The following is a 57,671-nucleotide window of genomic DNA, read 5'->3' as shown; positions in this document are numbered from 1 at the left end:
CTGTTGGCAGCAGAAACAAAAATGAAACTGGCTTCCAGTCAGCCTCAGTCAGACCAGAGTTCACAGAGGCAGCACATAGAGTCGCTGACCGCTCAGGTCACTGAACTGAAGCTTCACAAAAAGAAAGCTGAAGATGCGCTGCAGTCATCCGAAGCAAGATTCAGGAAGGACTATAGCCAGTCTGAGGATAGAGTGAGTGAACTGACACAGCAGCTTATTGCCGTGAAAGCAAAACTGAGCAACGTGTCCGAAGCGGAACAGAGAGCGATCAGTGAAGCGGCTCAAGCCAAGTCAGGCTATAAAAAGTTTGAGAGTGAGTCTGTTCGTCTGGGACAACAGGTAGACACGCTCTCTGAAGAGGTCCGCCAACTTACGGATGAGAAGAAAAAGGCCAAAATGCAAATTGAGAAAGAACGGCTTGAGCTGAGAAGTGAGGTAGCCATGCTGAGGGAGAAAGCCTCAAAAGCCGATACCATTGAGCAGGAGCTGAAGCTTAAGCACAAGGAGATCTCTGATCAAAAGGCTCAGCTTTCCCGGGGGGAGAGAGAACGCAGAACTCAGCTTGAACAGCTCAGGCAGGATTTGGACGAGTCCCGGCAAAAGTTTCATGAAGAAGAGGCGGCTAAATTAGTGTTTCAATTAGACTACAATGCTGCCAAAAGCCAACTGGAGCTGTTGCAGCAACAACACGCTGAGGCCATGGCTGAAATTGACAGGTTGAAAGCTTTGTCCGAAAACAGCGGGCAGGCTCCAAGGCTTGGCCCTGGTTTTGATTTCCGGGAGTCAGGCGTTGAGTTTGACGATGAAGGAGCCTATGTCAGTCTCAGTACCGCCACACATCAACCCAATTCTTTAACTCAGCTTGTTTCTACGATCGATGAAACAAGTTTGACCGATCTTCAGGCTCATGGTCCTCGAGGTGTCTCTCGCTTTGAATATCAGGATCTTATGAGGAAAAAGAATGAGTTGGAACAGCAAATCTCAGAGCTCAGGGAAGCACTCAGAATGGCTCAAGATCATGAGAAAGAGCATAAAATGCGAGCCCGTCAGGCCGCCTTGGAAGTGGGAGAAATCAGGAAGCAACTGACAGAGCTTAAGGCCGAAAATGAGCAATTTGCACATATGGCAAGTGACCGGGAAGAAGAGGAGAAAAAGTGGCGTGAAGAGGTCAGGAAACTGACCAAAGCAAAGGCACAGATTGAGCTTGATACACAGGCTGAGCTGGACGAAGCCCGTGAATTTGCTGAAAAAGCCGGGCGTCGAAATGCTGAGCTTGGAACAGAAGCGAGGCACTTGAGGAGCAAGTTGGAGGATCTGGAGTTTCGCCTGGAAAGAGACATGCCAGCTGTCATGCAGGAGAATCAGGACCTGAGCCAGCAGAATGAAGTACTCAGGACGGCATTTCTTGATTTGGTAGGTGTATTCAGAGAGAAACTGTCTGAAGCGGATCCGGATCAGCAAGCGCTTGAAGACAGGCTTTTGAAGATGCAGGCGATTTTATTGCCGCCGCAGCAGTAAAGCGTTGCCTTGTTGGGTCAAAAAGCCATCGAAAATTAAAGCCGCCCAAACAGGGTTGTATGGGCGGCTTTTTTTGAAGTGGTTGACGGGTAAATGTCGTCTAACCTTTAAACCAGTAACCCGCAAGCAAAGGACTGGTCGATGTCACCTTAAGTGTGTCACCAGTCGCCTCAAGAGTTTCTGGCTCGATCATCGCTATTTCGTCTTGATTAAAGCAGAAGCCAGCGTCGAATTTGATTTCATTGGGTCCCATTTTTTGTCCATACTGCATGCAGTCTGGCAGCTCAAAATAGACCTGCTCTCCAGATTGAACAATGGTCAAGGTGGCACCAGCAGAATTACTGTATGTGCCGCTCACATTTTCAATTGCGATCCAGTCATCCGGGCTGTGCATTCTGAGTTCAAACGAGTCTCCATCAAACTCGCAACGGTATACATCACCGAGCTGACACTGAATATTACCTTGATTGAAGCTCAGGCTACTCGTTTGTTCGTTATAGTCACCTGTGTAAACGGTAGACGACTCATCAGCTTCAGTTACAGTGAGATAGAATGCACCTTCGTTTACAGTGAGCCCGAGATGTACCGGCTCCTGGTCGACCAGCTGGCTGCCCACATATTGACCTTGATATTCGGACACAAAGTCGCTCTGACTCATAGTCGAGTTGTCGTCCGTGCCATCGTTACAGCCTGCCAGAACGGTGGCGGCAGCACTTAGCAGTAAAAGCTTTTTCATGCTGCCTCCTTAAAACAATTCGTTGAGCATGTAGCGAACCCACTCAGACTTGGCAACAGAACCTTGGACATTGGCTTGAATAGCGCTGATGGTGACATAACCCTGGCCGACAGCAATGCCCTCACTGTTTTCAGACTGATCAGCGTACTCAGCGTCAGAATCCATGCTGATACCTGCTTTGTCCTTATACATTTCTTTGGCGATGGACATGGCTTCATCCATGGTGAGGCTTGGATCATTTTCTATCAATTCGATTGCCACATAACCCATGAGCATGTCACTTGATGACAAGTCGTCAGTGAACTTGACGATCATGTTGTCGTGGCCCGCATTCCAGCCTACTTGGGTGTGTTTGAAACCGCGGTGATTGGCAGGATCTTCAGGAATGTTGACATTGAGGCCCGTGAATTTTGGCAGTATTGGTGCCCCATCTTTTGTCTGGGGAACCAGCTTATCAAGCAGTTCTATGACAATGTTAGCAACATGAGGCGCTTTGTCTGCCTCACCGTCATAAGCGCTGACGGCGATGGCAGGAATACCACGTGCGATAGCTGCGTTTGTTGCCCCCAGGGTGCCGGACATGTTGGTTGAAAAGCCAACATTGTTGCCTTCATTGGGGCCGGAAATAACGAGGTCAGGCTGTTTACCCCAGCGTTCGTTAGCATACACATCAATACCGTAAAGCGCAGCCATGGCCGGCGTACCTTCGACATAGTCTTCAAATGCAACGCTAGTGTCTGTGTCACCGACACAGACCTGGTCTTTATCGATTTGCGTGCGATCAACCGAGACCGACTTCATAAAGTGGACAGCACCACCTTTACCACTTTGCCCCGTGCATGGTGCCGACATGATGACGTCATGACCTGCCGCCTTGAGAGCAGCATGTAGCGTCTGAATATTGGTTGTCGACCAGCTGTCATCGTTGGTCAAAAGAATATTCATTGCGTTTGCTTGGGCACTAACCCCTAAACCGATGGCCAATGCCAACGCAGCAAATCTGGTGTTCATAGTTTATCCCTTTGTGTGCTTGAAAGTTGATAACCAAGCTAGAAGGGATTGATGACGGTTATGTTAAAACAAGCTTTCTAAGCTTTTAGAGATATCTTTAAATTTAACTGATTGTTTTTATTAAAAAATTATCATCCATGAGTGCGTGTTGATAGCGCCCGGTTTTTTGGTCTCTGCTTTTTACGAACAAGTACGCTTGGGCCAAGTCGCCAAAGTGCGCCCTCATTTCTTCTTTAATTTTGTTCCGGTTTTGATCAAGCGTTCTGGCTTTCAGACCGTGTTGCTCTAGTTCATTGATTGCTCGCGCATGCCCCCTGTAAGAACGCATGATCTGTGCTAACTCGTGTCCTTTATCTGTATCGGGTCTGGTACTGCAAGGATTGATATAAGCAGGCAGGCCATCCAGGCTACGCTTGGCGTACCAGTAGTAATAGAAAAATGGGGTCTTAGACATTTCGAGAGTATTGTCACCAATACTGACAGTGTGTTTGGAAAGGTTGAGCGCGGCTTTAGTCACAGAAGAAACATGAGGTGATGCCGGCTCAGTGTTTTTCGTAAGCACGCCACTCACCTCACTACTATCTGCTGTTATTTCGTGCTCTGAGCTAATAGGTTTATTCTCTGGTACTGCATTGGTTGCCGATTTTATCTGGGCCGGTCTGCCTGTTCGGTGCAATTGGAGATAGAAAACGAGCCCTGCAAGAGCACTAAGCGTTGCCATCAGCAACAGGGCTATCTCAGAATGAACGACAGAAATCTGCCAATCCAGACTAAAGGCCTGCTTATTTAAATAGAATGATAAATCTGAGTCTTGTGGTGAGGATTTTGGAGTTAGAGATATCTCTAAAACCTCAATATCACTGAACATCGAGATATTGGCCAGCGATATTATATTTGCGCTCTCTATCCATGCTTTCAATGTCATTGCACTGCGTTTTAAAAGTTCCTCCTTATCGTAACTATTTACCAGGGCGGCGTTGAGTGCGTCGGGTAAATACTCTTCAAGAGCAGACTGTATGACATAATTAAGTGCTAGCTCGTTAGCATGGCATAGCAATGTGAATATCAGGCAGGTGATGACCAGTGACAGTGCACATGAGCGGTATTGATTTGGCGTGGCGTGATAGGTGTTCATAGTCGTAAATAGTGTGCTGCTATGAGCAGGCATCCGTTGCCATAGTAGTTTTGATTAGCAGATTACCCATGACAGGAGACTGTTGGTGCCTCTCGAGTAAAGATTGACTGGCTTCACATCTAAGTGCTTGACTCAATGCTCTGGACAGGTACCAGCTTCCCGCAGAAGGAATGGTTTTCAGTTCAAAACGCTGCTCAGGTGGCCAGTCGGTCAGTTCAGGCTCAATACCGATAGCGGGAATAAAATCGACTTGGTTTTTGACAAATGCTTCAACCAGATCGGCTCGATGATTGAACCACTTTGTTTCACTATCATTAAGGACAACGCCGCGTTTTTTGAGCTCGATTTCAGGTACGAGAAAACCTGACTGGCTTCGCTTATCGTCCAGTAATCCAATATTGCGTTTATATAGTGTTGCTGAAGATAGTTGATAAATGGGTATGTGGCCGTACAGATAGATGGTGTAGGCTGGCAGCACTAAGGTCTCTTGATAGAGAGACTGCGTGTCCGGAGCCAGACCATTGAGTACTCGAGGTCGGCTGAATAGGAGATCAAAATGTTGGGATAAGAGATCATCAGGCGTAAGATGCTCCCTGGGCTTCCAAGATAATTCAACCCGAGCGTAGTCGCTTCCCGTTAACACCGATTCACAGAATAAAGCCGCCATAGCTTCTGCTTGCCAATCTGAAGGGGTATAAATGCGAAATGTCTTGTCACCTTTAGATACATCAACCTGACAGCTCAGCTGGTTGAGATTGATTCGGTCTGTCTGCAAAACAGAAAAGGGTAGCAGAAGTAATGTGCCTGATAACAATGAGGCAACGAAGAAGCTCCATTGAGTCGCACGAAAAAGGGTATTCCTGTGCATAGTTCTCCCTTGAGTGTCAGGAAAGACTACACGACAAATGTTACGTTTGAATGACTGGGAATCAGGCGCCAGGCCCGAGCCCCCCCATGCACGATCTCTATTGAGCTGTCTGCTTATCCTTTCAAAGGCTGGTGTGGACTGCGAGCGACTCAGACCATGGAGGGGCTGTTGGAGCGAAATTTGCCGTCTTGTTGTCATGAGGTGGCCGGTAAAAATGCTTTATCTCAGATGACCGGATTTTGCGAGGTTTTGCGACACCCTCTTTAGCGCGGGGGGATGTCAACAGGTTCAGTGGTTGCGGCCATGGTTTTCAATATGCCTAGTGTCATACGGCAGTCTGCCAGGGTCCTATGAGCCTGCCCCTCAACTTTCACTCCCATATAGTCTGCTGCTGCAGTTAGTTTCTGATACTGCCAATCTTCCTGGTAGTGATTCCATTGGCCGTAGTAGGCAGCGAAAAGTTTCATAACGCACCCTATCCTTGAGCACTGAGAGTCGAAACGATCAAGGCCAGAGCTTTGCAGGATAACTCTCTTGTCGTAGTCAGCGTTATACATTAACAGTGTTCTGTCTTTTATAACTTTAAGGAAGTCGTCATGGATTTCGGCCCATGCAGGGGCATTCTCTACCATTTCATTAGTGATGCCATGAATATCAATGGCTTCCCGGGGGATTGGTTTTGCAGGTTTTACCAGGGTGTCCAGTAGTATCTTTCCGGAACTGTCAATTATGCTGATCTCTACAACTTCGGCGTTCTTATTCAGGCCAGTGGTTTCAGTGTCGAGGTAGATGGGGTCATAACTCAGCCACTGCCTTGCAAGCCGTGCATATTTATGGCGATTATGAGCGAGTTCTTTAGAGATAATCGTGTCAGCACTTTTAATCACCTTGCAACGTTGAGATTCTATGTCTGAGTCATCAGTTAGTGGCCTTTTCTGTACTTTGGAACTATTCTCACAACCCCTGTGATTAGCGTCATCTGTCTCAGAAGACGTATTAACAATGCGATCTGCGATGAAAGTAGCAGATGCCTGGTTATATTGTTGTGCTGTCAATTTTGGCTGAGGATAAACGGCCTCAACACCGGAGCCCGAAGAATCCCCATCACTATTATCTTGTGTAAGGGTGTAAGTCGTTCCAACGTGACCAATGCCAGTCTTTGGTATATCCATACATAAAGAACTCCTTAATTCGTTTTAATTGAAATCCGTTCTCGAATTTCATTTTTTTCCTCAACTGGATACCCTGTACATCCAGTGCGGGGAGGAGTGTTGACTTGCTCGCCAGAGCAAGCTCCTGCCGGATGGCAAGACATTCAATGGCCTTCTGTTTTTGTCTTTAAGGTTCACCTTGAAACTCAAAAAAGCTGCCATCCTTTATCATCATCTCAAGCAAGCGATTACCTTGTCTGTCCACAATAGCAATGTAGCCAGGGCAGTCAAAGTGAAAGTAACACCCTTTGGACATGCCCCTTAGCCTTCTTGTTGCGGCAGTGGCAACTGTACCATGAGCGCCTTCTTCATCAACAGATAAAGAGACCTTCTGAAGTATTTCCAGCTGCTGACCTCCCGGTTTGCCTAATCTTGATAAATCTTCAGCCTTTATTATGTCGGTTCCAAATGTCTGAGAAATTTTGTCGAGTAAGTGGGTATCACAACTATCCGTCATTTTTATTTTGGGCAGCTTTAGATCCAGCTTCACTTCACGATAGTTTAATCTTTCAATCAGATGGTCAATTGTTTCATAATCAAGTTTGTCGATCGCCGTCGGATTTTCTGAATCAGCTGGTGTTATTGCGACTAATTTAAGATCTTCACCATTCGCAGACCGGAATTTTTTGCCAATGGCACCAAAATCTTTGTTATGAACAAATTGAAGTATTTCAGTTGAACACATCATAATGACGTTTTTAATAATGCTTCCATTTGCGCAAAGAAATCTGCCGGGGACCGTTCTGTGTTTAGGCATTTCGTGCTCCCAGATACCCCGGAACTCCATCACATTCGCTATAACCGCTGTAATTCTGTCTCGTTCTCCTTGAGAAAGACCACCAAACAACGATTTAATTTTTCCCCGGGTTTTCTCATTGACGTAAGCATCTGTGACATCGGCCAGCCAATGGCCTTGACAATCCAGCTTTTCGGTTTGATAACATTCAGACAGTATTTCATTAAGCTGCTCATTATTGAGGGTATTGGCAAAAGCTAATAAGTTAGCGCAAGAGATTGCCTGTTCTTCATCCGGATGCTCACCATAAGCGTGTTTTACGCTGAATTCACCGAGTTTTTTATGGATTTCAATCTCCAGCTCATCCGTCAAGGAATCTGCAGGGATTCCCAGAACCAATGCTTTCCTCTCTTTATCATCCATACACGCCAGAAGCATACCCAGAACCGGAGCCAGGCTGGTAGCAGACACTACCTTGCTTTTGTCGTCCTTTACGCCCTGAGTGCCAAGGATTCCGAATGATACTTTATCCATCAGTTTTTTAACAATATCAGAAGCCTGTGAAGTAACCCCATAGGATGTACCCGACAGATTTAATGGCTGCGATGTAAAATTCATCGAGTTGATTGAATGTCTAACAGGTTCCATAGTATTTTCTCCATTAGTTTGAAATTGATTGATTAGATTAGAATCAACTCACCGCTTCCATGCTTTGCAAATAGTTGTAATTTTGGTTTTTTCTTAAGTTAAGTATTTGTCGTTAAAATGTCACTAACCGATTAGTTAGTTACGATAACTCTTTGTTCCCGGTAATAGAGTCTGGTTCCTGTTATCGAATAAGCGTAAAACCCCGTACTTTGAGAGGGTGTCGCAAAACTCCAACAATTCGTTCCCACGCTTCTGAGGTCGTCATTCCCGCGAAGGCGGGAATGACGGGAGAGTAACCAACCTTTTGCGACAGCCTCTTAAGGACAGGGAGGATATCAATCAGTGTTAATCAGGCATTAAAACGCTTAAAACGATTAACCAGTCCATTGGTGGAGCTGTCCTGATCGGAAGTCATACCGCTCTCTTTCAGGCGGTCATAAACCCGGTTGCCCAGAATCTTACCCAGTTCTACGCCCCATTGATCAAAAGAGTTGATCTGCCAGAGGGTTCCCTGAACAAAGACTTTCTGTTCATAGAGTGCCACCAGGGCACCCACGACTTCCGGAGTGATTTTCTCAGGCACAATCATATTGTTGGGACGGTTGCCGGGAATCACCTTGTGAGGTGCCAGAACATCAACATCGGCACTGCTCATGCCCGCCTTTGTTAACTCGTCACGGACTTCATCCAGATGCTTACCCTGCATCATGGCCTGACTTTGGGCCAGAGCGTTGGCGAATAGCCAAGGATGCTGTTCTCCCAGTGGATTATGGCTGTTAGCCGGGGCAATGAAGTCGACAGGAATCAGTCGTGTACCCTGATGAAGCAGCTGGTGATAGGCGTGCTGGTCGTTGGTGCCTGTGCCACCCCAGATAACGGCACCTGTCTGGTAATCGACCTTGCTGCCGTCCTTTCGGGTCTGCTTGCCGTTACTTTCCATATCCATTTGCTGCAAATGGCCCGGGAGGTCACGCAGGAAGAAATCATAGGAAATGACGGCCTGGGACTCTGAGCCAAAGTAGTTCTGATACCAGACACCCAGCATACCCAGGATAACCGGCATGTTTTTTTCCAGAGGCGCTTGGGCAAAGTGCTTATCCATCTCCCAGGCGCCTTTCAGCAGTTTCCGGAAGTTCTCAAAGCCCACTACCAGACTGATCATGAGTCCAATGGTGGACCACAGAGAGTAACGGCCACCGACCCAGTCCCACAGTGGCAAGGTGTTTTCCTGGGCGATACCAAACTCGTCAATGGCTTTGAGGTTGGTAGAAATAGCCACAAAGTGTTTGCGAATGTCGGACTCAGCACAACCTTTTGCCAACATCCAGGCACGGGCAGCCTGAGCATTCTGCAAAGTTTCCAGTGTGCCAAAGGATTTTGAAGCCACGATAAACAGGGTCGTTTCCGGATCAATTTTGCAGAAAACCTCGGAAATTTCGTTCGGATCAATATTAGCTACATAGTGATGTTCGAGCCCATCAACGTGGAAGGGCGTCAGGGCATTGATGGCTGTCTTCAAACCCAGATAGGAGCCGCCAATACCAATGTTAACAATGTGTTTGATGGATTTGCCGGTAAAACCTTGCCACTCGCCGGAATGGACTGAGTCAGTAATGCCTTTCATGCGCTCGTGGCTATCACGAATTTTGGGCATTACATCTTCGCCGTCTACCAGAACCGGGTTTGTGCCAAAGCTACGCAGGGCTGTGTGCAGAACGGCACGCTTCTCGGTGTTATTGATTTTCTCACCCCGAAACATGGCCTGAATCGCTTCTGGCAGTCTGGCCTCTTCAGCCATCTTCATCAGGGAAGACATTACGTCATCGTCAATCAGGTTCTTGGAGTAATCCAGAAACAGGCCAGCTGCTTCCAGGCTGTAGCGTTCAAATCGATCCTTGTCAGCCGAAAACAGTTCTCGCAGGTGAGTCCCTGCCATTTTTTGTTTCAGGGTTTCCAGTGATGAAGATGAGGAAAGATGTTTAAGAGGGGTCATGATGCAATTCAACCTCTGGAGGGTGAGTAAATACTGCCGGGGTTGTGCACAACAGTCGGCAGTATTCGGGTCATTACAAATTGATAGTAATGTTATCAATCAGTCGGGCTTTGCCCAGGTAACCGGCTGCAAGAATGACTAGCTGCTGATCTTCAGGGCCCGCTGGCAGAAGAGTGGCAGTACTGCTGATGTTGAAAAAGTCCGGCTTGAATCCAGCCTGGGCCATTGTTGCAAAAGCGTCACGGCGCAGCAGATCATAATCACGCTCACCTGCCTGAATAGCCTCACGGGCAGATTGCAGGCAGCGATAAAGTGTAGGAGCTATCTCTTCACGTTCTTTCTGCGTCAGATAACCGTTACGGGAACTCATAGCCAGTCCGGTATCTTCGCGGGCAATAGGTGCACCAACAATCTCAACAGGTATGCACAAGTCTTTGACCATTTTGCGAATAATTGCCAGCTGCTGAAAGTCTTTTTCCCCGAATACAGCCACATCGGGGCGAACAATATTAAACAGTTTGCTGACCACAGTCGCTATGCCAGTGAAAAAGCCCGGACGGCTCTTACCACAGTGCATGCCATCAAGCTCTTCGACAGTGACGTGGGTGTGGTGTTCGCTGCCTTCAGGATAAATTTCTGTCGTCTGGGCGGTGTAGAGCAGGTCTACTCCCTGCTCGATCAGCAGCTGCTGATCCTGCTCCATAGTACGAGGATAAGAGTCATAGTCTTCATTTGGGCCAAACTGCAGTGGGTTAACATAAATGCTGACAACGACCACATCGCAGAGTTCCTGGGCTTTTTCGACCAAAGTCAGATGACCGCCATGCAGATTACCCATGGTTGGCACGAAACCGACGGTTTTCGCTTCAGCTCTGCAGGCTGCTATCTCAGTCTGGATTTCAGCGATGGTATGAAGTGTTTTCATTGTGAGTAACCAGACGGTCAGTGACTTAAAAAAACCAGTATTTTTGGCTTTTGGCGGTTTCAGGATAGTGTTGATCATACCACTCAGCCAGATCATTCAGGAACCTGACTGAATAGAGAAACTCAGTTGAAACTGTGTTCCGACCCCGGGAAAGTACCGTCTTTCACCTCCGCAACATACCGGGCCACAGCTTCCTGTGGAGAGGTGCTGTCCCGCATGTAGTTTTTGACAAACTTGGGCTTGCGACCCGGAGTGAGGTGGAGCATGTCATGTATAACCAGAATCTGGCCATCGGTTCCGTCTCCGGCACCAATGCCAATGACCGGGATTTCCACAGCGTTAGTGATTTCCCGTGCCAGATCATTGGGCACACACTCCAGTAGTAACATGGCAGCACCGGCAGCCTGAAGCTCGATGGCTGCCTGAATCATGCTGTTGGCTCTTTCCTGTTCCCGACCCTGTACTTTGTAGCCGCCAAAGACATTAACAAATTGTGGGGTCAGCCCCATATGAACGCAGACAGGTATACCTTGTTGCCGGAGACGGGTCACGATGGGAGGCAACCAGCCTTCACCTTCCAGTTTCACCACTTCGGCACCGGCCTGCATGATTTTGGCAGCACTGATCACTGCCTGCTCTTCGGTAGCGTAGGAAGCAAAAGGAAGGTCTGCCATGATCATGGAATCGTGGGCTGCCCGAACTACACAGCGGGTGTGATAGCACATGTCGTCGACGGTAACGGGAACCGTACTGCTATTACCCTGTATGACGTTTCCAAGGGAGTCTCCTACCAGAATGACTTCAACCCCTTGAGTGCTGACCAGATGGGCGAATGTCGCGTCATAGGCAGTCAGGCTGGTAAATTTCTCGCCGGATTGTTTCATTTCGGCCAGGGTTTTCAGGGTTACTTTAGCCATCTATCAGGACCTTAAGCCTTTTGTGTTAACCAGAGAGTGCTTTCTGCTATTAAAAATAAGCTATGTGCACAGGGTAAGGCCATGGAGCAAAAAATGTTGCCCTAAACAGTCATTATGGCGCTGTCATTGTTGAGGCGCGGTGATTGACCAGAATGCCTGCCCCGAACTATGAAATCCCAGCCAGAGGCTGAATTTTCATGATCAGTAAGCTTTGTGGCGGATTATACGCAATGCAGCCGGGTGTGTCAGTGCCTGCGGGGGAGTGTACCCCGGAAGTTTATCGAATAAGGTCTATCCAGCTATTAGTGAGAGGATACACTGCGGTCGGGCACAGCCGCCGGATTGTATGGATTCCCGTCGCTTTTCACATCCTTTGTTATAAGGTGGCCTATCCTTCCTCTCTGTATACCAGAATGCAAGGATAGAATTATTAAACTCTCACTCTTTGCGGCACCGCGGTTGCTCATATTGTTGTCTGTTGTTTGCCAGGCTGAACCCTTTACAGCACGTTTTCTTGTCGAGCTTGAACAGAGTTCAGTTTTTCCAGGCCAGAGCTTTTCTGTATGGCTTGACCGACAAACATTACCAGACAAATCTTCACACATTCCCAACACAAACGGCTATTCAGAACCTGACTTGCCAATTGACAGCAAATCACCCGAACCTGACAGTGACGTGATGAAAACGATCATCATCGAGTCGATTTCATGGCAATGGCTTTACGCCACGAATCTGCTGATTGCTTATGAACTGGTTCTTAACACCAAAGACACTCCACTATACTACAACCCTTATTCAGGGATATCTGTAAAAGTGGTTGCCGCTTTCGGTTCGCTTTTAAAAAGCTATTGGGACATCGATTCACCGTCGTTTAACTCTATGGAACTCCGGGAGGCGAGTCAGGATCACCCGTTTGTGATAACCGCTATGATGCCCGGCTCTGGACACAACCAACAACCCAACCCGCCATCAGAATCATCCGGGCAGGAAGCCCCGAAAGCCCTCCCTCAACCCATAGGCTATTTCACCAGCCTTCTATATTCTGATTCTGGCGGGGATGGTGGAGTCCCAAAACAACAACCACATACATTAGGTTTAAATTGTTTCGTTCATCCCTGTCATGGGGCTTGTCAATTCCGGCAGTCTTCCGATTTATCCGATAGCAGAGCGCTGGATTGTGAAGAAAGTGTCACAAGCCACACAATAGCAAAGGCCGAACAAAGCTCATGCCCTCATTTGGCCAATAGACACTGCTCTATTTGCAACCCTGTTAACGGGGTTACCTCAGACGGGGTCGGCATAAACTCAATGGTTGCAGGGACAATTGATAAAGACATCCCTGCCGGGAAAGCTATTTGCACCTTGATAATATCCGGGGAGGGTGACCAGTCCCTGCAATGCGGGAAGGTCTTCAAGAATGCAAAAACACTGTCGCATCACAAAAGCTATTACCACTCCGGGCAAAAAACCTGTCACCTGACTGTGTTCGGCGAGGATGGTCAGCCGCAGACATGCGGAAACATCTGCAAGAATGCTCAAGCCCTGTGGAATCACAAAAAAAGAAAACACACTGATAACAGCCAACAAACCTGTTACATAAACGTGATCGGTGAGGATGGCCAGCCGCGACCATGCAGAAAGATCTTCAAGAATGCCGACAGCCTTTCGGCTCACAGAAGAGGATACCATAGCGGGCAACGAACCTGTGACTTGACCGTGGTCGGTGAAGATGGCCAGCCGAAGCCATGCGGAAAGGTCTTGAAGAATACTCAAGCCTTTAAAGATCACAAAAGAAGAGGCCACTCCAAACAAACAATCTGTGACGTGACTGTGATTCGGAAGGATGGCCAGCCGCAATCATGCGGAAAGGTCTGCAAAAATGGTGAAGCCCTGTCATATCACAAAAGAATGCATCGAAAACGGAAGTCTCCTGTTGTCACTCAGAACGATGACCCCAGTCCTTGATCTGACAACCGCCCTTTCATGAGGTTTTCTTGGTCTATCCTTGCTCTGTAAAAGCCAGAATACAGGGATAGAATTATTAAATACTCACTCTTTTCGGCACTACGGTTGCTGTTACTGACGTTGTCTGTCGTTTGTCAGGCCGAACCGTTGACAGAACGTTTTATTGTCGACACCAAAGACGCTTCACTATGCTTCAACCCTTATTCAGGGATATCTGTAAAAGTGGTTGCTGCTGTCGGTTCGCTTTTAAAGAGCTATTGGAACCCCGATTCACCGTCGTTTAACTCTGTGGAGCGGGGGGCGAGTCAGGATCACACGTTTACGATCACCACTATGATGCCTGGCTCTGGACACAACCAACAACCCAACCCGCCATCAGAATCATCCGGGCAGGAAGCCCCGAAAGCCCTCCCTCAACCCATAGGCTATTTCACTAGCCTTCTATATTCTGGTTCTGGCGGGGATAATGGAGTCCCGGAACAACCACCACATACGTTAGGTTTAAATTGTTTCGTTCATCCCTGTCATGGGGCTTGTCAATTCCGGCAGTCTTCCGATTTATCCGATAGCAGAGCGCCGGATTGTGAAGAAAGTGTCACAAGCCACACAATAGCAAAGGCCGAACAAAGCTCATGCCCTCATTTGGCCAATAGACACTGCTCTATTTGCAACCCTGTTAACGGGGTTACCTCAGACGGGGTCGGCATAAACTCAATGGTTTCAGGGACAATTGATAAAGACATCCCTGCCGGGAAAGCTATTTGCACCTTGATAATATCCGGGGAGGGTGACCAGCCCCTGCAATGCGGGAAGGTCTTCAAGAATGCAAGATCACTGTCGCATCACAAAAGCAACTACCACTCCGGGCAAAAAACCTGTGACCTGACTGTGGTTTGTGAGGATGGTCAACTGCAGCCGTGTGGGACTGTCTGCAAAAATGCTAACACTCTGTCGTATCACAAAAGCAGAGATCACACGAGGCAACAAACCTGTGATGTGCCCGTGATCGGGAGGAATGGTCTGCAAGGGCCCTGTGGGACGATCTGCAGAAATACCGCAGCTCTGTCCGCTCACAAAAGCCGACAGCACACCGGGCAAAAAACCTGTAACGTGACTGTAATCATGGAGGATGACCAGCCGCGGCTATGTGGAAGGGTCTTTAAAAGTGCCAAAAGCTTGTCGGCCCACAAAAGTGGATACCACACGGGGCAACAAACCTGTGACTTAACCGTGACCAGTGAGGATGGCCAGCCGCGGCCCTGCGGAAGGATCTTTAGTAATGTCAACAGACTATCGGCTCACAAAAGTGGATACCACACCGGGCAACAAACCTGTGAAGTGACCATAATCGGAGAGGATGGCCAGCCGCGGCCGTGCAGAAGGGTCTTCAAGAATGCTAACAGCCTGTCGGTTCACAGAAGCGGATACCACAACGGGCAACAAACCTGTAATGTGACCGTGATCGGGGAAGATGGACAGCCGCGACCATGCGGTAAGGTCTTCAAGAATGCTAACAGCCTGACGGCTCACAAGGCTGGTTTCCATAGCGGGCAACGAGCCTGTGACTTGACCGTGGTCGGTGAAGATGGCCAGCCGAAGCCATGCGGAAAGGTCTGGAAGAATACTCAAGCCCTTAAGGATCACAAAAGAAGAGGCCACTCCAAACAATCAACCTGTGACGTGACTGTCGTTCGGAAGGATGGCCAGCCGCGGCCATGCGGAAAAGTCTGCAAGAATGCTCGAGTCCTGTCATATCACAAAAGAATGCATCGAAAACGCAAGTCTCCTGTTGTGGACCAGAACGATTACCTCAGTCCTTGATCTGACAACCGCCGTTTCATAAGGTTTTCTTGATCTATCCTTGCTCTGTAAAAGCCAGAATGCAGGGATAGAATTATTAAACACTCACTCTTTGCGGCACTACGTTTGCTGTTACTGACGTTGTCTGTCGCCTGTCAGGCCGAACCGTTGACAGAACGTTTTATTGTCGACACCAAAGACACTCATCTATGCTCTAACCCTTATTCATGGGCATCTTTAGAAGTGTTTGCCGCTGTCGGTTCGCTTTTAAAAAACTATTGGAACCCCCATTCACCGTCGTTTAACTGGATGGAACTACGGGGGGCGAGTCAGGATCACCCGTTTGCGATCACTACTATGATGCCTGGTTCTGGAAACAACCAACAACCCAGCCTGCCATCAGAATCATCCGGGCAGGAAGCCCGGGAGGCCCTCCCCCAACCTATAGGCTTTTTCACTAGCCGACTGTATTCTGACTCTGGTGGGGATGGCGGAGGCCCTGAACAACATCCACATACTTTAGGTTTAAATTGTTTCGTCCATCCCTGTCATGGCACTTGTCAATTCCGGCAGTCTTCCGATTTATCCGAAAGCAGAGCGCCGGATTGTGAAGAAAGTTCGACAGATCACACATTAGCATCACCCGGGCAAAGCTCATGCCCTCATTTGGCCGATAGATACTGCTCTATTTGCAACCCTGTTAACGGGGTTGCCTCAGACGGGATCGGCATAGACTCAGTGGTTGCAGGGACAATCGATAAAAAAGTCCCCGCCAGGAAAGCCATTTGCAACTTGATCATATTCGGGGAGGATGGCCGACTGCTGCAATGCGGGAAGGTCTTCAAGACTGCGAAATCATTTTCGGTTCACAAAAGCAACTACCACACCGGGCAAAAAACCTGTGACCTGACTGTGGTCGCAGAGGATGGTCAACTGCAGCCGTGCGGGACGCTCTGCAAGAATGCTAACGCCCTGTCGTACCACAAAAGCAGAGACCACACGAGTCAACAAACCTGTGATGTGCCCGTGATCGGCAGCGATGGTCTGCAACGGCCCTGCGGGAAGACCTGCAGAAATGCCGTAGCTTTGTACGTTCACAGAAGCGGACAACACACCGGGAAAAAGACCTGTGACTTGACAGTAATCGTGGAGGATGGCCAGCCGCGGCCATGCGGAAAGGTCTGCAGAAATGCCGCAGCTCTGTACATTCACAAAAGCGGACAGCACACCGGGCAAAAAGCCTGTAATGTAGCCGTAATCGGTGAGGATGATCAGTCTCGGCCATGCGGAAGGGTCTGCAAGAATTTTCAAACCCTGTTGAATCACAGAAAAAGAGACCACGGCAGGCGGCAAACCTGTAATGTGTCCGTGACCGGTAAAGATGGTCTGCAACGGCCCTGCGGAAGGGTCTTCAAGACTGCCAACAGCTTGTCGGCTCACAAAAGTGGGTACCACAGCGTGCAACAAACCTGTGACATGACCATGACCGGGGAGGATGGTCAGTCGCGGCCATGCGGAAAGATCTGCAAGAATCTTCAAACCCTGTCGAATCATAAAATCAGAGACCACACCGGGCAACAAATCTGTGACGTGACCGTGGTTGGGGAGGATGGCCAGCCGAAGCCATGCGAAGAAGTCTGCAAGAATGCTAAAGCCCTTTCGTATCACAAAAGAAGAAACCACACCGGGGAACGAACCTGTGACGTGAACGTGATTGGGGAGGATGGTCAGTCGCGGCCGTGCGGGACGGTCTGTAAGAATGCTCACGCCCTGTCGAATCACAAAACCGGATACCACAGCAAACAAAAAAACTGTGACGTGACCGTGGTTCGCAAGGATGGCCAGCCGCAGCCATGCGGGAAAGCCTGCAAGAATACTAAAGCCCTTTTGAATCACAAAAGAATGCATCTAAAACGCAAGTCTCCTGTTGTGGATCTGAACGATGACCTCAGTCCCTGATCTGACAACCGCCGTTTCATGCTGTTTTCTTGATCTATCTTTGCTCTGAACAAATCAGCATGCAGGGATAGAATTATTCAATACTCAATCTTTGTGGCACCGCGGTTGCTGTTACTGACGTTGTCTTTCGTCTGCCAGACCGAACCGTTAACAGAACGTTTTATTGTCAACACCAAAGACACTCCAATATGCTCCAACCCTCATTCAGAGATATCTGTAAAAGTGGTTGCTGTTGTCGGCTTGCTCTTAAAAAGCTATTGGAACTCCGATTCACCGTCGTTTAACTCGGTGGAACTCCCGGGAGCGAGTCAGGATCACCCGTTTACGATCACTACTATGATGCCTGGCTCTGGACACAACCAACAACCCGGCCCGCCATCAGAATCATCCGGGCAGGAAGCCCCGGAGGCCCTCCCCCAACCTATAGGCTTTTTCACTAGCCTATTGTATTCTGACTGTGGCGAGGATGGCGGAGGCCCTGAACAACACCCACATACTTTGGGTTTAGATTGTTTCGTCCATCCCTGTCACGGTGTTTGTCAATTCCGGCAGTCTTCCGATTTATTCGAAAGCAGAGCGCCCGATTGTGAAGAAAGTTTGACAGGCCACACAGTAGCAATGCCCGGACAAAGCTCATGCCCTCATTTGGCCGATAGCTACTGTTCTATTTGCAACCCTGTTAACGGGGTTGCCTCAGGCGGGATCGCCATAGAATCAGTGGTTGCAGGGACAGTCTGCAGAGATACCGCAGCTTTGTACGTTCACAAAAGCGGACAACACACCGGAGAAAATACCTGTGACTTGACAGTAAGCGGGGATGATGGCCAGCTGCTGCAATGCGGGAAGGTCTTCAAGAATGCAAGTTCTCTGTCACATCACAAAGTCAACTACCATTCCGGGCAACAAACCTGTGACCTGACGATGGTCGGGGAGGATGGTCAACTGCAGCCGTGCGGGACGGTCTGCAAGAATACTAACGTTCTGAAGTATCACAAAAACAGAGAGCACACCGGGCAACAAACCTGTGATTTGACCGTTATGAGGGATGGTCAGTTACGGCCATGCGGAGAGGTCTGCAAGAATGTTCAAGCCCTGTTGAATCACAAAAAAAGAGACCACGGCAGGCAACAAACCTGTGACTTGACAATAATAAGGGAGAATGACCAGCCGCGGCTATGTGGAAGGGTCTTTAAAAGTGCCAACAGCTTGTCGGCCCACAAAAGTGGATACCACACGGGGCAACGAACCTGTGACATGACCGTGACCGGTGAGGATGGCCAGCCGCGGCCGTGCGGAAAGATCTGCATGAATGTTCAAGGCCTGACGAATCATAAAATGAGAGACCACAGCGGGCAACAAATCTGTGACATGACCGTGGTTGGGGAGGATGGCCAGCCGAAACCGTGCGGAAAGGTCTGCAAGAATGCTCAATTCCTTTCGTCTCACAGAAGAAGAAACCACGCAGGGGAACGAACCTGTGATGTGAATGTGATTGGGGAGGATGGTCAGTCGCGGCCGTGCGGGACGGTCTTTAAGAATGCTCACGCCCTGTCGAATCACAAAGCCGGATACCACACCGAACAAAAAAACTGTGACGTGACCGTGGTTCGCAAGGATGGCCTGCCGCAGCCATGCGAAAAGGTCTGCAAGAATACTAAAGCCCTGTTGAATCAAAAAAGAATGCATCGAAAACGCAAGTCTCCTGTTGTGGATCAGAACGATGACCTCAGTCCTTGATCTGACAGCCGCCCTTTCATGAGGTTTTCTTGATCTATCTTTGCTCTGAACAAACCAGAATGCAGGGATAGAATTATTCAATACTCACTCTTTGCGGCACAGCGGTTGCTGTTACTGACGTTGTCTGTCGTCTGTCAGGCCGAACCGTTCACAGATCGTTTTATTGTCGATACCAAAGACACTCCAATATACTCCAACCCTTATTCAGAGATATCTGTAAAAGTGGTTGCAGTTGTCGGTTTGCTCTTAAAAAGCTATTGGAACTCCGATTCACCGTCGTTTAACTCGATGGAACTCCGGGAGGGGAGTCAAGATCACCCGTTTACAATCACTACTGTGATGCCAGGCTCTGGACACAACCAAAAACCCGGCCCGCCATCAAAATCATCCGGGCAGGAAGCCCCGGAGGCCCTCCCCCAACCTATAGGCTTTTTCACTAGCCTCCTGTATTCTCACTCTGACGGGGATGGCGGAGGCACTGAACAACAACCACACACGTTAGGTTTAAATTGTTTTGTTCATCCCTGTCATGGGGTTTGTCAATTCCGGCAGTCTTCCGATTCATCCGAAAGCAGAGCGCCCGATTGTGAAGAAGGTTTGAAAGTCCACGCAGTAGCAACGCCCGGACAAAGCTCGTGCCCTCATTTGGCCAATATAGGCTGCTCTATTTGCAAACCTGTTAACGGGGTCGCCTCAGACGGGGTCGCCACAGACACAATGGTTGCGGGGACAATCGATAAAAACGTCGCTGTCGGGCAAGCCATTTGCACCTTGATCATATTCGGGGAGGATGGCCAGCTGCTTCAATGCGGAAAGGTCTTCAAGAGTGCAAATTCACTGTTGCGTCACACAGGCAACTACCACTCTGGGCAAAAAACCTGTGAACTGACGGTGGTCGGGGAGGATGGTCAACTGCAGCCGTGCGGGATGGTCTGCAAGAATGCTAACATTCTGTTGCATCACAGAAGCAGAGACCACACGGGGCAAAAAACCTGTGATGTGACCGTTATGAAGGATGACCAATTGCGGCCATGCGGAGAGGTCTGCAAGAATGCTCAAGCCCTGTTGAATCACAGAAAAAGAGATCACGGCAGGCAACAAACCTGTGACGTGACAGTAATAAGGGAGAATGACCAGCCGCGGCTATGTGGAAGGGTCTTTAAAAGTGCCAACAGCTTGTCAGCCCACAAAAGTGGATACCACACGGGGCAACAAACCTGTAACTTAACCGTGACCGGTGAGGATGGCCAGCCGCGGCCATGCGGAAAGCTCTGCAAGAATGCTCAAGCCCTATGGGATCACAGAAGCAGAGACCACACGAGGCAACAAATCTGTGACGCGACCGTGGTTGGCGAGGATGGCCAACCGAAGCCGTGCGGAAAAATCAGCAGAAATGCCGCAGCTCTTTCCGTTCACAAAAGTCGACAACACAGCGGGCAAAAAACCTGTAACGTAACCGTGATCGGTGAGGATGGCCAGTCGCGGCCATGCGGCAAGGTCTGCAAGAATATTCAAGCCCTGTGGGATCACAAAAGCAGAGGCCACACGAGGCAACAAACCTGTGACGTGGTCGTAGTTGGGGAGGATGGCCAGTCGCGTCCATGCGGAAAGGTCTGCAAGAATGTTCAAGCCCTTTGGACTCACAAAAGAAGAAACCACACCAGGCAACAAACCTGTAACGAGATCGTGGTTGGGGAGGATGACCAGTCGCGTCCATGCGCAGAGGTCTGCAAGAATTCTAAAGCCCTGTCGAATCACAAAAGAATGCATCGAAAACGCAAGCCTTCTGAACAATGACCTTAGTTCTTAATGTGGCAACCGCTCTTTCATGAGGTTTTTTTGATCTATCCTTGCCCTGTAAAAGCCAGAATGCAGGGATAGAATTATTAAATACTCACTCTTTGCTGCACTCCGGTTGCTGTTACTGACGTTTCCTGTCGTCTGTCAGGCCGAACCGTTGACAGAACGTTTTGTTCTCGATACCAAAGACACTCCACTATGCTCCAACCCTTATTCATGGACATCTGTAGAAGTGTTTGCCGCTGTCAGTTCGCTTTTAAAAAGCTATTGGAACCCCGATTCACCGTCGTTTAAATCAATGGAACTACGGGGGGCGAGTCAGGATCACCCGTTTGCGATCACCACTATGATGCCTGGCTCTGGACACAACCAACAACCCAACCCGTCATTAGAATCATCCGGGCAGGAAGCCCCGACAGCCCTCCCTCAACCCATAGGCTATTTCACTAGCCTTCTGTATTCTGATTCTGGCGGGGATAATGGAGTCCCTGAACAACAATCACATACGTTAGGTTTAAACTGTTTCGTTCATCCCTGTCTTGGGGCTTGTCAATTCCGGCAGTCTTACGGTTCATCCGATAGCAGAGCGCCGGATTGCGAAGACAGTTCGACAGCCCCCCCAGTAGCAACTCCCGGACAAAGCTCATGCCCTCATTTGGCCAATAGATACTGTTCTATTTGCAAACCTGTTAACGGGGTCGCCTTAGATTCAATGGTTGTAGGGACAATCGACAAAAACGTCCCTGCCGGGCAAGCCATTTGCAACTTGATCATAATCGAGGAGGATGGCCAGCTGCTGCAATGTGGGAAGGTCTTCAAGAATGCTAAAGGCCTTTGGTCTCATAGGAGAGGATACCACTCCGGGCATCAAACCTGTGAAGCGAACGTAATCGGAGAGGATGGTCAGCCGCGGCCGTGTAGAAAGGTTTTCAAGAATACTAACAGCCTGTTGGTTCATAGAAGCGGATACCACACCGGGCAACAAACCTGTAACGTGACCGTGATATTGGAAGATGGCCAGCCCCGGCCATGCGGAAAGGTCTGCAAGAATGCCCAAGCCCTGTCGCATCACAAAAGCAGAAACCACACGGGGCAAAAAACCTGTGATGTGCCCGTGATCGGGAAGGGGGGTCTGCAACGACCCTGCGGGACGGTCTGCAGAAATGCCGCGGCTTTGTCCACCCACAAAAGCGGACAGCACTCTGGGAAAAAGACCTGTGACGTAAACATAATCGGGGAGGATGGCCAGCTGCAGCCATGCGGAAAGGCCTGCAAAAATGCCGCACACCTGTCCAACCATAAAAGCCGACAGCACACCGGGCAAAAAACCTGTAATGTAACCGTGATCGGTAAGGACGATCAGTCGCGGCCATGCGGAAAGACCTGCAACAATGTTCAAGCCCTGTTGAATCACAAATACAGAGACCACACCGGGCAAAAAACCTGTAACCTGATTATGGTCGGGGAGGATGGCCAGTCGCGGCCATGCGGAAAGGTCTTCAAGAATTCCAGAGTCCTTTCGAGTCACAAAAGCGGATACCACAGCGGGCAACAAACCTGTGATGTGAACGTGGTCCGGGAGGATGGCGAACCGCAGCTATGCGGGAAGGTCTGTAAGAATGCTCAAGTTCTCTGGGATCACATAAGAATAAAACACACCGGAAAGCAAACCTGTGACGAGACTGTGGTTGGGCGGGATGGCCATTCGCGGCCGTGCGGAAAGGTCTGCAAGAGTGCTAAAGCCCTGTTGAACCACAAAAGAATACATCGAAAACGCAAGTCTCCTGTTGTGGATCAGGACGATGACCTCAGTCCTTGATCTGAAAATCAACCTTTCATGAGGTTTTCTTGATCTATCCTTGCTCTGTAAAAGCCAGAATCGAAGGATAGATTTATTAATCACTCACTCTTTGCGACACTGCGGTTGCGGTTGCTGTTACTGACGCTTTCTGTCGTCTGTCAGGCCGAAACGTTGACAGAACGTTTTATTGTCGACCTTGTACAGAGTGCAGTTTTTCCAAATCAGAGCTTTTCTATGAAGTTTGATCAGCAAACATTACCGGACAAACTCTCACAAATTCCCGACAAAAAGGGCTATTCAGAACCTGATTTGTTATCTGATAGCAAACCACCCAGACCTGACAGTGGCGAGATGAAAACGACCATCATTGAGCCGGTTACATGGCAATGGCTTTACGACACGAATCTGCTGATTGCTTTTGAACTGGTTCTTAATACCATAGATACTTCACTATGCTCCAACCCTCATTCAGGGATAACTGTAAAAGTGGCTGCCGCTGTCGCTTCGCTTTTAAAAAGCGATTGGAACCCCGATTCACCGACGTTTAACTCGATGGAAACCCGGGGGGTGAGTCAGGATCACCCGTTTGCGATCACCACTATGATGCCTGGCTCTGGACACAACCAACAACCCAACCCGTCATCAGAATCATCCGGGCAGGAAGCCCCGAAAGCCCTCTCTCAACCCATAGGCTATTTCACTAGCCTTCTGTATTCTGATTCTGGCGGGAATAATGGAGTCCCTGAACAACAACCACATACGTTAGGTTTAAACTGTTTCGTTCATCTCTGTCATGGGGCTTGTCAATTCCGGCAGTCTTCCGGTTTATCCGATAGCAGAGCGCCGGATTGCGAAGAAAGTTCGAAAGGTCCAACAGTAGCAACGCCCGGGCAAAACTCATGCCCTCATTTGACCAATAGATACTGCTCTATTTGCAAACCTGTTAACGGGGTCGCCTTAGATTCAATGGTTGTAGGGACAATCGATAAAAACGTCCCTGCCGGGCAAGCCATTTGCAACTTGATCATATTCGGGGAAGATGGCCAGCTGCTGCAATGTGGGAAGGTCTTGAAGGATGCAAAATCACTGTCGCGTCACATAGGCAACAGCCACTCCGGGCAAAAAATCTGTGACCTGACTGTGGTCGGGGAGGATAGTCAACCGCAGCCGTGTGGGAGTGTCTGCAAGAATGCTCAAGCCCTGCAGAATCACAAAAGAAGAGACCACACGACGCAACAAACCTGTGATGTGCCCGTGATCGGGAGGGACGGTCTGCAACGGCCCTGCGGGTCGGTCTGCAGAAATGCTGCAGCTCTGGCCACTCACAAAAGCGGACAGCACACCGGGAAAAAGACCTGTGACGTGACCGTAATCGGGGAGGGTGGCCAGCCGCGACCATGTGGAAAGGCTTGCAGAAATGCCGCATATCTGTACATTCACAAAAGCGGACAGCACACCGGGCTAAAAACCTGTAACGTAACTGTAATCGGTGAGGATGATCAGTCGCGGCCATGCGGAAAGACCTGCAAGAATGTTCAAGCCCTGACGAATCACAAAAACAGAGACCACACCGGGCAACAAACCTGTGACGTGACTGTAGTTCGGAAGGATGGTCAGCCGCAGCCATGCGGGAAGATCTTCAGGAATGCTAAAGCCCTGTTGGAGCATAAAAGCGGATACCACACTGGACAACAAACCTGTGATGTCACCGTGGTCGGGGAGGAAGGCCAACAACAGCCATGCGGAAAGGTCTGCAAGAATGCAAAAGCCCTGTCGAATCACAAAAGAATGCATCGAAAACGCAAGCCTTCTGAACAATGACCTTAGTTCTTAATCTGGCAACCGACCTTTTATGAGGCTTTCTTGATCTATCCTTGCTCTGTAAAAGCCAGAATACAGGGATAGAATTATTAAACACTCACTCTTTGCGGCATCTCGTTTGCTGTTACTAACGTTATCTGTCGTCTGTAATGCTGAACAGTTGACAGAACGTTTTACTGTCGACACCAAAGACACTCCACTATCCTCCAACCCCTATTCAGGGATATCTGTAAAAGTGGTTGCCTTTGCCGGTTCGCTTTTAAAAAGCTATTGTAACCCAGACTCACCGTCGTTTAACTCTATGGAACTCCGGGGGATCAGTCAGGATCACCCACTCACGATAACCGCTATGATGTCTGGCTCTGGACACAACCAACAACCCAACCCGCCATCAGAATCATCCGGGCAGGAAGCCCTCGCTCAACCCATAGGCTTTTTCACTAGCCTTCTGTATTCAGATTCTGGCGGGGATAATGGAGTCCCTGAACAACACCCACATACTTTGGGCTTGAATTGTTTCGTGCATCCCTGTCATGGGGCTTGTCAATTCCGGCAGTCTTCCGCCTCATCCAATAGCAGAGCGCCCGATCGTGAGGAAAGTTCGACAGACCACACGGCAGCAACGCCCGGACAAAGCTCATGCCCTCATTTGGCCAATAGATACTGCTCTGTTTGCAAACCTGTTAACGGGGTCGCCTCAGACGGGGTCGCCTCAGACGGGACCGCCATAGACTCAATGGTTGCAGTGACAATCGATAAAAACGCCCCTGCCGGGCAAGACATTTGCAGTTTGATTATATTCGGGGAGGATGGCCAGCTGCTGCAATGTGGGAAGGTTTTCAAGAATGCACAATTACTGTCGCGTCACAAAGGCAGCTACCACTCTGGGCAAAAAATCTGTGACCTGACTGTGGTCGGGGAGGATGGTCAATTGCAGCCGTGCGGGACGGTCTGCAAGAATGCGAACGCTTTAACGTATCACAAAAACAGAGACCACACGGGGCAACAAACCTGTAATGTAACTGTGATCGGGAGGGATGGTCTGCAACGGCTCTGCGGGACTGTCTGGAGAAATGCCGCAGTTCTGTCCATTCACAAAAGCGGACATCACACCGGGGAAAAAAACTGTGACGTGATCGTAATCGGGCAGGATGGCCAGCCGCGGCCATGCGGAAAGGCCTGCAAAAATGCCGCAGCTCTTTACGCTCACAAAAGCGGGCAGCACGCCGGGCAAAAAACCTGTAACCTAACCGTGATCGGTGAGGATGATCAGTCGCAGCCATGCGGAAAGGTCTGCAAGAATACTAACGCTCTGATGAATCACAAAAAAAGAGACCATTGCAGGCAACAAACCTGTGACGTGATCGTAATCAGCGAGGATAATCAGCCGCAGCTATGCGGAAGAGTCTATAAGAGTGTCCACAGCCTGTCGGCTCACAAAAGTGGATACCATAGCGTGCAACAAACCTGTGAAATGACCGTGACCGGGGAGCAAGGACAGCCGCGGCCATGCGGAAAGATCTGCAAGAATGCTCAAGCCCTTAGGGATCACAGAAAAATAGACCACACCGGGGCACAAACCTGTAACGTGACAGTGGTTCGCAAGGGTGGTCAGCCGCAGTCATGCGGGAAGGCCTGCAAGAATGCTAAAGCCCTTTCAACTCATAAAAGCGAATATCACACCGGGCAAAAAACCTGTGACATAACCGTGGTCGGGGAGGAAGGTCAGCAACGGCCATGCGGAAAGGTCTGCAAGAATGCAAAAGTCCTGTCGAATCACAAAAGAATTCATCGAAAACGCAAGCCTTCTGTCGTGGATCAGAACGATGAACTCGGGCCTTAACCTGAAAACTGTCCTTTCATGAGGTTTTCTTGATCTATCCTTGCTCTGTACAAGTCAGAATGCAGGGATAGAATTATTAAGCACTCACCCTTTGCGGCAAATTGGTTGCTGTTACTGACGTTGTCTGTCGTTTGTCAGGCCGAACCGTTGACAGAACGTTTTATTGTCGACACCAAAGACACTCCACTATGCTCCAACCCTTATTCAGGGATCTCTGTAAAAGATGTTGCCTTTGTCGGTTCGCTTTTAAAAAGCTATTGGAAACTCGACTCACCGTCGTTTAACTCTGTGGAACTTCTTGGGACCAGTCAGGACCACACGCTTACGATCACCGCTATGATGTCTGGCTCCGGACACGTCCAACAACCCAACCCGCCATCAGAATCATCCGGGCAGGAAGCCCTCCCTCAACCCATAGGCTTTTTCACTAGCCTTCTTTATTCTGATTCTGGCGGGGATAATGGAGCCCCTGAACGACAGCCACATACTTTGAGCTTGAATTGTTTCGTTCATCCCTGTCATGGGGCTTGTCAATTCCGGCAGTTTTCCGGTTCATCCGATGGCAGAGCGCCCGATCTTGAAGAAGGTTGGACAGACCACACAGCAGCGACGCCCGGACAAAGCTCATGCCCTCATTTGGCCAATAAATACTGTTTTATTTGCCACCCTGTTAACGGGGTCGCCATAGACACGATGGTTGCAGGGAAAATCAATAAAAACGTCCCTGCCGGGCAAGCCATTTGCGGCTTGATAATATTCAGGGATGATGGCCAGATGCTGGAATGTGGGAAGGTCTTCAAGAATGCAAAATCACTGTCGCGTCACAAAGGCAGCTCCCACTCTGGGCAAAAAACCTGTGATCTGACGATGGTCGGGGAGGATGGTCAACTGTATCCGTGCGGGACGGTCTGCAAGAATGCTAATGCCCTGGCGTATCACAAAGAAAGAGACCACACGGGGCAGCAAACCTGTTATGAGCACGTGGTCGAGGAGGGAGGCCAGCCGACGCCGTGCAAAAAAGTCTGCAAGAATGCTAAAGCCCTTTGGGCTCACAAAAGAAGGCACCACACAGGGGAACAAACCTGTGACGTGAACGTGATCGGGGAAGATGGTCAGTCGGGGCCATGCGGAAAAGTCTGCAAGAATGTTCAAGCCCTGTCGGATCACAAAGGTGGATACCACACTGGGCAACGAGCCTGTGACGTGACCGAGATCGGGGAAGATGGCCAGCCGTGGCCGTGCGGAAAGGTCTGCAAGAGCGGTAAAGACCTTTCGGATCACAAACGCAGAGAACACACAAGGCAAAAAATTTGTGATATGCCCGTGATCGGGAGTGATGGTCTGCAACGGCCCTGCTGGACGGTCTGCAGAAATGCCGCAGCTCTGTCCACTCACAAGAGCGGACTGCACACCGGGAAAAAGACCTGTGACGTGGCCGTAATCAGGGAGGATGGCCGGGTGCGGCCATGCGGTAAGGTCTTCAAGAATACTAACAGCCTGTCAGTTCACAAATCCATATACCACAACGAGCAACAAAGCTGTGATGTCACCGTGGTTCGGCAGAATGGTCAACCGCAGCCATGCGGTAAGGTCTACAAGAATGCTCAAGCCCTGTTGAGTCACAAAAGAATGCATAGAAAACGCAAGCCTTCTGTTGTGGATCAGAACGATGACTTTTGTCCTTGATCTGACAACCGCCCTTTCATGAGGCTTTCTTGATCTATCCTTGCTCTGTAAGAGCCGAATACAGGGATAGCATTATTAAGCACTCACTCTTTGCGGCACTGCGGTTGCTGTTACTGATGTTGTCTGTCGTCTGTCAGGCCGAACCGTTGACAGAACGTTTTATTGTCGACACCAAAGACACTCCACTGTACTCCAACCCTGATTCAGGGATATCTGAGAAAGTCGTTGTCGCTCTGACTGTCGCTTCGCTTTTAAAAAGCTATTGGAACCCCGATATACCGTCGTTTAACTCGGTGGAACTCCGGGGGACCAGTCAGGATCACCCGTTTACGATCAGCGCTATGATGCCCGGCTCTGGAGACAACCAACAACCCAACCCGCCATCAGAATCATACGGGCAGAAAGCCCTCCCTAAACCCATAGGCTTTTTCACTAGCCTTCTGTATTCTGATTCTGGCGGGGATAATGGAGTCCCTGAACAACACCTACATACGTTGGGTTTAAATTGTTTCGTCCATCCCTGTCATGGCGCTTGTCAATTCCGGCAATCTTCCGATTCATCTGATAGCAGAGCGCCCGATTATGATCAAAGTTTGACAGACCCAACAGTAGCAACGCCCGGACAAAGCTCATGCCCTCATTTGGCCAATAGATACTGCTCTATTTGCAACCCTGTTAACGGGGTCGCCTCAGACGGGACCGCCATAGACTCAATGGTTGCAGGGACAATCGATAAAAACGCCCCTGCCGGGAAAGTCATTTGTAGTTTGATTATATTCGGGGAGGATGGCCAGCAGCTGCAATGTGGGAAGGTCTTCAAGAATGCAAAATCACTGTCGTATCACATAAGCAAATACCACTCTGGGCAAAAAACCTGTGACCTGACGTTGGTCGGGGAGGATGGTCAACTGCAGCCGTGCGGGACGGTCTGCAAGAATGCTCAAGCCCTGTTGAATCACAAAAGAAGAGACCACGTCAGGCAACAAACCTGTGACGTAACCGTAATCAGGGAGGATGGCCAGCCGCGACTATGCGGAAAGGACTGCAGAAATGCCGAAGCGCTGTACATTCACAAAATCCGACGGCACACCGGGCAAAAAATCTGTGACGTGACCGTGATTGGGGAGGATGGCCAGCCGAAGCCGTGCGAAAAGGTCTGCAGAAATGCTGCAGCTCTGTCCACTCACAAAAGCGGACAGCACACCGGGAAAAAGACCTGTGACATGGCCGTAATCGGGGAGGATGGCCGACTGCAACCATGCGTAAAGGTCTGCAAGAATGCTCAAACCCTGTCGGTTCACAAAATCAGAGACCACACGAGGCAACAAACCTGTGATATACCCGTAATCGGGGGGGGTGGTCTGCAACGGCCCTGCGGGAGGGTCTGCAGAAATGCAGCAGCTCTGTCCACTCACAAAAGCGGACACCACACCGGGAAAAAGACCTGTGACGTGACCGTAATCGGTGAGAATGGCTGTTTGCGGCCATGCGGTAAGATCTTCAAGAATGCTAACAGCCTGTCGGCTCACAAAACTGGATACCACACCGGGCAACAAACCTGTGCCGTGACCGTGGTTCAGAAGGATGGCCAGCCGCAGCCATGCGGGCAGGTCTTCAGGAATGCTCAAGCCCTGTCGAATCACAAAAGAAAGCATCGAAGACGCAAGCCTTCTGTTGTGGATCACAACGATGACCTCGGGCCTTAACCTGACAACCGCCCTTTCATGAGGCTTTCTTGATCTATCCTTGCTCTGTAAGAGCCGAATACAGGGATAGAATTATTAAGCACTCACTCTTTGCGGCAACGTGGTTGCTGTTACTTACGTTGTCTGTCGTCTGTCAGGCCGAACCTTTGACAGGACGTTTTATTATCGACTACAAAGACACTCCACTGTGCTCCAGCCCTTATTCAGGTATATGTGTAAAAGTGGTTGCAGTTGTCGTTTCGCTTTTAAAAAGCTATTGGAACACTGATTCACCGTCGTTTAACTCGGTGGAACTCCGGGGTCAGGATCACCTGTTCACGATCGTCGCTATGATGCCCGGCTCCGGAGACAACCAACAACCCAATCCGCCATCAGAACCATCCGGGCAGGAAACCCTCGCTAAACCCATAGGCTTTTTCATTGGCCATCTGTATTCTGATTCTGGCGGGGATAATGGAGCACCTGAACAACAGTCACATACGTTGGGTTTAAATTGTTTCGTCCATCCCTGTCATGGCGCTTGTCAATTCCGGCAATCTTCCGGTTCATCTGATAGCAGAGCGCCCGATTGTGATCAAAGTTCGACAGACCACACAGTAGCAATGCCCGGACAAAGCTCATGCCCTCATGGGGTCGACTCAGACGGGATCGCCATAAACTCAAAGGTTGCAGGGACAATCGATAAAAAAGTCCCTGCCGGGCAAGCCATTTGCAACTTGATAATATTCGGGGAGGATGGCCAGCTGCTGCAATGTGGGAAGGTCTTCAAGAATGCAAAATCACTGTCGCGTCACAAAGGCAGCTGCCACTCTGGGCAAAAAACCTGTGATCTGACGGTGGTCGGAGAGGATGGTCAACTGCAGCCGTGCGGGACGGTCTGCCAGAATGCTAACGTTCTGAAGTATCACAAAAGCAGAGAACACACGGGACAACAAACCTGTGATGTACCCGTGATCGGGAGGGATGGTCTGCAGCGGCTCTGCGGGAAGGTCTGCAGAAATGCTGCAGTTCTGTCCTCTCACAAAAGCGGACAGCACACCGGGGAAAAAAACTGTGACGTGATTGTAATCGGGCAGGATGGCCAGCCGCGGCCATGCGGAAAGACCTGCAGAAATGCCGCAACTTTGTACGTTCACAAAAGCGTACAGCACAGCAGGCAAAAAACCTGTAACGTTTCCGTGATCGGTGAGGATGATCAGTCGCGGCCATGCGGAAAGGTCTGCATGAATGCTAACGCCCTGATGAATCACAAAAAAAGAGACCACGGCAGGCAACAAACCTGTGACGTGATCGTAATCAGGGAGGATGACCAGCCGCGGTTATGCGGAAGGGTTTTTAAGAGTGCCAACAGCCTGTTGGCTCACAAAAGTGGATACCATAGCGTGCAACAAACTTGTGACATGACCGTGACCGGGGAGGATCGCCAGCCGCGGCCATGCGGAAAGACCTGCAAGAATCTTCAAGCTCTGTCGAATCATAAAATGAGATACCACACCGGGCAACAAATCTGTGACGTGACCGTGGTTGGGGATGGCCAGCCGCGGCCATGCGGAAAGGTCTGCAAGAATGCTCACGCCCTGTCGAGTCACAAAATCGGATACCACACCGGGCAACAAACCTGTGGCGTGACCGTGACCGGAGAGGATGGCCAGCCGCGACCATGCGGAAAGACCTGCAAAAATGCTCAAGCCCTCGCGAGTCACAAAAGAATGCATCGAAAACGCAAGCCTTCTGTTGAGGATCTGAACGATGACTTCTGTCCTTGATCTGACAACCGCACTTTCATGAGGTTTTCTTGATCTATCCTTTTTCTGTAAAAACCAGAATGCAGGGATAGAATTATTAAACACTCACTCTTTGCGGCACTGCAATTGCTGTTACTGACGTTGTCTGTCGTCTGTCAGGCCGGACCGTTGACAGAACGTTTTATTGTCGATACCAAAGACACTACACTATGCTCCAACCCTTATTCAGGGATATGTGTAAAAGTGGTTGCCGTTGTCGTTTCGCTTTTGAAAAGCTATTGGAACCCCGATTTACCGTCGTTTAACTCGGTGAAACTTCGGGGAACCAGTCAGGATCGCCCGCTTGCTATCACCACTATGATGCCCGGCTCTGGACAGAACGAACAACCCAACCCGCCATCAGAATCGTCCGGGCAGGAAGTCCTCCCTATACCTGTAGGCTTTTTCAGTGGCCATCTGTATTCTGATTCTGGCGGAGATAATGGAGCCCCTGAACAACAGTCACATACGTTGGGTTTAAATTGTTTCGTCCATCCCTGTCACGGTACTTGTCAATTCCGGCAGTCTTCCGATTCATCTGATAGCAGAACGCCCGATTGTGAACAAAGTTCGACAGACCACACAGTAGCAACGCCCGGACAAAGCTCATGCCCCCATGGGGTTGACTCAGACGGGATCGCCATAAACTCAATGGTTGCAGGGACAATCGATAAAAACGTCCCTGTCGGGCAAGCCATTTGCAACTTGATAATATTCGGGGAAGATGGCCAGCTGCTGCAATGTGGGAAGGTCTTCAAGAATGCACAATCACTGTCGCGACACAAAGGCAACTACCACTCTGGGCAAAAAACCTGTGATCTCAGTGTGGTCGGGGAGGATGGTCAACTGCAGCCGTGCGGGACGGTCTGCAAGAATGCTAACGTTCTAAGGTATCACAAAAGCAGAGACCACACGGGACAACAAACCTGTGATCTACCCGTGATCGGAAGGGATGGTCAGCAACGGCCCTGCGGGACGGTCTGCAGGAATGCCGCAGTTCTGTCCGTTCACAAAAGCGGACTGCACACCGGGAAAAAAAACTGTGACGTGATTGTAATCGGAGAGAATGGCCAGCCGCGGCCATGCGGAAAGGCCTGCTTAAATGCCGCAGCTCTCTACGTTCACAAAAGCCGACGGCACACCGGGCAACAAATCTGTGACGTGGTCGTGGTTGGGAAGGATGGCCATCATCGGCGATGCGAGATCACCTGCGAGAGTACTCAAGACCTGTCAAATCACAAAAGACGATATCATACTGAGCAACAATCCTGTGACGTGGACGTGATCGGGAAGGATGGTCAGTTGCGGCCATGCGGAAAGGTCTGTAAGAATGCTCAGGCCCTGACGAATCACAAAAGTGCGTTCCACACCGGGCAACGAACCTGTGACGTGACCGTGATCGGGGAAGATGGCCAGCCGTGGCCATGCGGAAAGGTCTTCAAGAGTTCTAAATCCCTTTCGAGTCATAAATACGGATACCACACCGGGGAACAAACCTGTGACTGGACCGTGATCGGTGAGGATGGCGAGCCACAGCCATGCGAAAAGGTCTGCAAGAATACCAGAGCCCTCAGGGATCACAAAAGAAGACAGCACAACGGGGGACGGACCTGTGACGTGACCGGGATCGGGGAGGATGACCAGCCACGGCCATGCGGAAAGACCTGCAAAAATGCTCAAGCCCTCTCGAGTCACAAAAGAATGCATCGAAAACGCAAGCCTTCTGTTGTGGATCTGAACGATAACCTTTGGCCTTAATCTGACAACCAGCCCTTTCATGAGGTTTTCTTGATCTATCCTTGCTCTGTAAAAGCCAGAATGCAGAGATAGAATTATTAAACTCTCACTCTTTGCGGCACTGCGGTTGCTGTTACTGAAGTTGTCTGTCGCCTGTCAGGCCGAACCGCTGACAGAACGTTTTATTGTCGAGCTTGTGCAAAGTGCAGTTTTTCCAAATCAGAGCTTTTCTATAAAGTTTGACCGGCAAACATTACCGGACAGACCCTCACACATTGCCGACACAAACGGCTATACAGAACCTGATTTTCTATCTGATAGCAAACCACCCGGACCTGACAGTGACGGGATGAAAACGACCATCATTGAGTCGGTTTCATGGCAATGGCTTTACGCCACGAATCTGCTGGTTGTTTATGAACTGATTCTGACCACCAAAGACACTCTTCTGAGCTCTAACCCTTATTCAGAAATATCTGTAAAAGTGGTTGCCACTGTCGGTTCGCTTTTAAAAAACTATTGGAACCTCGATTCATCGTCGTTTAACTCGGTGGAACTCCGGGAGACCAGTCAGGATCATCCGTTCACGATCACTACTATGATGCCTGGCTCTGGACACAGCCAACAACCCAACTCGCCATCAGAATCATCCGGGCAGGAAGCCACGGAGGCCCTCCCTCAACCTATAAGTTTTTTCAGTAGCCTCCCGTATTCTGATTCTGGAGGGGATAATGGAGTCCCTGAACAATACCCGCATACTTTGGGTTTAAATTGTTTCGTTCATCCCTGTCGTGGGGCTTGTCAATTCCGGCAGTCTTCCGGTTCATCCGATAGCAGAGCGTCCGATTGTGAAGAAAGTTCGACAAGCCCTACAGTAGCAACACCCAGACAAAGCTCATGTCCTCATTTGGCCAATAGATACTGCTCTATTTGCAACCCTGTTAACGGGGTCACCATAGACACAATGGTTGCAGGGAAAATCGAAAAAAACGTCCCTGCCGGGCGAGCCATTTGCAACTTCATAATATTCTGGGAGGATGGCCAGCTGCTGCAATGTGGGAAGGTCTTCAAGAACGTAAAATCACTGTCGTGTCACAAACGCAACTACCACTCCGGGCAAAAAAACTGTGAACTGACTGTGGTTGACGAGGATGGCCAACTGCAGCCGTGCGGGAAGGTCTGCAAGAATGCTATCGCCCTGTCGTATCACAAAAACAGAGACCACACGAGACAAAAAACCTGTGACGCGCCCGTGATCGTGAGGGGGCTACAACGGCCCTGCGGGGCGGTCTGCAGAAATGCCGCAGCTCTGGCCATACACAAAAGCGGACTGCACACAGGGGAAAAAACCTGTGACGTGATTGTAATCGGGGAGAATGGACAGACGCGGCCATGCGGAAAAGCCTGCAGAAATGCTTCAGCTCTGTCCGTTCACAAAACCCGACAGCACACCGGGCAACAAATTTGTGACGTGGCCGTGGTTGGGGAGGATGGCCATCAGCGACAATGCGAGATCGTCTGCGATAATAATCAAGACCTGTCGAATCACAAAAGACGATACCATACCGGGCAACAATCCTGTGACGTGAACGTGATCGGGGAGGATGGTCAGTCGCGGCCATGCGGGAAGGTCTGCAAGAATGCTCAAGCTCTGTCGGATCACAAAAGTGGATACCACACCGGGCAACGAACCTGTGACGTGACCGAGATCGGGGAAGATGGCCAGCCGTGGCGATGCGGAAAGGTCTTCAAGAACTCTAAAGTCCTCTCGAGTCACAAAAGCGGATACCATACCGGGGAACAAACCTGTGACGTCACCGTGATCGGTGAGGATGGCGAGCCAAAGCCATGCGGAAAGGTCTGCAAGAACGTTAAAGCCCTTTCGGATCACAAAAGAAGAAACCATACCGGGGAACAAACCTGTGGCGTGGCCGTGGTCGGGAAGGATGGCCAGTCTCGGTCATGCGGAAAGATCTGCAAGAATGCTCACGCCTATGCGAATCATAAAAGAATCGCTCACACCGGGGAACAAACCTGTGACCTGTCAATAGTCGGAAAGGATGGCCAGTTGCAGCCGTGTGGGAAAGTCTTTAAGAATGCTCTATCTCTGTCATCTCACAAAAACAAAATTCACTCCGGACAAAAAGCCTGTGACATAACAGTAGTCGGGGAGGATGTTCAGGAGCGACCATGCGGGAAGGTCTGCAAGAATGCTCAAGCTCTGGCGGATCACAAAATAAGACACCGAAAACGCAAGTCCCCTATTGTGGATCAGGACGGTGACCTCAGTCGTTGATCTGACAAACGTCCTTTCATGTGGTTTTCTTGATCTATCCTTGCTCTGTAAAAGCCAGAATGCAGGGATGGAATTATTAAGCACTCACTCTTTGCGGCAACGTGGTTTCTGTTACTGACGTTGTCTGTCGTCTGTCAGGCCGAACCTTTGCCAGAACGCTTTATTGTCGACACCAAAGACACTCCACTATGCTCCAACCCTTATTCAGGGATATCTGTAAAAGTGGTTGCCGTTTTCGGTTCGCTTTTAAAAAGCTATTGGAACCCCGATTCAGCGTCGTTTAACTTTGTGGAGCTCCGGGGGTCGAGTCAGGATCAACTGTTCGTGATCACCACTATGATGCCCGGCTCTGGAAACAAGCAACAACCCAACCCGCCATCAGAATCATCCGGGCAGGAAGCACTCCCTAAACCTACAGGCTTTTTCACTAGCCTTCTGTATTCTGATTCTGGCAGGGATAATGGAGTCCCTGGACGACACTCACATACGCTAGGTTTAAATTGTTTCGTCCATCCCTGTCATGGCGTTTGTCAATTCCGGCAGTCTTCCGATTCATCCGATACAACCTACCCTGCCGATCAGGCCATTTGCAGCTTGATAATATTCGGGGAGAATGGTCAGCTGCTGCAATGCGGGAAGACCTTCAAGAATGCAAAACCACTGTCGTGTCACAAAAGCAATTGTCACGCCAGGCAACAAACCTGTGACGTGCCCTTGATCTGGAAGGATGGCCAGCCGCGGCCATGCGGGAAGGTCTGCAAGGATACACATGCCCTGTCGAACCACAAAAGTGGATACCACACTGAACAACAAAGCTGTGACGTGACTGTGATCGGGGAGGATGGCCAGCCGAGGCCTTGCGGGAAGGTCAGCAAGAATGCTCACGCCCTGTCAGCTCATAAGAGGGGATACCATACCGAACAAAAAACCTGTGATGTGACCGTGATCGGTGAGGACGGCGAGCCGCAGCCATGCGGAAAGCTCTGCAACAATGCTAACGCCCTGTCGAGTCACAAAGTCGGATACCACACCGGACAAAAAACCTGTGACGTGACCGTGATCGGGGAAGATGGCCAGCCAAAGCCGTGCGGAAAGATCTGGAAGAATGCTCAAGCCTTTAAGGATCACAAAAGAAGAGACCACACCGGACAACAAACCTGTGATTTAATCGTGGAGGGGAAGGCTGGCCAGCAGAAACCGTGCGGAAAGGTCTGCAGGAATGCCAAAGCCCTGTCGAATCACAAAGTCGGATACCACACCGCGCAACAAACCTGCGACGTGACCGTGATCGGCGAGGGTGGTTGGCGGCCATGCGGTAGGGTCTTCAAGAATGCTAACAGCCTGTTGGCTCACAAAAGTTCATACCACACGGGGCAACAAACCTGTGACGTAACAGTGATCGGGGAGGAAGGCCAGCAACGGCCATGCGGAAAAGTCTGCAAGAATGCAAAAGTCCTGTCGAATCACAAAACTGGATACCACACCGGACAAAAAACCTGTGACGTGGCCGTGGTCGGGGAGGAAGGCCAGCAACAGTCATGCGGAAAGGTCTGCAAGAATGCAAAAGTCCTGTCGAATCACAAAAGAATGCATCGAAAACGCAAGCCTCCTGTTAATGATCAAGACGATGACCTCAGGCCTTAGTCTGACAACCGCTCTTTCACGAGGTTTTCTTGATCTATCCTTGCTCTGTACAAGCCAGAATGCAGGGATAGGATTATTAAATACTCACTCTTTTCGGCACTGCGGTTGCTGTTACTGACGTTGTCTGTCGTCTGTCAGGCCGAACCGTTGACAAAACTTTTTATTGTCGACACCAAAGACACTCCACTATGCTCCAACCCTTATTCAGGGATATCTGTAAAAGTGGTTGCCGTTGTCAGTTCGCTTTTCAAAAGCTATTGGAACCCCACACCAGGCAACGTAACTGTGACGTAACCATGATCGGGGAGGACGGCCAGCGGCGTCTATGCGGAACGGTCTCCAAGAATGCTCAAGCTATGTCGAATCACAAAAGAATACATCAAAAACGCAAGTTTCCTGATGTGGATCAGGATGATGACCTCAGTCCTTAATCTGACAACCGCTCCTCTGTAGGAGACAATTTCGTAACGAATCTTGATATAAAAAAAAGAGTGGGTACTCGCCAGCAGGTATAACCGCAAGCTTATCAACCCAAGCTGAATGATTCCCGCCTTTGAGGCTGTCGCAAAAGTGCTGCGCCTCGCTACTTTTGCGACACCCTCTTTACGTCCGGGGAGAAGTCAAAACCAGGGGTAGTGAGTTGCCATTACTTCAATACCATCAGTTCCGACTTCCGCTAGCAGTGTGGCTGCTTTGCGGCCATCAGGAAGGGTGAGTTCAGGGTCTATATCCAGTATTGGACAGAGTACAAAGTTCCTCACATGCATCTGATAGTGGGGCACAGTCAGACGTTCGGACTCAATGATGTTATCACCGTAAAGGATTATATCGAGGTCAAGCGTTCTGGGCCCCCAGCGCACGGTTCTGACCCTGCCGTGGTCATTTTCAATGGCTTGCATGATGTCCAGTAATGCCAGCGGTGCGAGTCTGGTTTCAATCCGGACGGCAGCGTTGCAATAGTCAGGCTGCCCTTTAGGGCCGACCGGATCACTGATGTAGAGCTTTGAACAGCCTGATACTTCAACTTCGGGCAATGAATCAATGTCGTCCACAGCTCTTTGCAATTGCAGGCCGGGATTTTCCAGATTGCTGCCCAGGGCTATATAGGCGGTGGTCATAATTGTTCAGCTACAGTGGTTCATTTTGGTGTGTTCAGGACCGGTGGACGCTTGCGTGGGCGGCGTCTTCTTCGTTTCTGACCGCCTTTGCCATCGGGATGGGAGCGAAGGTCGTGAATCATGCTGCTTCTATCCTGATCCGAAGAGTCCTGGATATCAGTCCACCACTGCCCTGCATCGTTCAGTTCTTCACCGGCGGCTTCCCTGAGTACCAGAAAATCATAGGCAGCCCTGAATTTAGGGTGTTCCATCAAGGTTTCAATGGCCTTGGGCTGACGGCGTTCCAGTCGGTACTGCATTTCCCATATATCCCGAACTACCATGGTGAAACGTTTAGGAATCGCAGTATGAGCACACTGATTATCCAGCACGACCATGGCTGCCTGTTGCAGGGCGGGTGTGGGAGGCACGCCCTGATCGCGGAGATCCCCGGCCAGTCTCTGCAGCGGAGCCCAGAGGAAGGCAGCAAACAAGAAGGCGGGGGTGACAGGCTTGCCTCGGGTAATCCGTGAATCGGTACTTTCCAGTGCCCTGATAATCAGTGCTTCAGCTAATTCATCCTGAGCTTCAAGACTGTGATGTGTTGCCGGGAACAGGTACTGAAGCAGACTAAACTCACGCATGAGGTGGAAAGTTCTTACTCCTTTGCCCGACTGCAGTAGTTTTAGCACTTCGTCAAACAGTCTGGCCGATGGAATGTCACTCAACAGATGACCAAGGTCATAGATGGGGTCTGCTGTTGCGGGATCCATATCAAAATCCAGCTTGGCCACAAAGCGCAGGGCTCGCATCATTCGAACCGGATCTTCGTGGTATCGTTTAACCGGATCGCCAATCAACTTTAAAGTGTTATTTTCAAGGTCCTGAACACCACCGCAATAATCTATGACGGAGTAGTCACGGACGTCATAATAGAGTGCGTTGACGGTAAAGTCTCGACGAATAGCGTCGTCTTTTATAGAGCCGTAAACGTTGTCTCTCAGAATCCGTCCGGAATCGGAGTGATCGGACTTGTCCCTGCTGTGGTTGTCATTGCGGGCTTCATCATGACTGGCTCTGAAAGTGGCCACCTCAATCATTTCGCGACCAAACAGAATGTGCACCAGCTTGAATCTGCGACCGATGATCCGGGAGTTACGGAAAAGTCTGCGAACCTGTTCAGGCGTTGCATTGGTGGCAACGTCGAAATCTTTAGGGTGAAGACCCAGGTAAAGGTCACGGATGCAGCCGCCTACCAGGTAAGCTTCGTAGCCATTAGTGTTCAGCCGGTGAAGGACTTTCAGGGCATTCTCACTGATTTCCCGCCGTGAAATAGGGTGATTTTCACGAGGAGTGCGAGTCTGGTCTCTATAGTAGAAGTCATCAGGCTCCCGGGTAGAGTCGGGATCAGGAAGCTGCGATTCAGAGGGTGCCGGGTCTTTTTCTGAGGATGACCTAAGCCAGAAGTAATAAGCAGCAAGCGAGATGCCCAGCACCACTAACACTATAATAATGATGCCTGTCATGATGAGTTTTGCATGAAATCTTTGTTGGTTAGTCAGTAATATCGTCGCGGTGGATCAGATGGACTGCTCCGGTCTGGCGTACATCATAGCATCCCAGTGGGTAGGGTTGACACTGGTTTATAGTCCCAAGGAATTCATCTCGGCACACCGTACAGTTGTTCGATAGAAAAGAAAAAAAGGGGGAGGTCAAACCTCCCCCTCTGCTGGCGGATAATTATTATCTTTATTGTGTCGCCTGAGATGTAAACGGATAATTTTGCTGGCTACCTTTTCCATGGAAAACCCGGAGGGCATACTGCAAAATAATCAACTTACCTATGCTCTTGTTATTATTATGTAGGCCGCGCTTATTATTTTTATTATGTGAGCTTATTATTATTGTTTTGTCAGTGTTACGCATATGCTGTGCCAGTTTGCTTAACTTATTGAATTTTAATGATAATTAAACTTTCCGGTGGCGTTAGGGTGACGAAAAGGTTACGAAATTTTGTTACCTTGGCAGAAAATAAGTACTAATGCGTAACAGGTAAGGGTAACACTCTGGTGTCAGCGGGGTGTCAGAATCAGATGGTTGCGGTCCTGATCGATCTGGAAATGGAACTGGCCCAGAACATTCATGCCCAGCAGTCCTTCTGCAAAGGCATAGCCCAAGTCTAATCCCGCCACTTCCAAGTCTTTGATAACGTATTGACCGAGATGTAACTCTTTCACCCGATAGATAGGGGCAAAGGCAATCCCACTGGCTGTTTTCAACTCGGTATGACCCACCCGGTAGGCCATTTTCTTACGTTTAAGCTCTTTCAATAAAGCATCGGGCAAAGTTGTCAAACTGGCTCCGGTATCAATCAGCAGTCGCGACTGGCTTTTATTCTGAGTCAGAGCGGCCACAATGTAGTGATTGCCTTCGGCAATAAGAGGAATGGCTGAGGCAGGCATCTCCTCGGGTTCTTCCTGAACAGGGGGTAACAGGTCAGACAGTTGCCGGGAAGCCTGTCGACCAAACTCTTCGTCGGTCTGCAACAACTCCAGCTCGCGAATGGCATGGTCAGAATCGTCTGTGGACAAGTAACCTTGAGCCAGTGCAAACCGGTAAAAAGCGCGCTCAGGTTCCATTGTTGCCAGTTTCTGGAAGAGGGGCAGGGTTTCATGGAGTTGTTGGTTTGTCTGCCTGTTATCATAAACAAGCCGGCTGAGTTCGTGGATTCTGGTGGCCATATTCCTCAGCTTATCAGGATCGCTGGTGAATGATTGAGCGTTGATCAGCACCTCAATGGCTTTCTCCAGCTCATACTGAGCAGTGTAGAGTTCTGACAGCTTATGCAGCAGAGCCGGGTTCTGATAATAGTGTTGGGTAAAACGTTCCAGTGCAGCAATGCTGTATTCCCTGTGCTCAGACCATTCATCTGTTTTTTGCATCAGGACTGTCACCAGCCGTTCGCTGAGGTCTGAATTCAGTCGCTCCTGCCGTTGAAAAATAATCAGAGCGTCATCGTATCTGAGGTCTTCCAGAGCCTGCTCAAAATCAATGATTTCCTGAGGTATGTCGAGCGGTTCCAGCGTATTGCTGGAATCCCCAAGAGGTAGCCAATTTCGGTAGTTCAGAACTTCAAACGAAGCCTTTTCACTCTTATTATCGAGCATTTCATGCCACCACCAACCGGTAATCAGGCCTGTGGTAAACATCATTATGGACAATGTCAAAAGTCTCAGAGCCAGAAGCTTTTTCAATAGGACAGGGACTCCATTCAAGCATTTTTGCTTCAGTCTAGCTCGACTAGAACGGCGTCGTCGACGTTATCTGTTTCAGTCTATCGGTTAATTTTGAAAATAATTTCACCTTCTCTTTCAGCCCACTATATTATTGGAATGTTTTTTTCGCTTTTGGCTGATGATTTTCAGAGTCAGTTGGTCATCTAAAAGCAGCAATCTTTAGTCTGCCTCTCTGTCGTGACGGTAATAAATGGGGACTATCTATGAGTAAGAAAGTAGCGGTTATTCTTTCCGGGTCAGGTGTGTTTGACGGCAGCGAAATCCAGGAAGCCGTTCTAACCCTGCTCAGTCTTGATCGCCGTGGAGCCAGCTACCAGTGCTTTGCACCCGATGTTGCTCAGCACCACGTCATTAATCATGTAACGGGCGATGAAATGGACGAGGGACGAAATGTACTGGTGGAAGCAGCCAGGATTGCGCGGGGTGAGATCAGGCCCCTGGGAGAACTCGGGGCTGAAGACTTTGATGCCCTGATTTTGCCCGGCGGTTTTGGGGCAGCAAAAAATTTATCGGATTTTGCTTTCAGTGGCAGCGAACTCAAGGTTCAGAGTGACGTCAGCACGGCAGCCAGGTCTTTCGCAGAAGCCGGTAAACCTGTTGGGCTGATGTGTATTGCCCCTGCTATTGCCGGTCGTATATACGGTGAGGGCGTTCTGGCCACCATTGGCAATGATGCTGAAACGGCTGCGGCACTGGAGCAGACGGGTGTCAGACATGTAGAGTGTGCTGTGGATGATATTGTGGTGGATGAGCAGCGCAAACTGGTGACCACTCCAGCCTATATGATTGCCAGACGCATCAGCGAAGCTGCTGAAGGGATCGATAAGCTGGTTGATCGGGTTCTGTTTATGGCCTGATTTCTCGAAGCTTTGCCGTCCCTTGTCTGGGATGGCAAGGCTGCTGTGGCAGGAGGTATTTTAATTTCGCGTAAAGCATCGCCCGGTCGGGTCATGCTGTGCAGAGCGATAAAAACGATCAGTCTGATGGACTGATAATTCAGAGAGCGCCCGCAGCTGCATCGTGCTGATTTTTTTGATATGAATAATGAATATGCCTCATCTACGCAAATTAGTGATATTTATCTTACTAATATTTTGTGCTGCTTCTTACGGATCTCAAGTTAATACTTATGATGAGTGTATAAGTTCCAACCATACTGCTTCCTGTGAAGATTACGAACAGAGTTTTTCCAGTGGCCTGTCGAATTTATTAACCGCTTTCTCGTTATATTATGATGAATATGTAAGTTCCGACCATGCTACGTCATATGAAGATTACGTACAGTTTTTTTACACTGGCCTGTTCGATTTATTGGCCTATCTGTCGTTATATTATGATGAATACAGGCTGCGATTACGAGTATCTGAAATAGCAACTGTTGCTTTAATAAATTTCTATAGATCTAAATCCGGCAATGCTCATAATGCTAAACGTATTGCTATTTTTTCAATGGGCTTGATGTTAAGTTTTTTATATAATATTGCATGTGACGTAAGCGTATATTTTAAGAGTGATGAAAGCTCATTGCTGGCCATTTCCAGACTCATTGCTAAAAGAACAGAGCACAAATTGTTTATAGAAGCTGCCGACTACTTGGCAGGGCAGATCTTTACAGGATTATGCCTTATCTGTTTAGAACCCTTGAAAAACCCTGCACTTGCAGCCTGTGCAAAACATTTTTATTGCCAGGCATGCCTTGATGAATGGGCAAAGCAATCACCTTTGTGTCCTGTATGCCAGTAGTAACCCTGCCTTCCCTGACAGGGGTGTAGACTGTCAGGCGGCCGTAACAGGAGGCATGGCAGCTACCAGTTTCAACACTTCATTGTCGATGTAGTAAAGGCCCTTGCCTTCAAAGCCAATCATATCGATTTTATCCAGAATGCCTTTGAACAGTTTCTCTTCCTCGTGCTGCTCGGATACATACCACTGCAGAAAGTTGAAGGTACTATAGTCCTTTTCAGTAAAAGCGGTGTGTGCCAGCTCGTTGATACAACGGGTCACTTCGCACTCGTGCTCGTAGGTTCGCTGGAAGATATCTCTTACCGATTCATACTGGTGGGGTGGTGCATTGATTGCACCGATGATAGCCATAGCGCCTGTCTCATTCACGTAGTCAAAGAGCTTTTGCATATGCTCCATCTCTTCCCGGGCATGGCGGCGCAGAAACTCGTTGCAGCCATCAAGCCCCTGGGCTTCGCACCAGGAAGCCATTTGCAGATAAAGGTTGGAGGAGTAAAACTCCAGATTGATCTGATCGTTGAGTTTGTCGATCATGGTTTGAGTCAGCATGGATCTAACCTGTTCGTGCCAAAAGGTGAAGTATAACGGCTTGGTGCTCTACTTGAACATTCAGGTTATGATTTCGCCTTTTCTCAATACCTTTTGTGGACTTAATCATGACCTCTCGGTTGGATCATCCCGATACGCTTTACTGCCAAATGAAAACAGCCTGTGCTGATGATTGGCACCGTTATTGTCATCACGAGTTTGTTCAGGGCATTGCTGACGGGACCCTGCCTCTGGAGAGTTTCAAGCACTATTTGCAGCAGGACTATCTGTTTCTGATTCACTTTGCCAGAGCTTATGCCCTGGCGGTCTACAAGGCCGACAATCTTGAGGATATGAAAGCGGCTTCTGACTCCGTGGCCGGGATTCTTTCAGAGATGAATCTTCATCTGGAGTATTGCGCTGAGTGGGGAATGACTGAGCAGGATGTGGTCAGTCAGCCAGAAGCCAGGGCTAATATGGCCTATACCCGCTATGTGCTTGAGCGAGGAATGGCAGGCGATATTCTGGATCTCCAGACAGCCCTCTCGCCCTGTGCGGTGGGCTATGCAGAGATTGGTCTGAGACTGATCAATGATCCGGCGACGAAAAGAGAAGGTAACCCCTACTGGAAATGGATTCAGACCTATGGGGGAGAGGAGTTTGTGCAGGGGGCTGTCAGACAGGTTGAAGCGATTGAAAAGCTGGCCGACAGTCGGTTTTCTGATGGGCGAATGGACTCTCTCTGTCGTACTTTCAGGGAAGCTACCCGCCTGGAAATTGGCTTCTGGGATATGGGGCTGAATCGGACTTTTTAATGCCGAATCAGAGTGAGCTGGAGACAGCCTGCTCTGATCAGAATAAATACTCTCTTTCTAAAGAGTTCTTCCTATTGATCTGCTGCTTCTGAAGCAATAACAACCTATCTGCTTATCCCGCCCTGTGGCCTTTCGTGGTTTGAATACTGATCTACGTAATATTCTTTTCGATCCATTATCTGGAAAAACTAATAGTCCCTCATTTTGCTAAAAACATAAGATTTGTCGTTTATTTGTGTCCTTTAAGGGTTCTTGATGCCACAGAATTGGGTATCTCTTTTACCAATTTTTACCAGGTTCATAAAAAATTTACGCAATGAGTTGCGTTCAATAATTTCGTCAAAGGGAGGTTGCAGGGAGTTCAATAGGTAGCTGCATCTATTTTGTTGTCGTTTGCGAGAGTATTTGACCGCAGCTGTATAGGTATAAATATCGAGCAATATTGAATATTGAATGGGGGTATGAGTTTTAGTGATGTGATGATCGTCCCAGAACTTATAAGAATCCGCATATAACTGCTCGGTCATAGAATCACTTTTAATAATTCGTGATCACATATAAAAAGCAGAAAAAAGATCCAACAACACAACACATTGAGTTAGGAGTCTAGTGACCATGCAGAAGAAACTGCTTGCCACTTTAGTAGCTTCCCTTGTTGCCGGTCAGGCAATGGCCCTGGAAGTTTATAACGATGACGTTAACAGCCTGAGCATCGGCGGTAAGATCGGCGCTAAAACCATGAAGAGCAATGGTTCCGATGCTGAGATGAAAGATGCCAGCCCGCGTATCAACTTCAAGTACGCTCACAAGTTTTCCAGCGGCTGGACCGGTTCCGCTGTTGCTGAGTGGGGCTTCTACGCTGTTGACGGTGATCAGGACGACCAGTTCTTCAACCGTCTGGGTAACGTTGGCCTGAGCCACGACACCTACGGTGCCTTCACTGCGGGTAAAGCATGGTCCGTAACCTCTGACGTATCTGGCTGGACTGACCAGTTCGCCATCGGTGGTGGTGCTGCTATGGGTGTCTATAGCGGTCGTACTGGTCTGGCAACTGATGCTGATGCTACACACGACAATGGTGACACCGACGGTACTGCTCGTGCTGACGATGTAATCCAGTACCGCAACAGCTTTGGTGGTCTGAATGTTGGTATCCAGTACCAGTTGAAAGGTACCGGTGGTAAGACTCTGACTGGTGAATCCGGAACTCGTGACTCAAGCTATGGTGTTGCTCTGAGCTACGACCTGCCGATGGGTCTGTCTCTGGGTGCTACCTACAACGAAACCAAGTACGCTAACGTAGTAGATAATGTTCCTCCGACTCTTCCAACTAACACACCAGATTACAGTGGTTCTGACAAGTCTACCTCTGCTACCGTTGGTGCCAAGTACGAAAACGAAGCTCTCTACCTGGCAGCTACCTACGGTCAGTTCGAAAACAAGACGGCTGTAGTTAAAGGCACTCTGGACAAAGAATCTACCGGTATCGAACTGTACGGTAAGCTGGCCCTGCCTCAGGTTGTTGAAGGTTTCTACCTGCAGTCTGGTTTCAACCAGCTGACGGCTGACGACACCTACACTGGTGACAAGACTGACGCTCAGTTCTCTGACTACATGGTGGGCGCCATCTATGAAACTGGCCCAATGCAGTTCGCTTTCGAATACACCCGTGGCGAGAAAGTTGCTGTTAATGGCGAGAAAGATCTGGACGACACCTACGCTGTACAGGCTCTGTACTACTTCTAATCCACAGAAGCAGTCAGCTTGACACTAAGCAGTATATGAGGAGGCGTAATCTGCTTCCTCAGACTCTGTCAAAAATGGCGAAGCCCTATCCGGGTTTCGCCTTTTTGTTTTTCAGAAAACCTGAATCAGGAAGCTAAAGCTTCCCCAAAATTCAGACAGAAAGCTCTACCGCCTCCCCATACTGCTCACTCAGACAGCGATTCAATACCTGCATAAACTCTTCACCGTTGCTGTCAGCAAGCCACTGCCCTTTGTCTTCATCGTAATCAAAGTGAAAGCCGCCACCTTTTGCGGCCAGCCATAATTGCAGCACGGGTGTCTGCCGACTCAGAATGACTTTGGAGTTATCTTCACAGGTCAGAGTGAGAATGCCTGCGGCGGTTTCATAATCAATATCCAGCTCTGCCTCTTCTATGGCGTCTTCAAGGGCGACCATCAGGTCGTCCAGGAGGTCATGGTACTCACTTTCGTTCATCAGTGTATCCGTCAGTTAGGGCTATCGCCGCAGTTTGATGCAGATTATACTCAGCGGTTGATCATTGCTGAAACAGCCATTTCAAAGAATGGCTGTTCTGTGGTGAGTGACTATCCACACAGCCCTGAGCGAATCGGCTCATGGTAAAAAGTACAAGGAGCCTTTCATGAGAGCCCTCATTGCCCTCATGTTCACCACTCTTCTGCTTGCCGGGTGCGGTCAGAAGGGAGATTTGTATCTTCCAAAGGATGGTGACACCCAGCAGTTGACACATAGCGGGTCAGAGTAATCAGTCTCCGGGGAGAGACAGACGACCGAAGCGCAGAGATGCCCCAAGCGCATAGATGCCTTAAGCCCATAAAAGTAGAATAATGCTCCCCAGAAATTTCATGATAGAGAGTAAGACAGTCTGATGGATTGGTTTCCCAGTCGTGACGGTGAGCTTTACGCTGAACAGGTTCCCGTGACTCGAATTGCCGAACAGTTTGGTACCCCAGCCTACATTTATTCCCGCAAAGGGTTTGAAGAAGGTTTTAAAGCCTATAAACAGGCGCTGGAGGGTTGGCCTCACCTGATTTGTTATGCCGTTAAAGCGAATAGCAATCTGGCGGTTCTGAATGTTCTGGCAAAACTGGGGGCAGGTTTTGACATCGTGTCTGTCGGTGAACTGGAGCGGGTCATGGCCGCCGGTGGTGAAGCCTCCAAAGTGGTGTTCTCCGGTGTCGGCAAACAGCGTCACGAAATCAGAAGGGCTCTGGAGCTGGGGATTCACTGCTTTAATATTGAGTCAGAAACAGAGCTGGAAAGAATCCAGCAAGAAGCCAAGGCCATGGGCAAAGTGGCCGCTGTTTCTGTCCGGGTGAATCCGGATGTTGATGCCCGAACCCACCCTTATATTTCTACGGGTCTGAAAGACAACAAATTCGGTATTGATATCAAGGCTGCGCCTGCCGTCTACCAGCGGGCGGCTGAGCTGCCGAATATTGAAGTGGTAGGCGTGGATTGTCATATCGGCTCTCAGCTGACGACCAAAGAACCGTTTATTGATGCTCTGGACCGTCTATTGCTGCTGGTTGACCAGCTTCGTGAGATGGATATTATCCTCAAACATCTGGATATTGGCGGTGGCTTGGGTATTTCCTATGAAGAGCACGAGCAGCCACCCACACCTTCAGAATACCTGAGTCAGGTGAGAGAGCATCTGGCCGCCAATGAGCACCACAAGCATCTGAAAATTGTGGTTGAGCCCGGACGATCGATTGCCGCACAGGCCGGAATGTTGGTCACCGGGATTGAGCTGATCAAACAATCTGACCACAAGGCCTTCACCGTGGTAGATGCGGCCATGAATGATCTGCTGCGCCCCTCTATCTATAGCGCCTGGCATGGTATTGAGCCGGTTGTCAGTAACAACGAGAGAGAGGAACTCCTGTGCGATGTGGTCGGTCCAATCTGTGAGACCGGAGATTTTCTGGGTAAAGACAGAAAGCTGAGAGTGGCTGAAGGCGATTTACTGGCGGTCCGCTCTGCCGGTGCCTATGGCTTTGGAATGAGTTCCAATTATAATTCCCGCTGTCGCCCTGCTGAAATAATGGTCGATGGTGATCAGGTATATCTGGTTCGTCGCCGGGAAAAACTGGCTGCCCAGTGGGCTGACGAAATACTGCTACCAGAGGGATAACTACTGCGCTATGTTGTTGCACTTTACAAAAATGCATGGTTTGGGCAATGACTTTATGGTTGTTGACAGGGTCACCCAGTCTATTCGCATTACCCCGGAAAAAATTCGCAGCCTGTCCGACCGGAATTTTGGCATTGGCTTTGATCAGTTGCTCATGGTTGAGCCGCCCACTGATCCGGATATGGATTTCCGTTATCGGATTTTCAATGCCGATGGCAGTGAGGTGGAGCAGTGTGGTAATGGTGCCCGTTGTTTTGCCCGTTTTGTCAGGGACAAGAAACTGATCGGGCGCGACACCATCAGAGTGCAAACCTCCGGTGGTAATATGGAACTCACCATCGAGGACAATGGTGATGTGACGGTGGACATGGGCGTTCCCGGGCTGGAGCCTCAGCAGATTCCGTTCAAGGCGTCGTCCACACAAACCACCTATGACCTGGATGTAGACGGAGAGAGTCTGACAGTCGGGGCGGTTTCCATGGGCAATCCTCATGCCGTGTGGCAAGTGGACGATATTAATCGGGCACCGGTTGAATCTATGGGCCCCAGGCTTGAAGGTCATAGTCGTTTTCCCAGACGTTGTAATGCCGGTTTTATGCAGGTACTGGATGCCGGAGAGATCAATCTCCGGGTTTATGAGCGGGGTGTGGGTGAAACCCTGGCCTGTGGTTCCGGTGCCTGTGCGGCGGTAGTAGCGGGTCGTTTGCAAGGGTTACTCAATGAAGAGGTTCGGGTTAATCTTCCGGGCGGCACTCTTCAGATTCGTTGGCCGGGAAAAGGTTGCTCGGTTATGATGACCGGGAGTGCTACCCGGGTATTTGAAGGACAAACACGGATATGACAGACTCGTCAACCAGTGATACAGCCCTGAGCAAGAGGAACGCTGGCGTAGCAAACCAGGCCACTTCTATAACGGCGGATCAGGTAATTCGGTACCTGAAAAGCCATCCTGACTTTTTTATGAATCAGGATGAACTGCTGCTGGATCTCAAAATCCCCCATGAAAGAGGGGTAGCGATTTCACTGGTTGAACGTCAGTTACAACTGTTACGGGAGCACAATCTTGAGTTGCGACGCAGGCTTGGCAAACTGGTGGATGTTGCCCGGGATAACGACCGTCTTTTTGAACAAACTCGCAAACTGGTGCTCGGTCTTCTGGAAAGTCAGGATCTTGAGCAGGCGACCGAAACACTCAAGGACGGTCTGGAGCAGGATTTTGAAATCGACTTTCATTCCCTGATTCTGTTTACCCGCCAACCAGCCAATCTTACCATTCGGGAAGAAGATCCCGGGACCGCGGATGAGATTCTGGGGGATCTGCTTTCGGGCTTCAGTGATAGACAATCTTCCGGCCAGAAAGTCATTTGTGGTCGAATGAGAACCCGTGAGCTGGAATTCCTGTTTCCGGAGCACCACGGGGAAATCGGTTCATTAGCCCTGGCACCGTTGAACTTTCCGGACAACGTCGGCATTCTCGCCCTGGGTAGCCGGGATGAAAATCATTTCCGTGCCTCCATGGGTAGCCTGTTCATTGGTTATCTCAGTGACGTCACCAGCCGTGTCGTAAGTCGTCTCATCTGAAGCAGACGCCAGCGCCGTTTATTCAGTCTGGTCAGACGGTTAATCATTGTTTGCAGCTTGCTGAGTGCTGAAAGGTTGTCTGCAGACAGGGCACGTTGTTATTCCGTTATGATACATCGCAATGGCGCATTCTCTATGAACTTTGTGGGAACAGGGCAATATCTGGCAGCCGCTGAAGGCATCTTCCAGGCAGATGCAGCACTCATCATGGCCTGAGTTTAGGCGGCATTTGTGATTGCCATCCAGCCTTTTGTCCAGGCAGACACCGCAAACATCACAGTGAAAGGATTTATCCGCGTGTATTCTACAAACACCGCATTTATCGCAGTGGAACGGTTTTTTTTCCATACTGGTGAAGTGTTTGCATTTTGCGCAGTAATATGTGCACATTTGCTCATCACATCCCGGGCATATCTGGGAGTTTTCTGTAATTTCTCCCTCATATCCACATAGAGAACACTTAAGCCGCATTGCATGAACAGCCCTGACTTCAATTTCACATGAATCCTCGTCTTCGTTATGACACCTTTGGCAGGGGAAATACCCCGGGCAGCAGGCAAAACCCACGTAGCAGAACCTTTGGTAATGTTTGCACACCGGCTTTCGGGATTCTTGCTGCGTTTGCTGTAACTCCTCATTCGACCAGAGTGACTGCTCATCGGATGGGTTGACCTGCAGATTGTCGGTGTTCGGCTGATCATTCAACGGGCTTGCCGCCTCATTTTGGATGATCGTCTGCTGCTGGGAAGCACGACGTACTGTGTTATTACCAGGCATCAATGGATTACTGGTTGCTGTCATCTGATGGTATGCTTGATCGGTCTCATCGTACATTGAACGTTGTTGTATAAGCTTATCCTTCGTTATTTGAAGTTCTGCCTCCAAGCGTCTGCTGTCAGATTCGAAACACTCCACGCAGCCCCGTAACCCGTTATTATCTCTCTCTAACTCCTGATTCTTTATAGTTAACTCTTGATTCTCTGCACTTAAATGTTGCTTCTCTATAGTTAATTTTTGATTCTCTGTTATTAACGATTGAACCTGTGCAGTTAGCTCTTTAATTTGCTGCCTTTTTTTGTCTTCTCTTTCCCGGGCGATTTTATCCGGTTCAAATGCTATTCCATCCATGCGGTACTGATTTACAGCATGTTCTAACTTTTCCAAACTACGCTCTAAATTTTGAAGCTCATGGTCTTCGGGGTAGTCGCCTGTATTAAATGTATTTCCCGAAGTCATCAACGGAGGGGTAGTTCGTTCCCGAAAATCCCTCGTCTGTGCAGGTATAGCTGTTTGGGAATAAGGTTGCTCAACTAAAAGGGAACGATTGGTCGAATGTCTATTTAAGAAGTTTGGATTTACCCCCCGCGCTTCCCGGTCAGGTCGGTCTTGTGCCCGTTTGGTTTGATAATCAACATACGGAGGTAATGAAGATAATCGCTTTTGAGAAGAATCATTTGACCGATCAGCAAGGACTCGCTGCTTTGGTTTTGCTCCCTGCTGTAAGTATTTGTCATTGGATGGTTTAAGACTGTCGGAAGAGTCAGAAGCAATGTCGTGGCCATTTAATGGCTGGATGGAATCGGTGTATGCATTTCCATGGCTGGCCATTGTTTTGTTGGAGGTATGACCACTGTTGCTGATTGCAAGCTCTTGCAGCGAAGATTTTTGAAGTAAAGGTTCTTTTGATGAAGAGAAAGGTCGCAGCTGGATGACCAGACTATTTGAAAAGTGTACTAATGCATCGGAAGACGGGTGCTGCACAAATTGTTTTATGATCTCCAGAAAAGTGCCGGGAAATGTAAATGATTGTGAACGAGTCATAATATCACGGCATATGGCCAGGTCAGATATTTTCCCTAACACTTCAATAACAGGTCCAAATGGGTTTGCATAGAGCAGGAACAGTTGAACAAAGTATTCAGTGAAGCAAGACTTCTCAAAGTCTCCTATGGGTGGCTGTGTCCCGGATTGATTGACCTTATGGATTATGTCCTCAACAATCTTATACAAAATCCTCAGGTTGTTATTGCCAGGTTCGGGCATTGCCAGCCCAGCTGGAAGTATCTGTTGATGGGCAGTCGGAATGTCAAAGTCATTCAAGGTCCGTGTTTTATTGCTTGTGGCTTCTATCAGCTGTTTGATAAAACAGTTGCGCGATGAATTTTCTTTGAAAGAACGCTGCAGTTCCAGTGCCGCCTCAAGAGGCGTGACAGAATGACCTCTGTTGTTGGTGCCTGTCGTTTCCAGAAGCTGCAATCGATGAGGCATGTCTAGCTCATCCATTATTTGTCTCAGCAACAAAGCGGCATCGGGATGGTCGCTTTCAATGATCGCTATAAGTTGGTTCGCAAGTTCCTGAAGGTCTTGAGTCGGAGCATTCTTTTCGCTCTCCTCTCCATTGTCGTCTTTTCTCTTATCTCCACCACCCGTGTCTTTATCGCTTTCTCCCGGTGATCTGCTTTCCTGATCTTCAGGTTCAAATTTTTGCTCTTTTTGATGATCGTTATTTTCGTCCTTTGATTCTCTGTCTGGCAGCCTGTCAGAGGGTTCACCATCTCCATTACCCGCTTTTAAGCCACCAGCATGATGTGTCTTCAACGCTGTGCGCTCAAGAAATAGTTTTAAACAGCCAAGCTGCCACTGAAGGTTCTCGCTGAGCGGACAAGAGCTGGAGGCACGCTGGAAGAGGGTGTTCCAGAAATGAACATCGGTCAGTTGCTCAATACTCAGGAAATCAAGCCAACTAACAGATATAACGGCTTCACTGGAAGAGCCATCGGCATTAACGCGTGTAATCTTCAAACGCGCCGGGGATGGCTGTGCCTCAAACGAGATAGAATCCTTGCCTGCGAACATCAGCCATGTAATGACGGGCTTCAGGACAAGCAGATCGATTTCGAATAATCCTGATGGCCAGCCACCTCTGCCTCCCCAGGGTGGAGGGGGAAACGAATAGAAGAAGCCCCCGTTGCCGCCTCCGGGGAAATCGGCGTTGCCAGCCAGCTTGTCTCCTGCCAATGCCACTGTGTTATTCCGGGTTTGCCCGGATTCCAGACCACTCTCTGTCATATTGTCGGGATAGGTCAGAAGGGTCAGTGGGGTAGTATGGTTTTTGCTGTTCAGGAGTTGATGGGGGCTTACATAAGCCAGTTCTGGCCTGTCTGCCGTCGTGGATTTCAAGCGAACAAGTGTGCCATTTTTAGAGGTCTGCTGGAAAACGGTCGTTTGTTTCCTGTTCAATATCACCAGTTGATAGCAGTAGTCGCCCGGGTTGTTTGTTATCATTATTGCGATACTGCCCGAGTCTGCTGACACCACAGGTGTCTTGAAGCAAAGCATGCTGTTCTGGTCATCGAAACTTTCCGGAAGTAACAAACTCAGTTGCCACTGACTCACACTTTGGGGATCTGTGCCATTATTGATTTCAACCCGGAGCTTGTGACCATCGGAATGATGCCAGTCAATGAGGGTTGAGGAATGACATAAAGGCATAACCACGATAGCTAGCAGGCAAAGAACAAATGCTATGGAAAAGCGGTAAAACTGCATCAAAATCTCACTAAACAACTTGTGCCAATGAAACCCACTTCGCCCTCCTTGTCTGATAGAAAACGCCAGGACAATCTGTGTCGGTTTTCTGCTCTGGAAAAATAAGGGAGCATCATTGGCTAATCTTTTTATTCTCGGTAGGAACAAAGAATAGCCAAGAATTCCTGAATTGCTATTTGGATTACTCGTCCTATGTTACAAATCCTTCGGCATCATCAACCTCTTCAACGGCCCAATACTGGTATTCAATCCGGTCAGACGGTTGATCATTGTTTTAAGTTATTCAGTAAATACAGGGCCTCTGCAAACAGGGCAGGTTCTTATCCCGTTTCGAAGCATTGCAATGGCGCAATGCTTATGAATTTTGTGAGAGCAGGGTAATATCTGGCAGCCGCTGAAGGCATCTTCAAGGCAGATGCCGCAACGGTCGTGCGCTGAGCCTGGTCGGCATTTGTGATTGCCCTTTAGCATTTTATGCATGCAGACACCGCAAACATCACAGTGAAAGGATTCACTTGCCTTCATCCGGCAAATACCGCATTTATGGCAGTGGAACGGGTCGTTATATTTTGAGGTGAAGTGTTTGCATTTTGCACAGTAATATTCCGACATTTGCTCTTCGCAGTTCGGGCATGTTTGGGAGTCTTCCGTAATTTCTCCCTCATATCCACATATAGAACACATAAACCGTATTGCATGAACAGCCTTGAGTTCAGCTTTACATGAACCCCTGTCGTTGTGACATCTATGGCAAGGGAAATACCCCGGACAGCAATCAAAACCCACATAGCAGAATCTTTGGAAATGTTCGCACACTGGCCTTCGGGATTCTTGCTCCGGTAACTGCTGCAACTCCTCATTCGACAAGACTGACCGCTCATTGGACGGGGTGAGCTGCTCATTGAAGGTGTTCAACGGCTGAGGAGCCAAAGAGCCGCCGTTGCCCGGCATAACCGGTCTGGCTGCTGCCGTCGGCAGGTATTCTCCGGAGGTGATATTGCTTGCTGATGTTAGTTCCAAGTGGCCGCTAGACGAGCTTGCCTGCTCATTCAACGGGCTTGTCGCCTCATTTTGGATGGTCGTTGCCCGTGTAGCACGGTGCATTGCGCAATTGCATCTCTCCGGCCTGCGTTCTGCCATCTGATGGTATGCTTGATGAGCCCTGTCGTGCAAACGATGTTGTATAAGCTCATCCCTCGTTATTTGAAGTTCTGCCTCCAAGCGTCCGATGTCAGTTTCGTAACACTCCACGCAGCCCCGTAAACCCTGATTATCTCTATCTAATTCCTGATTCTTTATAGTTAACTCTTGATTCTCCGCATTTAAGTGTTGATTCTCTGCATTTAAATTTTGATTCTCTGCATTTAAATTTCGATTCTCTGCATTTAAATTTTGATTCGCTGCATTTAAATTTTGATTCTCTTTGTCTAAATTTTGCTTATCTAAGTTTAATTGCTGATTATCTGTTATTAACCATTGATTCTGTGATGTTAACCATTGATTTTGTGTTGTTAACCACTGAATCTGTGCAGTTAACTCATTAATCTGCTGTCTTTTTTGCTCTTCCTTTTCCCGAATGTTTCTATACCGTTCAAAATCTCTTCTATCCCTTTGGAACTGAATTACAACATGTTTTAACTTTTCCAGACTACGATCTAAATTTTGAGGTTCATGAATTTCGGGGCTACCGTCCGCATTAAATGTATTTCCCGGATTTATCAATGGGGTGGCTGCAGGCAATCGCGGGGTACCACTCCTCCGTGCAGGGGAAGCGTTTTGGGGATGAGGTTGGTCAGCTAAAAGGGAATGGTCGTTCGAATGTTTTCTTAAGAAATTTGGATCTATTCCCGGAACTTCCCTGCCAAATTGGTCCTGTGTCAGGTTGCTTTGATAATCACCATAGGAACGAAATGAATATGATCGCATTCGGGAAGAGTCATTTGACCGATCAGTACGGGCAGGCTGCTTTGGCTTTGCTCCCTGCAGTAAGTACTTATCAGTGGACGTTTTAAGAGAACTGGTACCAGAGCCAGAGGCACTGTTAAATGGCCGGATGGTATGGGTGAATGTGTTTCCATGGCTGGCCATTGTTTCGCTGGAGGTATTATTGCTGTTACATCCTGATAGGCGTTCATCAGATGCAAAACCGCCACTGACTATTGTTTCGTTGGAGGTGCGATCGCTGCTACATAGGGATTGACGTTCATCTGATGCTGAGCAACCATGGGCCATTGTACCGTTGGAGGCATTATCATTGTTGCTGATCACAGGCTTTTGTAGTGACAGTTTTTGAAGTGAAGGCTCTCGTTGTGAAGGCTCTCGTTGTGAAGGTTCTTTTGTTGAAGGGAAAGATCGCAACAGCATCATCAGGCTATTTGAATAGCGTACAAAATTAAAGTAAGACGGGTGCTGCTCAAATCGTGTGAAGATCTCCTGAAAAGTACTGGAATATGTAAATGGATGAGCGCAGAACACAATATCACGGATTACGGTTACGTCGGATATTTTCCCCAACAGTTCATAAATAGTTCCAAATGGGTTTTCGTAGAGCAGGAACAGTTGAACAAAGTGCTCAGTAAGACAAGACTTTTCAAAGTCTCCCATAGGCGGTTGTGTGTCAGATTGATTGACTCTTCGGATTATGTCCTGAACAATCTTGGACAAAATGCTCAGGTTGTTGTCGCCCGCTTCGGATAGTGCCTGGTCAGCCAGAGGTATCTTTTGGAGGGCAGACGGAATGTTAAAATCATTCAAAGTACGTGTCTTATCGGTTGTAGATTCTATCAGCTGCTCAATAAACCGGTTACGCAATGAACCCTCTTTGAATGAACGCGGCAGTTCCAGTATCGCCTCAAGAGGCGTGACAGGAGTCCCCCTGTTGTTTGTGCCTTCTGTTTTCAGAACCTGCAAACGCTGAGGCATGTCCAGCTCATCCAGTATTTGCCCCAGCTTAAAAACGGCATCGGGAGCGTCGCTTTCAATGATGGCTATAAGCTGGTTCGCAAGTTCCTGAAGGTCTTGAGTCGTAGCCTTTTTTTCACTCTCCTCTCCATTGTCGTCTTTGCTGTCATCTCCACCTTCTCTGTCTTCATTGCCTTCTCCCGATGATCGGCTCTCCTGGCCTTCGGGTTCAAATCTCTGCTCCTTTTGATGATGGTTATCTTCGTCTTTTGATTCTTTGTCTGGAACCCTGCCAGAGGGTTCACCATCCCCATTACCTGCCTTCAAACCACCTGCATGATCTGTCTTCAAGGCTGTACGCTCAAGAAATAGCTTTAAACAGTTAAGCTGCCACTGAAGGTTTTCGCTGGCCGGGCAAGAGGTGTCACCACGCTGGAAGAGGGTGTTCCAGAAGTGAACATCGGTCAGTTGCTCACTATTCAGGAAATCAAGCCAACCAACGGGTATAACGGCTTCACTGGAAGAACCATCGGCATTGACGCGTGTTATTTTCAGACGTGTCGGGGATGGCTGTTCCTCAAGCGAGGCAGAATCCTTGCCTATGGACAGCAGCCATGAGATGACCGGTTTCAGGACAACCAGGTCGATTTCGAATAATCCCGTTGGCCAACCCCCTCCACCTCCCCAGGGTGGAGGGGGAGGCAAATAAAAGAAGCCCCCGTTGCCGCCACCGGATAAATCGACGTTGCCAGCGAGTTTGTCTCCTGTCAACGTTCGTGTGTTGTTCCGGGTTTTCCCGGTTTCCAACCCAAGGTCAGTCAGGTTTTCGGTGTAGGCCAGAAGGGTGAGTGGGGGAGTATGAGGTTTGCTGCTCAGGGGTGGGTGGGTGTTTACGGAAGCCAGTTCTGGCCTGTCTGCCGTCGTGGATTTCAAACGAACAAGTGTGCCATTTTTAGAAGCCTGCTGGAAAACGGGGGTTTGT

Annotated in this window: 41 protein-coding genes (1 of these 41 running past the window's edge); 24 read left to right on the top strand and 17 right to left on the bottom strand. The window is 49.2% G+C overall.

Going from position 1 to position 57,671, the window contains the following annotated elements; genetic code table 11:
* A protein-coding gene (locus KBW69_RS13405; protein ID WP_257281181.1) for a hypothetical protein crosses the window boundary here: on the top strand, positions 1-1,518 show its end. It extends 2,076 nt beyond the left edge of the window; the window shows 1,518 of its 3,594 coding nt (coding positions 2,077-3,594); the start codon falls outside the window, past its left edge; its stop codon occupies positions 1,516-1,518.
* 100 nt (positions 1,519-1,618) lie between these two features.
* Here KBW69_RS13405 and KBW69_RS13400 read toward each other — a convergent pair whose 3' ends face one another.
* The 9 genes from KBW69_RS13400 to panB all read right to left on the bottom strand — a co-directional run bounded on the left by KBW69_RS13400 (position 1,619) and on the right by panB (position 11,698).
* Positions 1,619-2,254, bottom strand: coding sequence for a hypothetical protein (locus KBW69_RS13400; protein WP_257254435.1), 636 nt, complete (start codon positions 2,252-2,254; stop codon positions 1,619-1,621).
* A 9-nt stretch (positions 2,255-2,263) separates the two neighbouring features.
* Positions 2,264-3,265, bottom strand: a complete 1,002-nt coding sequence (locus tag KBW69_RS13395) for a 5'/3'-nucleotidase SurE (RefSeq protein ID WP_257254434.1) — start codon at positions 3,263-3,265, stop codon at positions 2,264-2,266.
* A 103-nt stretch (positions 3,266-3,368) separates the two neighbouring features.
* On the bottom strand, positions 3,369-4,433 hold the full coding sequence (locus KBW69_RS13390) for a hypothetical protein (protein WP_257275784.1): 1,065 nt from the start codon (positions 4,431-4,433) through the stop codon (positions 3,369-3,371).
* Complete coding sequence (locus tag KBW69_RS13385) at positions 4,420-5,268, bottom strand: phosphate/phosphite/phosphonate ABC transporter substrate-binding protein (RefSeq protein ID WP_257254432.1); 849 nt, start codon at positions 5,266-5,268, stop codon at positions 4,420-4,422. The genes KBW69_RS13390 and KBW69_RS13385 overlap by 14 nt, the downstream gene beginning before the upstream one ends.
* Before the next feature lie 263 nt (positions 5,269-5,531).
* Positions 5,532-6,440 carry a 3'-5' exonuclease gene (locus tag KBW69_RS13380; protein WP_257281180.1) on the bottom strand — a complete coding sequence of 303 codons (909 nt, stop codon included), beginning with the start codon at positions 6,438-6,440 and terminating at the stop codon, positions 5,532-5,534.
* Between the two features lie 166 nt (positions 6,441-6,606).
* A complete protein-coding gene (locus KBW69_RS13375) occupies positions 6,607-7,749 on the bottom strand; it encodes a serpin family protein (protein ID WP_257275788.1) in 1,143 nt (380 codons plus the stop codon).
* Between the two features lie 463 nt (positions 7,750-8,212).
* The gene (pgi, locus tag KBW69_RS13370) at positions 8,213-9,856 is read right to left on the bottom strand and encodes a glucose-6-phosphate isomerase (protein WP_257281179.1); all 1,644 of its coding nucleotides are present in this window, start codon (positions 9,854-9,856) and stop codon (positions 8,213-8,215) included.
* A gap of 73 nt (positions 9,857-9,929) precedes the next feature.
* Positions 9,930-10,781 carry a pantoate--beta-alanine ligase gene (gene panC, locus KBW69_RS13365; protein WP_257254437.1) on the bottom strand — a complete coding sequence of 284 codons (852 nt, stop codon included), beginning with the start codon at positions 10,779-10,781 and terminating at the stop codon, positions 9,930-9,932.
* Between the two features lie 122 nt (positions 10,782-10,903).
* Positions 10,904-11,698, bottom strand: a complete 795-nt coding sequence (gene panB / locus KBW69_RS13360; RefSeq protein WP_257254429.1) for a 3-methyl-2-oxobutanoate hydroxymethyltransferase — start codon at positions 11,696-11,698, stop codon at positions 10,904-10,906.
* A gap of 468 nt (positions 11,699-12,166) precedes the next feature.
* Between panB and KBW69_RS13355 the strand changes: the two genes are divergently transcribed.
* From KBW69_RS13355 to KBW69_RS13285, 15 genes are all read left to right on the top strand, one after another.
* Complete coding sequence (locus KBW69_RS13355; protein ID WP_257281178.1) at positions 12,167-13,663, top strand: hypothetical protein; 1,497 nt, start codon at positions 12,167-12,169, stop codon at positions 13,661-13,663.
* A gap of 105 nt (positions 13,664-13,768) precedes the next feature.
* Positions 13,769-15,484 carry a hypothetical protein gene (locus KBW69_RS13350; RefSeq protein ID WP_257281177.1) on the top strand — a complete coding sequence of 572 codons (1,716 nt, stop codon included), beginning with the start codon at positions 13,769-13,771 and terminating at the stop codon, positions 15,482-15,484.
* Between the two features lie 105 nt (positions 15,485-15,589).
* Complete coding sequence (locus KBW69_RS13345) at positions 15,590-17,422, top strand: hypothetical protein (RefSeq protein ID WP_257255254.1); 1,833 nt, start codon at positions 15,590-15,592, stop codon at positions 17,420-17,422.
* 105 nt (positions 17,423-17,527) lie between these two features.
* Complete coding sequence (locus tag KBW69_RS13340; RefSeq protein ID WP_257281176.1) at positions 17,528-19,159, top strand: hypothetical protein; 1,632 nt, start codon at positions 17,528-17,530, stop codon at positions 19,157-19,159.
* 105 nt (positions 19,160-19,264) lie between these two features.
* The gene (locus KBW69_RS13335) at positions 19,265-20,956 is read left to right on the top strand and encodes a hypothetical protein (protein ID WP_257281175.1); all 1,692 of its coding nucleotides are present in this window, start codon (positions 19,265-19,267) and stop codon (positions 20,954-20,956) included.
* 118 nt (positions 20,957-21,074) lie between these two features.
* The gene (locus KBW69_RS13330; RefSeq protein ID WP_257281174.1) at positions 21,075-22,778 is read left to right on the top strand and encodes a hypothetical protein; all 1,704 of its coding nucleotides are present in this window, start codon (positions 21,075-21,077) and stop codon (positions 22,776-22,778) included.
* 111 nt (positions 22,779-22,889) lie between these two features.
* Positions 22,890-24,581, top strand: coding sequence for a hypothetical protein (locus KBW69_RS13325; RefSeq protein WP_257281173.1), 1,692 nt, complete (start codon positions 22,890-22,892; stop codon positions 24,579-24,581).
* 118 nt (positions 24,582-24,699) lie between these two features.
* Complete coding sequence (locus KBW69_RS13320) at positions 24,700-26,424, top strand: hypothetical protein (RefSeq protein WP_257281172.1); 1,725 nt, start codon at positions 24,700-24,702, stop codon at positions 26,422-26,424.
* A 105-nt stretch (positions 26,425-26,529) separates the two neighbouring features.
* Positions 26,530-28,110 (top strand): hypothetical protein, encoded by a 1,581-nt coding sequence (locus KBW69_RS13315; protein ID WP_257281171.1) that lies wholly within the window; start codon positions 26,530-26,532, stop codon positions 28,108-28,110.
* A gap of 29 nt (positions 28,111-28,139) precedes the next feature.
* Complete coding sequence (locus KBW69_RS13310) at positions 28,140-29,816, top strand: hypothetical protein (RefSeq protein ID WP_257281170.1); 1,677 nt, start codon at positions 28,140-28,142, stop codon at positions 29,814-29,816.
* A 29-nt stretch (positions 29,817-29,845) separates the two neighbouring features.
* Entirely contained in the window at positions 29,846-31,582 is a 1,737-nt protein-coding gene (locus KBW69_RS13305) for a hypothetical protein (protein ID WP_257281169.1), read from the top strand.
* Positions 31,583-31,687: 105 nt separating this feature from the next.
* Complete coding sequence (locus tag KBW69_RS13300; protein ID WP_257281168.1) at positions 31,688-33,358, top strand: hypothetical protein; 1,671 nt, start codon at positions 31,688-31,690, stop codon at positions 33,356-33,358.
* Positions 33,359-33,464: 106 nt separating this feature from the next.
* Positions 33,465-35,633, top strand: a complete 2,169-nt coding sequence (locus tag KBW69_RS13295) for a hypothetical protein (RefSeq protein ID WP_257252512.1) — start codon at positions 33,465-33,467, stop codon at positions 35,631-35,633.
* Positions 35,634-35,780: 147 nt separating this feature from the next.
* The gene (locus KBW69_RS13290; RefSeq protein WP_257281167.1) at positions 35,781-37,277 is read left to right on the top strand and encodes a hypothetical protein; all 1,497 of its coding nucleotides are present in this window, start codon (positions 35,781-35,783) and stop codon (positions 37,275-37,277) included.
* A gap of 188 nt (positions 37,278-37,465) precedes the next feature.
* Positions 37,466-37,708, top strand: a complete 243-nt coding sequence (locus tag KBW69_RS13285) for a hypothetical protein (protein ID WP_257281166.1) — start codon at positions 37,466-37,468, stop codon at positions 37,706-37,708.
* A gap of 189 nt (positions 37,709-37,897) precedes the next feature.
* Here the strand turns inward: KBW69_RS13285 and folK are convergent, their stop codons facing one another.
* The 3 genes from folK to KBW69_RS13270 form a co-directional block, all read right to left on the bottom strand.
* The gene (gene folK / locus KBW69_RS13280; RefSeq protein WP_257253935.1) at positions 37,898-38,395 is read right to left on the bottom strand and encodes a 2-amino-4-hydroxy-6-hydroxymethyldihydropteridine diphosphokinase; all 498 of its coding nucleotides are present in this window, start codon (positions 38,393-38,395) and stop codon (positions 37,898-37,900) included.
* A gap of 20 nt (positions 38,396-38,415) precedes the next feature.
* Positions 38,416-39,900, bottom strand: a complete 1,485-nt coding sequence (pcnB, locus tag KBW69_RS13275; protein WP_257281165.1) for a polynucleotide adenylyltransferase PcnB — start codon at positions 39,898-39,900, stop codon at positions 38,416-38,418.
* Between the two features lie 546 nt (positions 39,901-40,446).
* A complete protein-coding gene (locus tag KBW69_RS13270; RefSeq protein ID WP_257281164.1) occupies positions 40,447-41,628 on the bottom strand; it encodes a retropepsin-like aspartic protease in 1,182 nt (393 codons plus the stop codon).
* 245 nt (positions 41,629-41,873) lie between these two features.
* On the opposite strand from KBW69_RS13270, the gene elbB reads away from it, so the two are divergent.
* Positions 41,874-42,527 (top strand): isoprenoid biosynthesis glyoxalase ElbB, encoded by a 654-nt coding sequence (gene elbB / locus KBW69_RS13265; protein WP_257253939.1) that lies wholly within the window; start codon positions 41,874-41,876, stop codon positions 42,525-42,527.
* Positions 42,528-42,720: 193 nt separating this feature from the next.
* Positions 42,721-43,413 (top strand): RING finger domain-containing protein, encoded by a 693-nt coding sequence (locus KBW69_RS13260; RefSeq protein ID WP_257253941.1) that lies wholly within the window; start codon positions 42,721-42,723, stop codon positions 43,411-43,413.
* Positions 43,414-43,446: 33 nt separating this feature from the next.
* On the opposite strand, the gene ftnA is transcribed toward KBW69_RS13260, so the two are convergent.
* Positions 43,447-43,962, bottom strand: coding sequence for a non-heme ferritin (ftnA, locus tag KBW69_RS13255; protein WP_257253943.1), 516 nt, complete (start codon positions 43,960-43,962; stop codon positions 43,447-43,449).
* Between the two features lie 107 nt (positions 43,963-44,069).
* Between ftnA and tenA the strand changes: the two genes are divergently transcribed.
* Positions 44,070-44,756 carry a thiaminase II gene (gene tenA / locus KBW69_RS13250; protein WP_257281163.1) on the top strand — a complete coding sequence of 229 codons (687 nt, stop codon included), beginning with the start codon at positions 44,070-44,072 and terminating at the stop codon, positions 44,754-44,756.
* A gap of 242 nt (positions 44,757-44,998) precedes the next feature.
* Here tenA and KBW69_RS13245 read toward each other — a convergent pair whose 3' ends face one another.
* Entirely contained in the window at positions 44,999-45,283 is a 285-nt protein-coding gene (locus tag KBW69_RS13245; RefSeq protein WP_257281162.1) for a hypothetical protein, read from the bottom strand.
* An 88-nt stretch (positions 45,284-45,371) separates the two neighbouring features.
* Here KBW69_RS13245 and KBW69_RS13240 point away from each other — a divergent pair, with 88 nt between their 5' ends.
* Positions 45,372-46,502, top strand: coding sequence for a porin (locus KBW69_RS13240; protein ID WP_257281161.1), 1,131 nt, complete (start codon positions 45,372-45,374; stop codon positions 46,500-46,502).
* Between the two features lie 151 nt (positions 46,503-46,653).
* Here KBW69_RS13240 and cyaY read toward each other — a convergent pair whose 3' ends face one another.
* A complete protein-coding gene (cyaY, locus tag KBW69_RS13235) occupies positions 46,654-46,977 on the bottom strand; it encodes an iron donor protein CyaY (RefSeq protein ID WP_257253949.1) in 324 nt (107 codons plus the stop codon).
* A gap of 166 nt (positions 46,978-47,143) precedes the next feature.
* On the opposite strand from cyaY, the gene KBW69_RS23810 reads away from it, so the two are divergent.
* The 4 genes from KBW69_RS23810 to KBW69_RS13220 all read left to right on the top strand — a co-directional run bounded on the left by KBW69_RS23810 (position 47,144) and on the right by KBW69_RS13220 (position 50,239).
* Positions 47,144-47,266, top strand: coding sequence for a lipoprotein (locus KBW69_RS23810; RefSeq protein WP_306670875.1), 123 nt, complete (start codon positions 47,144-47,146; stop codon positions 47,264-47,266).
* A gap of 123 nt (positions 47,267-47,389) precedes the next feature.
* Positions 47,390-48,658, top strand: a complete 1,269-nt coding sequence (gene lysA / locus KBW69_RS13230) for a diaminopimelate decarboxylase (RefSeq protein ID WP_257253951.1) — start codon at positions 47,390-47,392, stop codon at positions 48,656-48,658.
* Between the two features lie 10 nt (positions 48,659-48,668).
* On the top strand, positions 48,669-49,499 hold the full coding sequence (gene dapF / locus KBW69_RS13225) for a diaminopimelate epimerase (RefSeq protein WP_257253954.1): 831 nt from the start codon (positions 48,669-48,671) through the stop codon (positions 49,497-49,499).
* Positions 49,496-50,239, top strand: coding sequence for a DUF484 family protein (locus tag KBW69_RS13220; RefSeq protein WP_257253956.1), 744 nt, complete (start codon positions 49,496-49,498; stop codon positions 50,237-50,239). Before dapF ends, KBW69_RS13220 begins: the two co-directional genes overlap by 4 nt.
* Before the next feature lie 39 nt (positions 50,240-50,278).
* Here the strand turns inward: KBW69_RS13220 and KBW69_RS13215 are convergent, their stop codons facing one another.
* Together KBW69_RS13215 and KBW69_RS13210 are read right to left on the bottom strand one after the other, a co-directional pair.
* Entirely contained in the window at positions 50,279-53,788 is a 3,510-nt protein-coding gene (locus KBW69_RS13215) for a CHY zinc finger protein (protein WP_257281160.1), read from the bottom strand.
* A gap of 279 nt (positions 53,789-54,067) precedes the next feature.
* Positions 54,068-57,671 (bottom strand): CHY zinc finger protein (locus KBW69_RS13210; RefSeq protein ID WP_257281159.1); only part of this gene is annotated, 3,604 nt, incomplete at its 5' end.

Source organism: Endozoicomonas sp. ISHI1 (genome assembly GCF_024606225.1).
GTDB lineage: Bacteria > Pseudomonadota > Gammaproteobacteria > Pseudomonadales > Endozoicomonadaceae > Endozoicomonas_A.
The sequence above is the reverse complement of the archived record's forward strand: the minus strand, read 5'-3'. Positions and strand labels throughout refer to the sequence as shown.

Excerpts from the sequence above, each read along its gene's own strand:
- KBW69_RS13400 (WP_257254435.1), bottom strand. The coding sequence starts at position 2,254 with ATGAAAAAGCTTTTACTGCTAAGTGCTGCCGCCACCGTTCTGGCAGGC.
- KBW69_RS13395 (WP_257254434.1), bottom strand. The coding sequence starts at position 3,265 with ATGAACACCAGATTTGCTGCGTTGGCATTGGCCATCGGTTTAGGGGTT.
- KBW69_RS13390 (WP_257275784.1), bottom strand. The coding sequence starts at position 4,433 with ATGCCTGCTCATAGCAGCACACTATTTACGACTATGAACACCTATCAC.
- KBW69_RS13385 (WP_257254432.1), bottom strand. The coding sequence starts at position 5,268 with ATGCACAGGAATACCCTTTTTCGTGCGACTCAATGGAGCTTCTTCGTT.
- KBW69_RS13380 (WP_257281180.1), bottom strand. The coding sequence starts at position 6,440 with ATGGATATACCAAAGACTGGCATTGGTCACGTTGGAACGACTTACACC.
- KBW69_RS13375 (WP_257275788.1), bottom strand. The coding sequence starts at position 7,749 with ATGGATAAAGTATCATTCGGAATCCTTGGCACTCAGGGCGTAAAGGAC.
- pgi (WP_257281179.1), bottom strand. The coding sequence starts at position 9,856 with ATGACCCCTCTTAAACATCTTTCCTCATCTTCATCACTGGAAACCCTG.
- panC (WP_257254437.1), bottom strand. The coding sequence starts at position 10,781 with ATGAAAACACTTCATACCATCGCTGAAATCCAGACTGAGATAGCAGCC.
- panB (WP_257254429.1), bottom strand. The coding sequence starts at position 11,698 with ATGGCTAAAGTAACCCTGAAAACCCTGGCCGAAATGAAACAATCCGGC.
- KBW69_RS13285 (WP_257281166.1), top strand. The coding sequence starts at position 37,466 with ATGCTCCAACCCTTATTCAGGGATATCTGTAAAAGTGGTTGCCGTTGT.
- folK (WP_257253935.1), bottom strand. The coding sequence starts at position 38,395 with ATGACCACCGCCTATATAGCCCTGGGCAGCAATCTGGAAAATCCCGGC.
- pcnB (WP_257281165.1), bottom strand. The coding sequence starts at position 39,900 with ATGACAGGCATCATTATTATAGTGTTAGTGGTGCTGGGCATCTCGCTT.
- elbB (WP_257253939.1), top strand. The coding sequence starts at position 41,874 with ATGAGTAAGAAAGTAGCGGTTATTCTTTCCGGGTCAGGTGTGTTTGAC.
- KBW69_RS13260 (WP_257253941.1), top strand. The coding sequence starts at position 42,721 with ATGCCTCATCTACGCAAATTAGTGATATTTATCTTACTAATATTTTGT.
- ftnA (WP_257253943.1), bottom strand. The coding sequence starts at position 43,962 with ATGCTGACTCAAACCATGATCGACAAACTCAACGATCAGATCAATCTG.
- tenA (WP_257281163.1), top strand. The coding sequence starts at position 44,070 with ATGACCTCTCGGTTGGATCATCCCGATACGCTTTACTGCCAAATGAAA.
- KBW69_RS13245 (WP_257281162.1), bottom strand. The coding sequence starts at position 45,283 with ATGACCGAGCAGTTATATGCGGATTCTTATAAGTTCTGGGACGATCAT.
- KBW69_RS13240 (WP_257281161.1), top strand. The coding sequence starts at position 45,372 with ATGCAGAAGAAACTGCTTGCCACTTTAGTAGCTTCCCTTGTTGCCGGT.
- cyaY (WP_257253949.1), bottom strand. The coding sequence starts at position 46,977 with ATGAACGAAAGTGAGTACCATGACCTCCTGGACGACCTGATGGTCGCC.
- KBW69_RS23810 (WP_306670875.1), top strand. The coding sequence starts at position 47,144 with ATGAGAGCCCTCATTGCCCTCATGTTCACCACTCTTCTGCTTGCCGGG.
- lysA (WP_257253951.1), top strand. The coding sequence starts at position 47,390 with ATGGATTGGTTTCCCAGTCGTGACGGTGAGCTTTACGCTGAACAGGTT.
- dapF (WP_257253954.1), top strand. The coding sequence starts at position 48,669 with ATGTTGTTGCACTTTACAAAAATGCATGGTTTGGGCAATGACTTTATG.
- KBW69_RS13220 (WP_257253956.1), top strand. The coding sequence starts at position 49,496 with ATGACAGACTCGTCAACCAGTGATACAGCCCTGAGCAAGAGGAACGCT.
- KBW69_RS13215 (WP_257281160.1), bottom strand. The coding sequence starts at position 53,788 with ATGCAGTTTTACCGCTTTTCCATAGCATTTGTTCTTTGCCTGCTAGCT.